The sequence below is a fragment of the Vibrio sp. 10N.286.51.B11 genome (genome assembly GCF_041469245.1).
GTDB lineage: Bacteria > Pseudomonadota > Gammaproteobacteria > Enterobacterales > Vibrionaceae > Vibrio > Vibrio crassostreae_C.
This window is the reverse complement of record NZ_JBFRKI010000002.1, coordinates 1-57,671: the sequence shown is the minus strand read 5'-3', so window position 1 is coordinate 57,671 and position 57,671 is coordinate 1. Positions and strand designations below refer to the sequence as shown.

The window sequence follows — 57,671 nt, the reverse complement described above, 5'->3', positions numbered from 1 at the left end:
ACACCGATCAAGCTCTGCAGACCCAATTGCTTGTCGATGTTCTGCGCCTTGGCTTCTTTAGAGACAAACAACATTGATGTGTTCTGACACGCCTTGCCGTAGCTACCAAACATAGAGCGGTAGTGGACTGGCTGAGGTGTTGGGATTGAAGCATTTGGGTCACCCATCGGCGCCATGGCGATCATGCCGCCTTTCAAAATCACGCTTGGTTTCACGCCAAAGAAGGCTGGCTTCCATAGAACTAGGTCAGCTAATTTCCCGGCTTCGATCGAACCGATTTCATGAGACATACCATGAGTGATCGCTGGGTTGATGGTGTACTTAGCGACATAACGTCTTAAACGGAAGTTATCGCTGTAGTCTGAATCTTCTTTTAGGCTACCACGCTGTACTTTCATCTTGTGCGCGGTTTGCCAAGTACGTGTTACTACCTCGCCTACTCGTCCCATAGCTTGAGAATCCGAGGCGATCATCGAGAACGCACCTAAATCATGAAGAATGTCTTCTGCGGCAATGGTTTCACGGCGGATACGAGATTCAGCAAACGCGACATCTTCTGCAATTGATGGTGAAAGGTGATGACACACCATCAACATGTCTAAATGCTCATCGACCGTATTGACCGTGTAAGGTCGTGTTGGGTTAGTCGAAGAAGGCAGAACGTTGGGTTCACCTGCCGCACGGATAATGTCGGGAGCATGACCACCGCCCGCACCTTCAGTATGGTAGGTATGAATCACGCGGTCGCCAATTGCGCCAAGTGTCGATTCAACAAAACCAGACTCATTCAAGGTATCGGTATGAATCGCAACTTGTACGTCCATCTCGTCAGCAACACTTAAACAAGTATCGATGGAAGCGGGTGTGGTTCCCCAATCTTCGTGCAACTTCAAACCCACTGCGCCTGCAGCTACTTGTTCGCGTAGAGCCTCTGGCTGACTGGCATTGCCTTTGCCTAACAAGCCAAAGTTCATCGGGAATTGATCGAGTGACTCTAGCATGCGGTGCATGTTCCACGGACCCGGTGTACATGTCGTCGCGTTAGTCCCTGTGTTTGGCCCCGTGCCACCGCCTATCATGGTCGTCACACCCGACGCCAAAGCTTCTTCAATCTGTTGCGGACAGATAAAGTGGATGTGAGAGTCGATGCCACCCGCAGTGAGAATCGAACCTTCGCCTGCTAAAATTTCCGTGCCCGGGCCAATCACAATATCAACGCCCGGTTGAACATCTGGGTTGCCCGCTTTGCCCAATGCCTGAACTCGACCATCTTTGACTGCGACATCGGCTTTTACGATGCCCCAGTAATCCAACACAATCGCGTTAGTGATCACCAAATCTGGAGTTTCGGCACTTGGACGTTGGCTTTGCCCTTGTCCATCACGGATAACTTTGCCGCCGCCGAATTTCACTTCGTCGCCGTATACGGTGTAATCTTTTTCAACTTCTAGCCATAAATCAGTGTCAGCAAGACGCACTCGGTCACCGACTGTTGGCCCAAACATTTCGGCATAAGCCTGTCTGGATATCGTCGCCATGTTCAATCCTTTGTTATTTTCATTATTCCGTGGGAGCGCTTAGAGCTTGCCCATCACCTTTCCTTGGAAGCCATAGATCTCTAACTTACCGGCGTAACGCACTAACTCGACGCTACGCGACTGACCCGGCTCAAAGCGGGTTGCAGTACCCGCAGGAATATTGAGTCGAAAGCCTTTAGTGACTTCTCGGTTAAAGATCAGCGAAGGGTTTGCTTCATAGAAGTGGTAATGAGAGCCAATTTGGACAGGACGATCGCCAATGTTTTGCACCTTAACGGACGTTGTGTCTCGGCCTTCATTGAGAGTGATGTCACCCGGTGCGGTTTCTACTTTTCCGGGAACGAATCCTGAGTATTGTTTTGTGGAACCAGCCATATTACTTCTCCCTACACGATAGGTTCATGAACGGTCACCAGCTTGGTGCCATCAGGAAAAGTGGCTTCGACTTGTACATCAGGGATCATGGAAGGGATCCCCTCCATAACGTCATCGACAGTAAGAAGTGTGCGTCCAAAATCCATTAATTCTGAAACGGTTTTACCCTCGCGGGCACCTTCGAGAATGGCACTGCTGATCAGTGCGATAGATTCTGGGTAGTTGAGCTTTAAGCCTTTTTGTTTGCGCTGCTGTGCCAGCATTCCTGCGCAGAAGATAAGTAGCTTATCTTTTTCTCTTGGTGTTAATTCCATTTAGCCGCCCGCTGTTAGTGTTGTTTTCTTATTGCTCAAAAACGCATGAGCAGTAAGTGGGATTCAATCACAGCAAGCTTGAAAAAATGTACCTAGGGTCGGAAGTCACCCTAGGTACAAAAAGGGCTAATCGCTAAGTCGCCCAAATCCTTGGTAAATCAGGAGTCGTACCACATAAATGAGAGCGAGTTGCTTGCCAAATCTGACCAAAGGCTTGGAGGATATCTTCACTCCAATTACCCAAGGCTCGCACCACAATCAATCCTTCTATCTGAGTAGCACCCAATATTAATGTGGGTTCACTCGACGTTTTTGATGTAACTGATTGCTGTGAAGCTTGCTGTGTAATAGATATGAGCAAGCTCTGTACCAACTCTAGATCTTGCTTCTCATTTGAGGTGATATAAAAGGTTCCCATCATTGAATAATCAAGTAACCCCATATTTATCATTAACTTATCGCCACCATGGAAATTAAAGCCTTCAGTCAGAAGCCTTTGATTATCAAGATAGATTTCTGTTTTCCCAACGAGATGACCATGCTCGAATCCCTCATTCTGTGCAGGGCGTCCAAAACAGTGCATCTCCCAACCCCAAAACTGTGCACCCTTTTCTAGGCGAATTTCAGTATCTAAACGAACGTGTGCATTGGGGAAAAAGATGTTCTCTTGCGGCATCCATTCCAAGCGTGCATCTTTCTTCACTCGTAGGGTCTGCTTCTGCTTGGCGTACTTGTTGTTTGAGCGATAAAACTTGGTCGCACCGGGTGTGGTAATCAACGCGTGAGCACCGTGCTCAAGATTCACGTTAATATTGAGAGTGTCACCACCTACCACTCCGCCGGGGGGATGGAGTAAGTAGGTGTAACACGTTTCCCCATCAGGATACAGGGGGCGTTGCACCGCAAGCGGACCAGACTGCTGACGATTCTTTAATACGGTTTTATCACCTCGATCGACAAAGGTGAGGTTTAAACTCGCTTGCCAACCATCACGAATATCTTGTTCGATGGTCTCATTCAAAGATAAAGCTTCTACTAAAGAAGCCTTGCTTACTTCATTCGGAGAAAAGAGAGAATTCATACGGTTAGGTACTCCTTTATCAAGGACTCATCGAGCCCTGTCATTTCACCTTCTGCCACTTGGCGTCCACGGTCGATAATGCAAAAACGGTCACCGACCTTTCTTGCAAACGGCAGCTTCTGTTCAACCAACAGAACCGTGAGCCCCATTTTCTCGTTGAGCATGCGAATGATGTCGCCAATCTCTTGCACAATATTGGGTTGAATACCCTCCGTCGGCTCATCCAAGATCAATAGCTTTGGATTAACCACCAGCGCACGCCCAATCGCTAGCTGTTGCTGCTGGCCACCCGATAAATCACCACCGCGACGATGTAGCATCTCTTTTAACACTGGGAAAATATCGAAGATGAATTCAGGGATCTTGCGGTCACCCTTTTTACGAATCGGTAAACCGACCTCTAGATTTTCTTGAACAGTGAGCATTGGGAAGATCTGGCGACCTTGCGGTACATAGCCGATCCCTTGGAGTGGACGGTCCTCGGCATCGGTTTTCAAAAGTGACTCACCCGATAAGGAGATGTCACCGCTTTCAACCTTCACCAACCCCATAATGCATTGCAGTAAGGTGGTTTTACCGACACCATTTCGCCCCATTAGCACCGTGCATTTACCTTCTGGGATCTGCATATCCAAATCCCACAGCGTGTGGCTCTCACCGTAATATTGATTAACTGATTTAACCTCTAGCATCCTATTCTCCGAGATAAACTTGTTTAACTTCAGGGTGAGCCTGCACTTGATCCATGGTGCCTTCAGCCAACACATGACCTTGATGAAGCACGGTGACATGGCTGGCGATAGAACGAACGAAATCCATATCGTGTTCAACGACCACAACCGAGTGCTTACCTGCCAGTGAGTTAAGTAACTCAGAGGTGCGATCCATTTCTTGGTGAGTCATACCTGCCACGGGTTCATCCACCAGCAACAGCTTAGGGTTTTGCATCAATAGCATGCCGATCTCTAACCACTGCTTTTGTCCGTGAGACAGGTTACCTGCCAAATTCGCCGCTTCGTCTTTTAAATGAATCAGCTCAAGTACCGAGGTCAATTTGTCTTTCTGTTCACCAGACATCACAGCGGTGAACGTCGCCCACACTGAGCGGTCACCGGCCATGGCTAATTCAAGGTTCTGCCACACAGTTAAACACTCAATCACGGTCGGTTTTTGGAATTTACGCCCAACGCCTGCATTGGCGATTTCGGCTTCGTTCATCTTCAATAAGTTGATGTTCGAACCCAACCACACCTCGCCGGTGTCTGGCTTAGTTTTACCTGTGATAATGTCCATCATGGTGGTTTTACCTGCGCCATTAGGACCTATGATACAGCGTAGCTCTCCCTCTTTGATGTAGAGGTTGAGGTCGTTTATCGCTTGGAAACCATCGAAGCTTTTGTTGACGCCTTCGACATACAACAGCACGTTATGTCGAGTATCGATGGCAGGATGAATATCGGGTTTGAGGTAATCAAAGACTTCGTCTCGACGAGTGAACGCCTGAACCGATTCCTTTACGCTATTAAATGTGGTCATGCGATCACCTCCTTGGCCTTGTGCTGATCATCCTTACCTTTATCTTGGTTTTTCCCATTTGATGCCTTGCGCAGCTGCTGCCACTTTTCACTGACAAAGCCAATCACACCTTGTGGGAAGTACATGGTTGAGAGTACGAATAGTCCACCCAGAGCAAACAGCCACACCTCCGGGAACTCAACCGTAAACCAACTCTTGGCGTAGTTGATGATCAATGCACCGACAATGGCACCAAACAGAGTGGCACGACCGCCTAAGGCTACCCAAACCACAATCTCAATCGAGTTAAGAGGAGCAAATTCTCCCGGATTGATAATACCCACTTGAGGGACATATAAAGCCCCGGCAATACCGGCGATAACCGCAGAAAGAACGAAGACCCACAGCTTGATGCCATCGACGTCATAGCCCATAAAGCGAGTGCGTGACTCTGTATCACGAATCGCCAGTGCCACACTACCTAATCGACTGGTCACCACCATGCGACAAGCTATGTAGCTGAGAATAAGCGCAATACCAGTCGCGACAAACAGACCTATCTTGACCGCATCACTCTGTAAGCTCAGGCCGATGATGTCTTTGAAATCCGTCAGCCCGTTGTTACCACCAAAGCCCATCTCGTTGCGGAAAAATGCCAGCATCAATGCGTAAGTTAACGCCTGAGTCATGATAGAAAGGTAAACCCCTGACACGCGAGAGCGAAAAGCCAGATAACCAAACAAGTAAGCCAACGCGCCCGGCACCAACACCACCATCAAGCAGGCGAACCAGAACTGATCAAAGCCCTGCCAAAACCACGGCAGCGCAGACCAATCAAGGAACACCATGAAATCTGGTAAGACTGGATCACCATAAACCCCACGGTCACCAATCTGACGCATCAAGTACATGCCCATCGCATAACCACCAAGCGCAAAGAAAGCACCGTGACCAAGACTCAAGATTCCGAGATAGCCCCACACTAGATCGAGCGCCAACGCCAACATTGCGTAGCTCAAGTATTTGCCCATCAGTGAGATAGTGAAAGTCTCGACATGGAGCGGGTGCCCACTTGGTAACATGGTGTTAGCCAGTGGGATAAGAATGACGGCCGCAAGAATGGCAAGGATGGTCAGTTGGCCACCTTTGTCACCACGCATCGCCGAAAGTACAAATGATTTTGACTGCATGATGTTGTCCTTAACCTTCAGCCGCACGACCACGTTGCGGGAAGAGTCCGCGTGGGCGTTTTTGAATAAATAGAATGATGAAAACCAGTACCAGAATCTTAGCGAGAACCGCACCAGCCCATGGTTCTAAAATTTTATTGAACAGACCAAGGCTTAAGCCTGCGACTAGCGTGCCCCATAGGTTGCCAACACCGCCGAATACCACCACCATGAATGAGTCGATGATGTACGCCTGCCCCATATTTGGACCGACGTTAGTCAGTTGAGAAAGTGCCACACCCGCGACACCCGCAACGCCAGAGCCTAAACCGAAGGTCATCGCATCAACTCGCTCAGAACGAATACCCATCGCACGAGCCATGCCACGGTTTTGAGAAACCGCACGAACCTGCAAGCCTAGTGGTGTCTTTTTCAGAACCATTAATAAGCCCATAAACACCAAACCACAGAACAAGATGATATAAAGTCGGTTGTAAGTCAGGGACAACATTGGGTTCAATTGAAGTGCGCCAGACATCCATTCAGGTGTGCTCACTGAGCGGTTCAAAGGAGAGAAAATCGAGCGAACAGCCTGCTGCAAGATTAAGCTAATACCAAAGGTCGCGAGTAAGGTTTCCAATGGGCGACCATAAAGATGACGAATCACACTGCGCTCAATCGCAATGCCCACTAAGCCAGAAACAATGAATGCCGCTGGAATGGAAAGTATCAGCGCTAGGCCAATATGATTCGGCATCAACAACTGCAATACATAGGTGGTGTAAGCGCCAATCATGATCAGCTCGCCATGAGCCATGTTGATAACGCCCATCACACCAAAGGTAATCGCTAAGCCAATGCCTGCCAGTACCAATACCGAGCCTAAGCTCAAACCGAAGAATACGGTTTCTACACCCGAATAGAGTGCTTGGCTTTGTTGATAGCTATCCATCGCACGTTCTGCTGCAGCGGTAATGCTTGGATCTTGCTCAGTGTTTAACAGTTGATTCAGTGTTTTCAGAACCACCGAGTGTTTGAAGTAACCAACTCGTTCAATTGAAGCCACACGATCTTCAATGGTGGCACTGTTATTAAGAGAAGTGGCAATCGCTAACGACAAATCCATTAGCTCAGCTACTTTGCCATCTGATTCATTGGCTCTGAGTTCAGTTAGTCGTTCGATAATGTCAGCGTCTTTGGTTCCTAACAAATCCAAAACCGCCTTATAACGCACATCAGGGTTGCCGCTGTTCAGTCCAATCGAGGCTATTTCCCCGCGTAATATCCCGCGAAGTTTGTTATTCACACGAACCTTTTTAAACTGTCTCGCATTCTCGATATTAAGCGTTGAATCATCCCATACTGACTGAGCTGACGTCGCTGTTTTGATACTTTGAATGAGGTAGAGCTGTTTGTACTGCTCGCTCTGTTTCTCATTGAAGTAGTAAAGGTTTCCGTTTAACCAGCCATCTAAAATAGCTTTCGACACGTCTCCCGTTTGCGTCTCAATCACCCAATCGATAGCTAATTCTTTATCCGATGTTTTCTTACCAACTAGCGCCTTGGTAAAGCTAGCTTCATCCGTTATTCCAGCAAAAGCCAACTGAGCACTGACTGCCATGAGCAACAGCACTTTAAATACGTTTAATACGTTTTTCATCCCTGCTTCCTTAACCAACCAAGTTAGATATTGTTATTTTTACTTGGAGGATGTGTGGATAGTGGTTGTTACCTGAAACGATGAGCCTTCCGTTCGCTTCGCCCGTTAAACAGACGCGTTCTTCCCAAACCGGAAGGCTCAATATTCCTGAATTGACGATCTAGTTACCGCCAGAACACTTCTTCGTTTCGACGTTAAACGCACCACATGAGAATGGCTTCGACCAGCTAGAGAACAGTTTTGCCGATTCAGGTAAGTAACTCGACCAAGCATCACCCGCCACTAGTCCAGTGGTTTCCCAAACGATATCGAATTGACCATCGTCTTGGATTTCACCGATCAGGACTGGTTTAGTAATGTGGTGGTTTGGCAGCATGGTAGAGTAGCCGCCAGAAAGGTTAGGTACAGACACGCCAATCAAGGCATCTTGCACAGATTCAGGATCGGTTGTGCCCGCATTAGTGACCGCTTGAGCCCACATATTGAAGCCAACATAGTGCGCTTCCATTGGGTCATTGGTGACACGCTTTTCACTCTTGATGAACGACTGCCACGTTTCAACGAACTCTTCATTAGCTTCAGTATCAACACTCATGAAGTAGTTCCATGCCGCTAGATGACCAACCAATGGTTCTGTGTCCATGCCTGACAGTTCTTCTTCACCAACAGAGAATGCAATAACTGGGATGTCTTCAGATGAAATGCCTTGAGCGCCTAGCTCTTTATAGAAAGGTACGTTCGCATCGCCGTTTACAGTAGAAACCACAGCGGTTTTCTTGCCAGCTTCACCGAACTTTTTGATGTCTGAAACGATAGATTGCCAATCAGAGTGACCAAATGGCGTGTAGTTGATCATTATGTCTTCTTCTGCGACACCTTTATCTTTTAGGTAGGCTTCTAAGATCTTATTGGTTGTACGTGGATAAACGTAATCGGTACCTGCAAGTACCCAGCGCTCGACTTCAAGCTCTTCCATCAAGTAATCCACTGCTGGGATCGCTTGTTGGTTTGGCGCGGCACCGGTGTAGAAAACGTTTTTAGAAGACTCTTCACCTTCATACTGTACTGGGTAGAAAAGGATGCTGTTGAGTTCTTCAAAGACAGGTAGCATGGATTTACGTGATACCGACGTCCAACCACCGAACACCACATCCACTTTCTCTTTTTCGATAAGCTCACGCGCTTTCTCAGCAAATAGCGGCCAGTTTGACGCAGGGTCAACCACGACAGGCTCTAGCTTCTTACCAAGCAAACCGCCCTTTTTGTTCTGCTCTTCGATGAGCATTAGCACGGTATCTTTTAGCGTTGTCTCACTGATCGCCATGGTGCCAGAGAGTGAGTGTAGAACACCGACCTTGATGGTCTCATCAGCAGCAAACACTGTTGCAGAAGAAAATGAAAGTGTTGTACACAGTGCAGCTAGCGATAAATTGAACACCTTGTTCATGATATTACTCCATAATTGTATTTTTGTTATTCAATTACAGAGTTACAAGAAGAGTGCCAAACTTATAAACCAATGAAATTATTTATAAGTAATTGTATTAATAGAATTTAAAAGAAACTCACACCAATAAAGTGCATAGCAATCATGTAACTATGTTTCATACTGGTGCAGTGACGGTGGGAATGAACCAAGATGACACATTCCTGTTCTTCAGATACAAAAAAGACCCAACACTTTAGTATTGAGTCTCTGGTATAACATCACCGATGGTCGTTCAAACCATGTAGTTTAAGGCTATTCCGCAGGTTGAAATTCGAATTTTACTCTCGACTTTGATTTCAACTCGTTGCAATCACCGTTGCAAAAATAGCTCGCCGCACCACAGGCTTGAAGCTTCTCAAGTTGGCTGCTGCACTCAGGGCAAAACCCAACTTTAGTAAAGTGAGCCTGACAACTTTCACAATGATACTTGCCATCCCAAGCTAGCTCAGACTGGCACTTAGGGCAGATATTTTCACTCATTAGCATTTCCTAATTCACTACTATTTTTACAATCTACTACCGCTGAGACTTCGCTTGCTTGATTTGGTACATGTTCTTATCAGCTTGTGCGATCAACTGGTCTAATCCTTGAGGATCTTTCTCACAAGACAACCCAACACTCACTGAGAACTGCACATCATTGATATAAAGCGCTTGTTGCAGTGCTTTCTCTAAGCTGTGGTAGAAGCTAACAACGCTTTCTTGATCATCAAAGCAAGAGAACACCACAAACTCATCGCCACCATAACGGCCTATCTTGGCACATGCTGTGGTTGCCTCATCAAGAACTTCGGCAACCGCCAACAGCACATCGTCACCGAAACTGTGGCCATAGGTATCGTTGATCGATTTGAACTTATCGACATCAACAAACAAACACGCCATCACCTTTTCAGAAAAGCATCGCTTGGCCAACACTTTCTCCGCTTCATTAAACAATGCGCGACGATTCAAGCAATGGGTTAAAGAATCTCGATTAGCGAAAAAGTTTAGCTGGTTCTCCAGCTCAAACTTCTCTAGTGCTACCGAATACAGGGAAGCCAGTAGCTCTAAGATCTCGAGCTCAAATTCATGTGGTTCAGAGATGTACTGGCTATAAATAGCGAAGGTACCCAACACATTACCGCGCGACGAGATAATGGGGACCGACCAACAGGCATGTAAATTCGCTTGATTAGTGAGGGCTAAAAAAGGTGCCCAGTTTGGGTGTGCATTTATGTTGGAGACCATCACTGCTTTCTTAAGCGCAGCTGCCTCGCCACAAGAGCCTATCCCCGCACCAATTCCTATCCCTTCAATCTGTTGATTGTAAAAATCAGGCAGGTTTGGGGCATACTCAAGGTGTAACGTTTTAGACTCTGAGTTGAGCAGTAAAATTGAAGCCATGCGCTGCTCGGTAAGCTGAATAATCTTGTGATTTAAATCTTTGCGATCCATCCCAAGCGCAAGCTTCCGCAGCAAACTATTGACGGCTCGATGACCTTCTAATAAAAATTGTTGTTCCATTCACTAAGGCTTTCAATTGTGTAATCGGGTACAGCTTGTTCTTATGCAAGCTTGTTATTGGTTAATAATAGCACACTAAATTAGTACGACACACAATCGAAGATCATAGGTTGATCTTTCGCTTTATCTATTTTGATCAGCGATCTACCCCAAAAAGAATATTTATATCACCACACACCGAAAGCATAAGTTACATGTGCTGCATTTCAATTTTAAATAGTCATTTATATTAAAAGTCACATGCAAAAACAAAACAAACAGCACAAGCCATTTCGATCTGTAGTCTAGATCATCGAATTACATGCGTCAGCATTTCAATATGCTGGTCATCTAACTGGGTTAACTTAACGGATAATGCCTTAAGTTCTGAGGTGTTCTCAATGTGAGTACCACCACACGGAATAGACACTAAAGTGTCGGCATCCAACTGCCATTCCCAATAGCGAGAGTCTGTTAATGCTTCGCCTTCCAGTCGCATCGCAACTGGCGTCGGCTCTGCAAGCCAGCCCGCAAGCATTTGGTTGATATCAGCTTCGATGTCATCAAGATTTGCTAGCATGTCTGCAACGTTCAAACCGCGCTTCTTCAGGGTTTTGCCTAAGCGATACTTATCGGTACACAGCTCTGGAGTCACAAAGCTCGTCACTTGTGCATAACTATTGAAGTCGTAACTGCCAAGCGGATCTTTTCTGTCCGCATCTTTACGCCAGTAGCTCTCAGCCAATACTTTATTCAAGGCTAGGAAAGCGATGTGGCCAGCACTGTGACCACGGCTCAAACTGGCTTGGTACTCTTTATCAACCGACAACACGACTTCGTCGTTAACCTTAATCATAGAAGCAGATGTAGGTAGCTGGTGGACAACAACAAACGCCCACCCTTCCGTATCACGCTTAACAGGGATATCTGCTGCGATATGAAGCTTGCCAGTAGATTGTTCTATAGCACCAACAAGGCAGTCTTCAACTGGATATAGCACGTCACCAACACTCACAAAGCCTTGGTCTGCAGGGTGATCTGGCCAAATGTGACTCACTGGGTGGAAGGGTGTCACGTCGGTGATCAGGTAAGTTTTGCTGTCATCGCTTTCAACGTACTGCGCTTTAGCATTGAGCTGCCAAGCCTGATGACAAAATTGAGTGATGGTTGGTGTGATTGCTGACACAGGTGTAATCAAATCGCTAGTAGTCATATCGTTCTTCTTCTGGAATCTAGTCTGATTCGTTGAGCCATGATGATAAAAACGTATTGTTATGGCTTAACGTGAATTTTGCTTAAAAAAATACCCGAGACAGGCTCGGGTATCAAATCTATTGGAAAGGTTTACTTACGACCTTTAACCATGCTCATCATACGTTTACGTTTACGTTCTTGAGAAATTGTCAGCTTGTTAGTCTTAGCTTCAAATGGGTTCTCGCTGTTCTGGAATTGAATGCGAATAGGTGTACCCATGATTTCTAGTGAACGACGGTAGTAGTTCATCAAGAATCGTTTGTATGAATCTGGCAAGTTACGAACTTGGTTGCCGTGGATAACGATAATCGGTGGGTTGTAGCCACCAGCGTGCGCGTATTTCAGTTTCACACGACGGCCACGAACCATAGGCGGTTGGTGATCATCAGTCGCCATCTTCATGATACGAGTTAGCACAGAAGTACCAACACGAGTAGTCGCTGACTTGTAAGCTTCTTGTACAGACTCAAACAAGTGACCAACACCTGTACCGTGAAGTGCAGAGATAAAGTGAATACGTGCGAAATCAACGAAGCCTAAGCGACGGTCTAGCTCTTTCTTAACGCGTTCTTTAACGTCGTTATCTAGGCCATCCCACTTGTTTACGGCAATAACAATTGAACGACCAGCGTTCAACGCAAAGCCTAGCAAGCTTAGATCTTGATCAGAGATGTTTTCGCGAGCATCGATAAGCAGCAATACAACGTTAGCATCTTCAATCGCTTTCAGTGTTTTAACCACTGAGAACTTCTCTACCGTTTCGTTGATGTTTTTACGACGACGAACACCCGCAGTATCGATTAGAACGTATTCACGCTCGTCACGCTGCATTGGGATGTAGATAGAGTCACGAGTCGTACCTGGCATATCGTAAACAACCACACGCTCTTCACCAAGAATACGGTTCGTTAGCGTTGATTTACCTACGTTAGGACGGCCAATGATCGCTAGTTTGATCGGTTGATCTTGAAGACGCTTGAATTCTGCTTCAGCTTCTTCTTCTGTAAATTCAACCTGCTCTTCTTCTTCGTCTTCAAACTCAGTTAAGTCGCTTACTTCGCCATTCTCAGCTTTTAGCGCTTCTGCGAATGGGTTAAGAGCAAGGTCAATAAGTGCAGTAACACCACGACCATGCGCCGCAGCGATTTGGTACATGTCTTCTACACCTAGTTGCCAGAAGTCAGCACTTGCAGCATCAGGGTCGATACCATCAACCTTGTTTACTACTAGCATTGAAGGCTTTTCTAGTTGACGTAGGTGCTTAGCAATCGCCACGTCTGAAGGTGTTAGACCCGCACGGCCATCTACCATAAATAGAACGACATCAGCTTCATCAATCGCCGCTAGCGACTGTTCAGCCATTTTAGTTTCAACACCTTCTTCAGTACCGTCGATACCGCCAGTGTCAATAACAATAAAGTCATGCTCGCTAAAATGAGCATGACCGTATTTACGGTCACGCGTTAAGCCAGGGAAATCCGCAACCAATGCATCACGAGTTCGAGTCAATCGGTTAAATAACGTAGATTTACCTACGTTCGGACGCCCTACTAGAGCAACAACAGGTACCATAACAACCTCTACAATTTCTTCTCTAAATGTAGTTATAGGTAAGCACTTGTTCGCAAGTTTAAACTCTTACCTATAACCACACGGTTTATTAATTTTTAACAACAAAACGGCTCCTGGCTGTTACCAACCAGGAGCCGACTGTGAATTATATCACGCTTTTATTGGCTAATCGTTAGTTTCTTTACATCGCCATTGCGAGTCGTCACTAAGTAGCCTTCAGGCAGTTCAATTGGTGCAACCGCAAAGCCGCTATCATCGACAAGCTGTTGAGCAACAAACTCACCCGATGAACGATCCAACCAGTGCAGATAACCTTCAGTATCACCCACGACTACATAACCATTAATAATAGCAGGTGCTGTCAGTAAGCGGTTTTCTAACAATGGAGTGCTCCACAGTTCAGTACCACTACGCGCATCAACCGCAACCACATGGTCTTTGTCGGTAACAACGAACAAACGGCTACCATCACTTGCTAAATCAATCGCTGATGAGTAGTTACGTTTCCAAATTGGCTTACCAGAACGAAGGTCGATAGCAATCAGCTGACCATTGATACCTACGGTATACAGGGTGCCACCAAGAACAATTGGAGATGCATCAACATCAACCAAACGATCAATTTCCGTTGCACCTTTTGGTGTGCCTACTGGCTGTTGCCAAATAAGCTGACCACGATCAACGATAGCCGCAGCTAGACGACCATTTGCTGTACCCCAGAATACACCACCAGAAACTGCAACAGGCGAGCTATCGCCACGCAGTGTTAGGCTTGGTACTTCCGTACTGATGGTCCATTTTTGTTCACCGCTTGCTTGATCTAACGCGATCAACATACCGCGACTGGTATGAACAATGACCATGTTGCTATCAGTTGCTGGGGATGCAAGCACCTCGCCATTGACTGATACACGCCACAGCTCTTCACCGGTCGATTCTTCCAGTGCGATCACTTCGCCATTTTCAGAACCAACAAAAACTTTACCGTAAGCCGCCGTTAAGCCACCCGATAAACGAGCCAATACGTCTTTCTCAAGATCGACTTTCCACAGCGCTTTACCTGTATCAGGATCAAGCGCTTTAACCATACCTTCACGGCTTGCAACAAACACTTTGTCGTAAGCCAATTCTGGCGTTAGTTTTGAAAAGTAGTGACCAACACCATCACCAACCGACGTAGACCATTCCTGACTAGGAGTGAACTCGCTGTTTACCGTTGGGACTGGAGCCATGATTACGGTGTCTTCTTCACCCGCACAGCCAGCTAGTAGGCCAAGAGCAATCGCACACAACGCCGCTTTTGGAAACATCTTCTTCATTCAAAGCGCCTTATTTAGCTAGGTCGTCAAGTTTGATTTGAAGCGTTTGGCTAGCGTCAACAGCTTGCTGTGCTTCTGTGTAAGCACTGTATGCTGCGTCTGTGTCGCCTTTACGAAGTGAGATATCACCACGCAGTTCAGCAACACGGCCTTTCCAAGATTCGTCTGTCATAGCAGCAAGATCAGTCAGTGCTGCGTCAAATTCACCTTGCTCAGCTTTAATACGTGCAACACGGTAAGTAAGTAGTGGCGCAAGTGCCGCGTCCTTAGTTGCCGATTTTGCCCACTCGAGCTGTTCAAGTGCCGCCGCTAGATCGCCTGCTTGTACTTGTACTTTTGCTAGTTGCATAGCAGCAAGTACTGAGTACTCAGCATCTTTGTTTGCGTCGATGAAAGCTTGAATATCAGATTGAGCATCAACACCCTTAACATCAAGAGCTGAAATTACAGAGGTGTAGCTTTCTGAAGCTGCTTCACGCGCTTCAACTACTGAATCTTGGTAATAGCGCCAGCCAAATAGACCACCTAAACCAATAACCGCACCAAAGATTACGGCTTTACCGTTCTCTTTCCACCAATCTTTAATGGCTTCAACTTGTTGCTCTTCGCTATCGTAAAGTTCCACTTCCTGTCCTCTTTAATTCTTTAAACGCCAGCATAGTGCTGACGTTAGTATTCATTATGAGCGTTTGCTCAATGGCTAATTAGATTAGCGCAGCAACTTTCTCTGCAACTTCCGTTTGAGACACGGTTTCTTGCTCGCCGCCAACCAGATCTTTTAGCACAACTGTATTGTCAGCAACTTCGTTCTCACCAAGTACCAGCGCCACAACAGCACCTACTTTGTCAGCACGTTTGAATTGCTTCTTGAAGTTACCACCACCGAAGTGGTTCATTACACGCACGCCTTCAACGGTGTCGCGTAATTGATTCGCTAACTGCATGCCCGCGATCATAGTACCTTCGCCAGCAGCAACTACGTATACATCAACGCTACGACGAACTTCTGTTAGCTCTAGCGTTTCCATCATCAGAACCAGACGCTCTAGACCCATTGCGAAGCCAACTGCATTGGTTGCTTTGCCGCCTAGTTGCTCAACAAGACCATCGTAACGACCGCCGCCACATACTGTACCTTGAGCACCAAGGCTGTCTGTGATCCACTCAAATACAGTGCGGTTGTAGTAATCTAGGCCACGTACTAGACGCTCATTAACTTGGTATTCGATACCAACAGCGTCAAGAAGTTCACACAAACCAGCAAAATGTTGCTTCGATTCTTCACCTAGATATTCAGATAGTCGAGGTGCGTCACCTAAGATAGCTTGAACATCAGGGTTCTTAGTATCAAGTACACGTAGAGGGTTAGTGTGCATGCGACGTTTGCAGTCTTCGTCAAGCACATCAATGTGTTGCTCAAGGAAAGCCACTAACGCAGTGCGGTAGCTAACGCGATCTTCTTGAGAACCGATTGAGTTCAGCTCTAGGCGAACGTGCTTATCGATACCTAGCTCACGCCATAGACGTGCTGTCATCATGATAAGTTCTGCGTCAACGTCTGGACCGTCTAGACCAAACACTTCAACACCACATTGGTGGAATTGACGGTAACGACCTTTTTGAGGACGCTCGTGACGGAACATAGGGCCCATGTACCATAGGCGCTGTTCATCACGGTTGATAAGGCTATTTTGAATACATGAACGAACACAACCTGCTGTGCCTTCTGGACGCAGCGTTAGGCTATCGCCATTGCGGTCGTCAAAGGTGTACATCTCTTTAGAAACAACGTCTGTCTCTTCACCAACTGCACGGCTAAATAGGTTTGTTTCTTCAACGATAGGCATACGTACTTCGTTGTAACCGTATGCGCTCACCACGCTTTTAACTGCGCTTTCTACTTTCTGCCACAGTGGTGATTGAGTTGGAAGGCAGTCGTTCATGCCTCGAATTGCTTGGATATTTTTAGCCACAGTATTTATTCCGTAATTTCTCACGACCAGGTGTTAGTGCGAATAGACAATCACACCCCATCGCGTTGTATTAATCTTCTAAGTTTTCTACATCAATGCGATTTGCTTTATCAAGCACTGACGCTTTTGCACGAATCTTAGCTTCAAGTTTGTCGACAAGGTCATCGTTGTCGAAGCGCTCTTTCTGACGCTTACCGTCTTCGTAGAAGGCACTCTTACGAGCACTACCGGCTAAACCTAAGTGAGACACTTCTGCTTCACCAGGGCCGTTAACCACACAACCGATGATTGACACATCCATTGGAGTAATCACGTCTTCTAAGCGTTCTTCAAGGGCATTAACGGTGTTAATAACATCGAACTCTTGACGAGAACAGCTCGGGCACGCAATGAAGTTGATGCCACGCGAACGAATGCGCAAAGATTTAAGAATATCAAAGCCAACTTTGATCTCTTCAACCGGATCAGCCGCTAGCGAGATACGCAGCGTATCGCCGATACCTTCAGAAAGAAGCATACCTAAACCTACCGCTGACTTCACAGAGCCAGCACGCGCACCACCCGCTTCGGTAATGCCAAGGTGAAGAGGTTGATCAATCTGCTTAGCCAGCAAACGGTAAGAACCGACTGCTAGGAATACATCAGACGCCTTAACGCTGACTTTGAATTGATCAAAGTTCAGACGGTCTAGGATATCTACGTGACGCATTGCTGATTCAACAAGCGCTTCTGCTGTAGGTTCTGTGTATTTCTCTTGGATCTCTTTCTCAAGAGAACCGCCGTTAACACCAATACGAATCGGAATATTCATATCACGTGCACAATCAACAACTGAGCGGATACGGCTTTCGTTACCGATGTTGCCTGGGTTAATACGCAGACAGTCAACGCCGTATTCGGCCACTTTTAGGGCGATACGGTAGTCGAAGTGAATATCAGCAACCAAAGGAACAGAGACCTGCTGCTTGATTAGCTTAAAGGCTTCAGCGGCATCCATAGTCGGTACAGATACGCGAACGATATCAGCGCCAACTTTTTCCAGAGCTCTAATTTGAGCAACGGTCGCGGCTACATCTGTTGTTCTTGTGTTGGTCATGGATTGCACAGCAATTGGTGCGCCATCACCGATCGGCACATCACCCACATAAATACGGGTTGATTTGCGACGAATAATAGGAGATTCGTGTTGCATATTAACTCTAAGGTAAGGTTATTCTAGCTACTTTGCCTGAAGTATACCCAGAAAGGTCGACAGGTTCACTTGCAAATGTCATTGATACGCCTTCTGGCGCACCTAGAATCACTTTATATGGCGCAGTTCCTGAAAGATTTAACGACTGACCTGCTTTTTTGATGCCAGTCGACAAGGTTTTACCCGTTGCATCTTTTACTTGGATCCAGCAATCAGCAGAGAACTGCATGACTAGCTCGTTAGCCACAGCTTCAGGAGCAGTGCTTGCTTCAACCGCTTCTGCATTCGCAGCAACTTCAGCAGTTGGCTCTGTCTCTGTTGCTTGTTGTGCAGGAGTTTCGTCAGCTGGAGTAACAGCATCTGAAGTATCTTCCGCATCGCTTATCGCAGCAAGGCCTTCAGTATCTTCAACAACAGAAGCACCCGCTTCGTTTTGTTCAGCTTCAATCACTTCCAAAGAGGTGAATTCAGGGGCAAGTGATTCTTCTACCGCTAGCTCTTCTGAGCTTTCAGTATTCGCTAAAGATTGAGATAGGGTGTCTTGCTGTTGGTTCTGCCACCACCAAAGTGAGGAGATACCCGCAATGACCGCAAAAATGCTCCAAGTCAGGATCATAATACGGCTGTTGTGCTTCTCGGTTTTGGTCTTACGAGAAAAACTCAGCATTTCTTGCTCTTGATGCTGAGCATCACCGGCATGATGCAGCGCACTCAATACGACTTTTTCGTCAAGATTGACGTATTTCGCGTATGAACGAATATAGCCACGCATAAACGTCGCCACTTGATCTGACTCGAATTGGTTTTCTTCAATTTGTTGGATCAGAGTAACGCGAAGTTTCAAGCGATCAGAAATCTGCTTTTGCGTTAAACCAAGAGATTCTCGTTTGTTCTTAAGCAGCGTTCCCGCTTCCAAAGCTGGAGCTACGTTTTCTTGCGCTTGTGTATCTTGTTCTGTGTTCATAGAGAGTGAACTTCTAAAGTATTATCGCAGGTTGAGGAGAGCGTTTTCTTATTGTCGTTTAAGCTCAATCTAACAACCCACGTTATGTGGAATTTTTCCTGCTATCTAAATCATCAACCCTTAAAGGCGAACATCATTCATTTATTATGGATGACCTTCTCAGGAAGCTAGTTTATCAAGTAGCCAACCTAAATAGACATATTGATGATCAGTAGCAAGCGAGCACTTAAATTAATTTAAGATTAGTTAATCATAAGCTAATGCCATTACAAGGCAAAAACACTTTAAACAAAATTTACCGTCAGCTCATGGTTTTGTCCAAAATTTGACGAAAAATGTAAGAAAGCGTGGGCAAGAAGTCCAAAAAATCAAAAACTGCACCCCAGAAAAGCAACAAGCCAGAAGTAAGACTTCTGGCTTGTTTAGGTTCTAATCGCGTTTTATACCGCTTTTACTTCAATCACACCACCGGCAATCAAGTTCGCTTCAGAGGCTGCTTTAAGCATTTTAGTACGCTTGGTTCTATCAATCACATCACCGACTAACTGACCACACGCGGCATCAATATCATCACCACGAGTCTTACGAACGGTTACTGTGTAGTTGTATTCCATCAGCGTTTTTTGGAAGCGATCAATACGAGAGTTGCTTGGCTTCTTATAAGGCGACCCCGGGTAAGGGTTGAATGGAATCAAGTTGATCTTACAAGGCGTCTCTTTCATTAGCTCAGCAAGTTCACGTGCGTGGTCCATATCATCATTCACATGATCCAATAACACGTACTCAACCGTTACTTTACCGCGGTTAGCATTTGAAGATGCAATGTAACGACGAACAGATGCTAGGAAGTCTTGGATATCCCAACGGTCGTTGATCGGCATGATTTGGCTACGTAGTGCATCGTTTGGCGCATGTAGAGAAATAGCCAATGCGACATCGATGTTGTCTGTCATTTGGTCAAGGCCAGAAACAACACCAGAAGTTGATACGGTTACACGACGCTTAGACAGTGCGAAACCTAGATCATCAAGCATGATTTCTAATGATGGCATTAGGTTCTTCATGTTCAATAGAGGCTCGCCCATACCCATCATTACAACGTTAGTAATTGGACGACGACCGGTTTCTTTTTCTAGGCCGATTTCGCGAGATGCACGCCAGATTTGGCCAACAATCTCTGAAACTTTTAGGTTACGGTTGAAGCCTTGTTGAGCTGTAGAACAGAACTTACATTCAAGTGCACAACCAACCTGTGAAGATACACATAGCGTCGCACGGTCACCATCTGGGATGTATACCGTTTCAACGTCTTGGTCGCCAACGCTCATCGCCCATTTAATTGTGCCATCTGAAGAGTGTTGAGCTTCAGAAACAACAGGTGCAACAATCTCACAGCGACGTTGAAGTTTCTCACGTAACTTTTTGTTGATGTTATTCATTTGTTCGAAGTCATCGACACCGAAGTGATAAATCCACTTCATCACTTGCTCTGCTCGAAACGCTTTCTCATTCAGTTCTTCTGTGAAAAATTTACGAAGACCTTTACGATCAAAATCGAGTAGATTGACTTTAGCTGTGGTCATGATGCCTCTCAATGACGGAACAATAATTAAGGGCGCGAATTGTACAGGCTTTACGCAACTTCAACAAGCATTGTAAAACCCTGTGTTTATTAAGACATTCAAACTTAAGCGATTAAAATTTGAACAATTGTATTTATCGGCCTGAGATTACCCAATTTAAACAAAGATTCCCGATTACACTCCTTCGTCGCTTTCGGGAATGACGTAAATAATCACCAATTGCTCGATAATATTTACCACGAGATGGTTGCTCCAAAGTTCCCCGTCATTCCAGAACTGAGGAACGAAGTATCTGGAATCTCCAATAACAAAAACAGATTCCCGATTACGCTCCTTCGTCGCTTTCGAGAATGACGACTAAATTGATTATCGAGAGCGTAAAATCCACTTACAAAAAAGGCCTCACCGAGGTGAAGCCTTTAGAATAATTTGCAGTGCCGATTATTGAGCTGGGCGTGGGCAAATTTCAGATTCTGGGAAGAAGAATTCGATTTCGCGAGCTGCAGACTCAGGGCTGTCGCTGCCGTGAACTGAGTTGTAACGCATGCTGATTGCGTAGTCAGCACGGATAGTACCGCATGCCGCTTCTTCTGGGTTTGTTTTACCCATAAGTTCACGGTAACGAGCGATAGCGTTTTCGCCTTCAAGCACTTGAACCATGATAGGACCAGAAGTCATAAACTCTTTAAGAGCTGGGAAGAACTCTTTGCCTTCATGTTCAGCGTAGAAGCCACTCGCTTGCTCTTCAGTAAGACGAACCATTTTAGCAGCAATAATTTCTAGGCCTGCTTTTTCGATACGGTGGTAGATTTCACCAACAAGGTTACGCTTAACTGCATCCGGCTTAACAATTGAGAACGTTCTTTCTAGAGCCATAGGGATTCCTTCACTTCATTTTTTTGTTATTAAATACTGAAATTACTGAGATCTTTCGATCTGAGCTTTATGAATGAGCGGCACAAAATACCGCTCACCCTTATTATTATTTTGCTTGGTCGATAAGAAGACGAGCCAGTGTGCGAACGCCCATACCCGTTGCGCCTGCCGCCCACTTGTCACTTGCTGACTTACGGTAAGTACCCGCGCAATCCATATGAATCCAACCTTTTTTGTAATCATCTACAAAGTAAGAAAGGAATGCCGCTGCTGTACTTGCACCCGGTGTGTAATCGCCTGTGCTGATGTTTGAAAGATCAGCAAAGTTTGAAGGCAACATACCACGGTGGAAATCAGCAAGAGGCAGTGGCCATAAGCCTTCTTTCTCTTGGTTTGCCGCTGTTAGCGCTTGGTGAGACAACTCATCATCGAAGCTTAATAGTGCGTGGTAGTCGTTACCTAATGCGTTTTTAGCCGCGCCTGTTAGCGTTGCACAGTCGATGATCAGCTCAGGGCTTTGTGCACTTGCGTACATCAGGCCATCAGCTAGCACTAAGCGACCTTCCGCATCAGTGTTCATGATCTCAACTGTTTTACCGTTTTTGTAGGTAATGATATCGCCAAGCTTCAATGCGCGACCAGAGATCATGTTCTCTGCGCAACATAGAATAAGCTTGATGCGCTTGTTAAGACCGCGTTCAATCGCAAGACCTAAACCACCAGTAATCGTTGCTGCGCCACCCATGTCAGCTTTCATCGCTGTCATGAATTGGCCTGGCTTGATACTGTAACCGCCCGAATCGAACGTAATACCTTTACCGACTAAACAGGCAAATACAGGTGCGTTTTCATCGCCTGTTGGGTTGAAGTCCAGTTGCAGCATTGCTGATGTACGCTCAGAGCCACGACCTACCGCGTAGATGCCTTCCCAACCTTCGGTTAGTAGATCCTTGTCTTTAACAATCTTCGCTTTAACAGTGCCCGCTGGTGCCACTGACTTGATGTATTCTGCAGCCATTGTCGCAAGTTGACGAGGTGCCACTTCTTCAGCGGTTTTATTGATAATGTCACGCGTCCAGTCAGTTGCGCGAATACGAGCTTCAAGCTCAGTTTGATCGGCTTCTGAAAGTGCATCCCATTCCAATGCATTCTTTTTCTTTGGTCCACGGTAGCCTTGGTAGAAAGCCCAAACGCTTTCTAGATCCCAACCTTCACCACGAAGTGAAACGAATGCGATACCTTGTCCGTCAAGCGTACGACCCGCACGTTGAACTGCGCCTAGATCGTGGCCTTCACCAATGTGAATTGTCGCTCCCGCTTCTGAGAACGATAAAATAGCTCTTGCTCCCCACTGAGGCTGGGCAGCTTCTTGACTTAAAAATACTGACATCTGTGTAGACATGATTTCTCCTTGTCATGAACCACTTCGAGAGTGTGATTCTGATTATTTTTTATTAGCTCACTGATGTTAGCATTATGTAGGAGGAAAATGTCATTTTGATAAAAAAACGGACCATAAGGTCCGCTTTTTTTAGTAAGAATTGTTAACTTGGCTGCGTTTTATATTGGACTGATACCAACCCGCGACCAAATCATTAGACAAGAGGATTAATCCATCTCATCCATCCAGCACAAAATAATAGCCTCTAAGATTTTTTCATTCGAGTGGTTAGGCTCGTCGTCGAACTCTTCAAGGTCTAGCACCCATTGATGCAGATCGGTAAAACGTACCGTTTTAGGATCAGTATCAGGGTACAAATCACATAGCTCAATTGCGATATCTCGCGAATCAATCCACTTCAAGCTCATAACACTTCCTTATATTTATCAGCGACGCTCTGTCACCTTTATGATCTATATTCTAGGCCAGTTTTCTTAGTATGTTTGTCTAAGCAATAACTCTCTCAGTCATCGCTGTATTAGCCATGACTGAGAACAGGTTCTTAATGGTCTTCAGAAGCCAGGTTCAACGTGTACTTTGGAATCTCTACAACAAGATCCGTATCAGCCACTTTAGCTTGGCAACCCAAGCGAGATTCCATCTCTAAGCCCCATGCTTTATCTAGCATGTCGTCTTCTAGATCATCACTCTCTTCTAAAGAATCAAAACCTTCACGAATCACAACGTGACATGTTGTACATGCACACGATTTTTCACATGCGTGTTCAATACCAATACCGGCCTTCAATGCAACATCAAGAACCGTCTCACCAGTTTTTGCTTCTAAAACAGCGCCTTCTGGACATAGATCTTCGTGAGGTAAAACAATAATCTTTGGCATGTTTATCTATTCTCTAACTATTAAATATTATCGACTGACTGACCTGACAGTGCAGCACGAATTGATTTATCCATACGACGAGAAGCAAAGTCTTGGCTCGCTTTGTCGGTATTCTTAATTTCTAGTTCAATAGCATCAGCGTTGTCGCCATTACGCACTTCAATCAGTGCTTCAATCGCTTGAACAAGTTGTTGTTTGCCTTGCTCATCAAGTAGCTCGTCACCGTCGGCTTGCATTGCAGCGATAAGGCCTTCGATAACGCGATCCGCTTCTACGCGTTGCTCAGCAAGAGCACGCGCTTGCATGTCTTCTTTTGCAAACGTCATCGAATCTTTCAGCATGCTAGCCACTTCGTTGTCGCTTAGACCGTAAGAAGGCTTAACTTGGATTTCAGCTTGAACGCCAGTGCTCTTCTCCATTGCGGTAACCGATAGCAGGCCATCAGCATCCACTTGGTAAGTAACACGAATATGAGCAGCACCTGCAGTCATCGGCGGGATGCCTTTCAGAGCAAATCGAGCCAGTGAACGACAGTCATCAACCATCTCACGCTCGCCTTGCACGGTGTGTACTGTCATTGCAGTTTGACCGTCTTTGAACGTGGTAAACTCTTGTGCACGAGCAACTGGGATCGTGGTATTACGAGGGATGATCTTTTCGACTAAGCCACCCATGGTTTCGATACCCAGTGACAGAGGGATAACATCCAATAGCAGCATCTCAGAGTCAGGCTTGTTGCCAACTAAGATATCCGCTTGAATCGATGCGCCAATCGCAACCACTTCATCAGGGTTAATACTGGTTAATGGAGTACGACCAAAGAAGCCACCGACCATTTCACGAACAAGTAAGGTACGAGTTGAACCACCTACCATCACGACTTCTAGTACTTCATCCGCGTCAACTTCCGCATCTTTCAGTGCTCGGCGGCACGAAAGCAGCGTTTTCTTAACTAGTGGCTTGATGATCTCTTCGAACTCTTCACGAGTTAAAGAGCCAGACCAACCTAGTGCTTCAACATTAACGCTTTCAGCTTCAGATAAGCCAATCTTCGCTTCTGTTGCTGCGTCTAGAAGAATACGGTTCTGTTCTGCTGTCAGCTCTAACAAGCCCATTTGCTCTTGGAAATGATCCGCAATTAAATGGTCAAAGTCATCGCCGCCTAATGCAGAGTCACCACCGGTTGCTAAAACTTCGAAGACACCTTTAGACAGGCGTAGGATAGAGATATCAAACGTACCACCGCCTAAGTCATAAACAGCGATTACCCCTTCTTTACCTGAATCCAAGCCATAAGCAATCGCAGCTGCAGTGGGTTCATTAAGAAGACGTAACACATGAAGACCAGCAAGTTGCGCTGCGTCTTTGGTACCTGCACGTTGTGCATCATCAAAGTACGCAGGGACGGTAATCACGGCACCAGCCAATTCACCACCTAACGTCGACTCAGCACGTTGACCGAGTGCACGAAGAATATCTGCAGATACTTGAATTGGGTTCTTATTTCCTTGCGCTGTGTTAATCACAGGCAGGCCATTATCACTTTCTTCAAACTGATATGGCAGAGATGGGTATCGCTGTTGAATATCTGACAGTGAACGACCGATTAATCGCTTAACTGAGATAATGGTATTTTTAGGATCAGTTTGTGCATTTACACGCGCTTCATCACCAGTGGTGTACGACTCTGACTGATAGTGAACAACGGAAGGGAGAATACTGCGACCTTGTTGATCAACAAGCGTGCTTGCCTCACCACTGCGCACTGACGCAACCAATGAGTTTGTTGTACCTAAATCAATACCCACTGCAAGCTTGTGCTGGTGAGGAGCGGCGCTTTGCCCTGGTTCTGCAATCTGAAGTAGTGCCATGGATGTGTCCTTGTTATACGAACTAGCCGATCAAACGATCTTCAACTAACTCGATTTCATTCTTTAATTTTGCAATAAACTTAAGCTTTCTTACTCGGTCTGCAGCTTCTAGCCAAGCCTCACTGTCGAGTTCTTGTTGGATAGCGCTTAATTGTTGTTTATACATTTTGCTAACCTTTCCTTCAAATGCAAACAAAGCATCTTCAGGGTCAGAACTGTCGGCGATCTCTTCAAGCTCTTCACGCAATTCCATTTGCTCCATCAAGAACATAGGATCTTGCAGGGTCTGCTGTTCACCACGAATATCCTCACCATGTTGCACTAACAGGTACTCAGCTCGGCTGATTGGATGTTTCAATACCTGATACGCATCATTGATTTGCGCAGCTTTTTGCACGGCTAGCAAGCGATCACGCTCAGAAGCAGTGGCAAATTTATCAGGGTGGAATTGGCGTTGCAGATCTCTAAACTGAGAAGAAAGAAGGCTACCATCCAGTTGAAACTGAAGTGGTAGCCCAAATAATTCGAAATGATTCATGTAACGGTGGTCCTAAGTTTAGGCTCTTCAATCAGAGCCTAATTTTATTCTTCGCTCACTATAAACGCTTAACGATTGAAGCGTTTATACGTTGAAGCTCTCACCACAACCACATTCGCCTTTCGCGTTCGGGTTGTTGAATTCAAAACCTTCGTTTAGGCCTTCTTTTACGTAATCAAGCTCAGTACCGTCTAGGTAAACTAGGCTCTTTGGATCAATGATGACCTTAACACCTGAATGCTCGAACACTTCGTCTTCTTCGTTAAGCTCGTCAACGAATTCCAGTACATACGCCATACCCGAACAGCCAGTAGTTTTTACCGCTAAGCGCAACCCGATACCTTTACCTCGGTTATCTAGGAAAGCTTGAACTCGGCTTGCTGCCGTATCTGTCATGGTGATGGCCATACTACAACCTTGTGTTTTATATAAATTGAGAACTCAGGGGGAGCACAAAGGATGCTCCCAAATATTGCTTATTTTTTGTGATTACTTAATGAGACGATTAACGCTTCTTTTTGTAATCCGCAACAGCTGCTTTGATTGCATCTTCAGCAAGAATTGAACAGTGAACTTTCACTGGTGGCAACTCTAGCTCTTCTGCGATTTCAGAGTTTTTGATAGCTGCCGCTTCATCAATACTTTTGCCTTTAACCCACTCAGTTACTAGTGAGCTAGAAGCGATTGCGCTGCCGCAACCGTAAGTTTTGAATTTTGCATCTTCGATAATGCCTTCTGGCGTTACCTTGATTTGCAGTTTCATTACGTCACCACAAGCTGGTGCGCCAACCATACCGCTACCAACACTTGGGTCTTCTTTATCAAACGAACCTACGTTACGTGGGTTTTCGTAGTGATCAATTACTTTTTCGCTATATGCCATGATAGTTACCTCGAATCCTCTATTTCCGTGAGATTAGTGATGAGCCCACTCAACAGTGTTCAAATCAATCCCTTCTTTATACATATCCCATAGAGGAGACATGTCGCGTAATTTGTTTACCGCTACACGAATTTGTGCAATCGCGTAGTCGATTTCTTCTTCCGTTGTGAAACGGCCGAATGAGAAACGTACTGAGCTGTGTGCCAGTTCATCGTTCAGGCCAAGAGCACGTAGAACGTATGAAGGCTCTAGGCTTGCTGATGTACATGCAGAACCTGATGATACTGCTAGGTCTTTTAGAGACATAAGCAGAGACTCACCTTCAACGAAAGCGAAGCTCACGTTTAGGTTGTGTGGTACACGTTGGTCTAAGTCACCGTTTACCGTTACCGCTTCTAGATCTTGAACACCTTTCAATAGGCGCTCACGAAGTGCTAGTGCGTGATCGTAATCTTTCTGCATGTCTTGCTTAGCAACAGCACAAGCTTCGCCCATACCCACGATTTGGTGAGTAGCAAGCGTACCTGAACGGAAACCACGCTCATGACCGCCGCCGTGCATTTGCGCTTCAAGACGAATACGTGGCTTACGACGAACGTAAAGTGCACCGATACCTTTAGGGCCATACATTTTGTGAGCTGAAAGTGAGATTAGGTCAACTTTCATCTCTTGTACGTCTAGTGGGATTTTACCCGCAGACTGAGCCGCATCAACGTGGAAGATGATCTTACGAGAACGACATAATTCGCCGATTGCAGAGATATCTTGGATTACACCAATCTCGTTGTTAACGTGCATGATAGAAACTAGAACAGTGTCTTCACGCATTGCAGCTTGTAGCTTGTCTAGATCGATGATGCCGTTTGCTTCTGGCTCAAGGTAAGTTACCTCAAAACCTTCACGCTCTAGTTGGCGACATGGATCAAGAACCGCTTTATGTTCTGTTTTGCACGTAATTACGTGCTTACCTTTCTTCTCGTAAAAGTGCGCTGCACCTTTAATAGCAAGGTTGTCTGACTCTGTAGCACCTGAAGTGAAAACAATCTCACGTGGGTCTGCATTTAATAGGTCAGCAATTTGCTCACGAGCATTATCTACTGCTTCTTCTGCCTGCCAGCCGTAACGGTGTGAACGAGATGCAGGGTTACCGAAGTTACCGTCCATCGTCATGCACTGAACCATTTTCTCAGCAACTCGTGCATCGACTGGGCATGTAGCTGAATAGTCAAAGTAAATAGGCAGTTTCATTTTCTACTCCAATGTAAAAACTGACCGCTAAGAGCGGGCATTAACACCGTGAGGTGCTGCACTAATCGTTGTAGTGCTCGTATTTTTATGTGCAAAACCATTATTAACCGCAAGATCGATATCTTGACGATCAGAAATTTCTAAAACTTCGTTATCTTTCATTAGCTCACCGAGCGTAATGTCGTTTAAGAAGCTGCTGATTCGGGAGCTTAAATCACGCCATAGAGTGTGAGTTAAACAACGACTACCACCCTGGCAATCTGCTCGACCGTGACACTTAGTCGCATCAACTGATTCGTCTACTGCTGCAATCACAGTTCCGACAGCGATGTCGCTCGCTTCAGCACCTAAACGGTAACCACCACCAGGGCCGCGAACACTAGCAACTAAGCCAGCTTTACGTAACTTAGAAAAAAGTTGCTCTAAGTAAGATAACGAGATGCCTTGTCGCTCTGAAATGTCAGCCAGAGGAACTGGGCTTTTTTGCGAATGCAGTGCTACATCGAGCATAGCTGTTACCGCATATCTTCCTTTAGATGTAAGTTTCATATCACACCGTATCCACATTGTTTATGTGGTTGGAATCTTCCCATACCCGACTAAATTGGTCAAGTATTTAGTTGACTATTTTAGTCAGGTATTCACCCTTAGTTTTCACATGGGCTTTATTTATCGTTTTTGCTCTTCTCAATTGAAGTCAAAATGCCACGTAGAGTATTGATCTCTTGCAGCTCTGGACGAGCTCGGCTAAACAGACGACGCAGCTTATTCATCACCTGCCCCGGCTTATCCTTAGAGATAAATTGGGTATCAATGATCACTTTTTCAAGGTGCTCGTAGAACATTTCTAGTTCTTCGTGACGAGGGTACTCATCTTGTTGCTGTGGTTGATATTGGCTAGCGACCATATCAAGGTGGGCGACACGCACTTCGTAGCTCAGAGTCTGTACCGCCATTGCTAGGTTTAGCGAGCTGTATTCAGGGTTAGCTGGGATACATACATGGAAGTGGCACTTCTGAAGCTCATCGTTAGTCAAGCCCGTACGCTCACGGCCGAATACTAATGCTACTGGGTGCTTCTGACCTTCAATTGCAAATTTTTGTCCACACTCACGAGGCTCAAGCATTGGCCATTCAAGTGTGCGTGAACGAGCACTCGAACCAACCACTAAACCACAGTCTTTTACTGCTTCGTCCAGTGTGGAAACGATAGTCGCGTTTTCTGCGATGTCACCAGCACCCGCAGCCAGTGCTAAGGTCTGCTCGTCAACTTCACATTGAGGGTCTACAAGAACTAATTGACTCAAACCCATCACTTTCATTGCGCGAGCTGCTGATCCGATATTTCCCGAATGAGACGTACCAACCAGAACGACTTTTACATTGTCTAACATGCTATATGACACCACTTTAAAAATAATCGCGAGATATTAACACATAGCAAAGTAAAATGGTCAGACCCTTCGCGCAATGTGAAACCAAGAGTTCAAAAAATAACCACTTCCCTTTTGGTAAAACTTTGGTATACTCGCCGCCGCTTTAAATTGTTCTTTAACATCTTGTGGGAAAAACCATATGCATCCAATGCTAAACATTGCGATACGCGCTGCGCGTAAAGCTGGCAACCATATTGCTAAATCTCTAGAAACAACTGATAAGATCGAGTCGTCTCTAAAAGGTAACAACGATTACGTTACTAACATTGCTCAAGAAGCTGAGTACATGATCATTGAGACAATCAAAGCATCTTACCCAGAGCACAGCATTATTTCTGAAGAGAAAGGCCTGACTGAAGGTAAAGACTCTGACGTACAATGGATCGTTGACCCACTAGATGGCACCAACAACTTTGTAAAAGGTTTCCCTCACTTCTCTGTATCTATCGCTGTTCGCATGAACGGTCGTACAGAAGTTGCTTGTGTTTATGACCCAATGCTAAACGAGCTATTCACAGCTCAACGTGGCGCTGGCGCTCAACTTAACAACGCTCGTATGCGTGTTACTCAACTAAAAGACCTTCAAGGTACTGTTCTAGCGACTGGTTTCCCATTCAAGCAAAAACAACACTCTGAATCTTTCATGAAGATCATCTCTGGTCTATTCATTGACTGTGCTGATTTCCGTCGTACAGGTTCTCCTGCTCTTGACCTATGTTACCTAGCAGCTGGCCGTGTTGATGGTTACCTAGAACTAGGCCTTAAGCCATGGGATCTAGCAGCTGGCGACCTAATCGCTCGTGAAGCTGGTGCTATCATGACTGACTTCGCTGGCGGTACTGATTACATGACTTCTGGTAATGTTGTTGCTTCAAGCGCACGTGGTGTTAAGTCTATTCTTAAGCACGTTCGTGAGAACGCTAACGAAGGTATGCTGAAATAATTCAGACCTTACGTTAAAGCTCTCTGTTTTAAGGGCGCATAAAAACTCCAAAGCCTCGCTAGATAGCGAGGCTTTTTTGTATCTGCGATTTGAGATACGAAATACGAAATACGAAATACGAAATACGAAATACGAAATACGAAATACGAAAATGGTGCTCTTAGTGACAATATATGCAACTCAACTTGCCGATAAGTTACATTGATCTTATCGACAATATACAGACGTAAAAAAACCGCTAGTTGCCTAGCGGTTTTTTTGGTTTAGCGAAACTTGTTAAGCCAAGGCCTAAGGCATTTCGTCAAACTCTTCACCTTCTTTTTCCACTTGTGGTGGCATTAGGTGTTCACGTGTAATACCCAACTTCATTGCTAGTGCAGATGCAACGTAGATAGAAGAGTAAGTACCAACCGTAATACCCAATAGAAGGGCAGTTGCGAAGCCGTGAATCATAGCGCCGCCCTGAACGAACAGTGCGATAACTACGAATAACGTGGTACCAGAAGTGATCAATGTACGACTCAATGTTTGTGTGATTGAGCTGTTCAGTACTTCAGGCGCTTCACCTTTACGCATCTTACGGAAGTTCTCACGAATACGGTCGAATACAACGATGGTATCGTTGAGGGAGTAACCGACTACCGTTAGCAAGGCTGCTACGATGGTAAGGTCGACCTCAATTTGCATTAGAGAGAACACACCAAGTGTGATGATAACATCGTGCGCCAGTGCTAATACCGCACCCGCAGCCAAACGCCATTCAAATCGCACTGATACGTAGATCAAGATACAGATAAGAGAAACTAGGATAGCAAGGCCACCCGCTTCTGTTAGCTCATCACCTACGTTAGGACCAACGAACTCGATACGACGCATTTCAACTTGCTCACCAGTACCATTCTCAATAGCAGAAAGGATTTGGTTACCAAGCGTTTCGCCCGCTACGCCATCACGTGGACGTAAACGAACCATCACATCACGAGCTGAACCGAAGTTCTGTACCGTTGCATCACCAAAGCCTTCGGCTTCTAGTGCACTACGGATATCAGGAAGGTGTGCCGGTTGTTCAAAACCAACTTCAATCAGAGTACCGCCAGTAAAATCTAGACCCCAGTTCAACGATTTCGTTGTTAGGGTGAAGATAGCAGTACCAATCATCAAGATAGAAAAAACAAAGGCAACCTTTGACCAACGCATAAAGTCGATCATTTTGTCTGCTTTTAGAATCTGAAACATATTAATTCCTAGCCTTAGATCGACAGTTTTTTAACGCGTTTGCCGCCATACATCAGGTTCACGATACAACGTGTTCCCACAATAGCTGTAAACATTGAAGTCAAGATACCGATAGACAGCGTTACCGCGAAGCCTTTGATAGCACCAGTACCCACAGCAAATAGAATAATTGCTGTTAGTAGCGTGGTGATGTTGGCATCGGCGATTGTGCTGAATGCGTTCGCGTAACCTTGGTGAATCGCTTGTTGTGGACTACGTCCATCTCGAAGCTCTTCACGTATACGCTCAAAGATCAGAACGTTGGCATCAACCGCCATACCGACCGTTAATACGATACCGGCAATACCTGGCAGGGTCATAGTAGCCCCCGGAATCATCGACATCACACCGATAATCAACACCAAGTTAGCCATTAGCGCAACGTTCGCAATCAGACCAAAGCTGCGGTAGTAAAGCAGCGTAAACAGCATTACAGCAGCCATACCCCAAACCATCGCCATGATACCCATATCGATGTTTTGTTGCCCCATAGATGGACCAATCGTACGTTCTTCTACAATCGAGATAGGCGCAATCAGAGCACCAGCACGCAGTAGAAGTGCCAAGTTATGAGCTTCAGCCGTTGAGTCGATACCAGTAATACGGAAGTTACGACCAAGTGCAGACTGAATCGTCGCTTGGTTAATCACTTCTTCGTGCTTACTTAAGATAACTCGACCTTCCGGTGTTTTACGACCGCTGTCTTTGTACTCTGCAAATACCGTCGCCATTAGCTTACCGATATTCTGACGAGAGAATGCAGACATCTTGCTACCACCTTCGCTGTCTAGCGAGATGTTAACTTGAGGACGACCATATTCATCAACACTTGAGCTTGCATCAGTAATACTTGAACCGCCTAGAATAACGCGCTTCTTAAGTACCACAGGACGACCATCACGATCTTGCTTGATTTCGCTACCCGCAGGGGCACGACCAGAAGCGGCAGCGGCTAAATCAGCACTGCTATCTACTTCACGGAACTCAAGCGTCGCGGTAGCACCAAGGATTTCTTTAGCGCGAGCCGTGTCTTGAACACCAGGCAATTCCACTACGATACGGCTAGAACCTTGACGTTGAACCAAAGGTTCAGCAACACCAAGTTCGTTAACACGGTTACGTAGAATGGTAATGTTTTGCTCAACCGCGTAGTTACGGATTTCTTGAAGACGAGCCTCTGTAAAGCTTGCAACCAAAGAGAAACGACCGTTAGATTCAGAATCTACGAACGTCATATCTTGGTGCTTAGATTGCAGTAGCGATTTCGCTTCAGCAAGCTGCTCTTCGTTACGCAGAATCACTTCAACCGCATCTTTACCAGATGGGCGAATCGCACGGTAACGGATTTTCTCTTCACGAAGTTCACTACGGAATGCTTCTTCTTGTTGACCAACCAGCTTTTGCATCGCCGCGTCCATATCCACTTCCATTAAGAAGTGAACACCACCACGTAGATCAAGACCAAGTTTCATTGGTGCAGCACCAATAGATTCAAGCCAATCAGGAGTTGAAGCCGCTAGGTTTAAAGCAACAATAACGTCATCGCCTAGTGCTTCTGTGATGATATCACGGGCACTAATTTGCGTATCTGTGTCGTTAAAGCGAACAAGAATGGAACCGTTTTCGAGAGCAACGGATTTAGTAGAAAGGTTTTCTGCTTCAAGAGCATTGGTGACAGCATCCAGCGTAGACATATCTACAGAGGCGCCGCGCGCCCCTGTAACTTGAACTGCCGGATCTTCACCGTATATATTTGGAAGTGCGTACAACGCAGCGATAGCGATGGCAAACACCACCATCAAATACTTCCATAACGGGTAACGGTTTAGCACAGCGAGGATCCTCTAGCTGTTTATAGAGATTTCAGAGTACCTTTTGGTAGCACTGCTGTAACGAAGTCTTTCTTGATAACTACTTCGTTGTTTGCGTTCAGTTCGATAGCAACGTAGTCGCTGTCTTCAGCAATCTTAGTGATCTTGCCGATTAGGCCGCCGCTTGTAAGAACTTCATCGCCTTTGCCCATAGAAGACATAAGGTTCTTGTGCTCTTTAACACGCTTAGCTTGTGGACGGTAGATCATGAAGTAGAAGATCACAGCGAACATACCTAGCATGATAAGCATTTCGAAACCGCCGCCTGCTGGTGCACCTTCTGCTGCTGCGTGAGCTTGAGAAATAAACATTTAAAACATCCTCTATTTATATTTTCGTAATTGTTTGTCTAATTGGGTTGCATCCCTTTATTTTCAAGCCCCATCACTCGGAAGAGAGATAGGGCTCGCAAAAAAGAAATACTAAGATTCTTTACCTAGTGGTGGCACTTCACGCCCCATTCTTGCGTAGAACTCTGCAACGAACTCTTCAAAGCGGTCTTCATCGATAGACTGACGAATGTCTGACATTACTCGTTGGTAGAAACGCAGGTTATGAATCGTGTTCAGTCGAGCACCTAGGATTTCGTTACAACGATCCAAATGGTGTAAGTACGACTTGCTGTAGTTCTTACAAGTGTAACAGTCACACTCTGAATCTAGTGGTGTTGTATCGGTTTTATGCTTCGCATTACGGATCTTGATCACACCTTCAGTCACAAACAGGTGGCCGTTACGTGCATTTCGCGTTGGCATTACACAGTCAAACATGTCGATACCACGACGAACACCTTCAACTAGGTCTTCTGGTTTGCCTACGCCCATTAGGTAACGTGGCTTATCTTCCGGCAGTTGAGGACATGTGTGTTCAAGAATACGGTGCATGTCTTCTTTTGGTTCGCCTACTGCTAGACCACCAACTGCGTAACCATCAAAACCAATTTCAGTTAGGCCTTTAACAGATACATCACGAAGGTCTTCGTACACACCACCTTGAACGATACCGAATAGTGAGTTCGGGTTTTCAAGTTTGTCGAAGTGGTTACGTGAACGCTCAGCCCAACGAAGAGACATCTCCATTGAGTCTTTTGCTTCTTTGTGTGTCGCTGGGTAAGGCGTACACTCGTCAAAGATCATTACGATGTCTGAACCTAAGTCTTTTTGGATTTCCATAGACTTCTCAGCGTCCATGAAGATCTTGTCACCGTTTACAGGGTTACGGAAGTGAACACCCTCTTCAGTGATCTTACGCATTGCACCTAGGCTGAATACTTGGAAACCGCCTGAATCAGTCAGAATAGGACCGTGCCAGTTCATGAAATCGTGCAGGTCACCGTGCAGTTTCATGATTTCTTGACCAGGACGTAGCCATAGGTGGAATGTGTTACCTAATAGGATTTCAGCGCCTGTGTCTTTCACTTCTTCAGGTGTCATACCTTTTACAGTACCGTAAGTACCTACAGGCATGAATGCTGGGGTTTCAACGGTACCGCGTTCAAACTGAAGTTGACCACGACGTGCGCCGCTATTAGTTTTTTTAAGTTCGTATTTTAATTTCACGAAGCCTCCAATATGCCAGAGAAACAATCTGACTGTTAATTCAGAACCTTAAGCCAAACAAAAGTTCAGTCCAGTGAGTTCTATGAGGAGCGGTCGCGTATTCCTTGCGAGAGATTAGACAGACACCCTGCCCGACTCCTAGCTTACTGCTAGCACCCGTAAATTCTTATGTATATCGTTTATAACTAGCTTAAATTAGCTTATTTTCTTATTGATGAACATGGCATCACCGTAGCTGAAGAAACGATATTCGCTCTTCACTGCGTGATCGTATGCGCCCATCACATTGTCGTAACCTGCAAATGCACTCACCAACATAATCAGCGTTGATTCTGGTAAGTGGAAATTGGTAATCAAGCAATCCACCAACTGGTATTCGTAACCAGGGAAGATAAAGATTTCAGTGTCACCAAAGAAAGGAACCAACTCTGTGCCTTTCTTCAACGCATCTTGCGCTGCACTTTCTAGTGAGCGTACTGATGTTGTACCAACGGCAATAATACGACCGCCACGAGCTTTTGCTGCAGCTACGGCGTCAACCACTTCTTGCGGGACTTCAACGTACTCAGCATGCATGTGGTGATCATTTATATTATCGACTTTTACTGGCTGGAACGTACCAGCACCAACGTGAAGCGTCACATAAGCAAATTCGACACCTTTTTCTTTCATGTCAGCCATTAGCTTGTCATCAAAGTGCAGGCCTGCTGTTGGCGCAGCAACCGCTCCCGGCTTCTCATTATAGACAGTCTGGTAACGCTCTTTATCTGCGTCTTCATCTGGACGATCGATATAAGGAGGTAGCGGCATATGACCAACACTGTTCAGAATCTCTAAAACGCTTTGATCGGATGTGAAATGGATTTCGAATAACGCATCGTGACGCGCCACCATTTCAGCTTCATATTCATCGTTCTCACCAAGGAACAACTTGGTACCCGGCTTCGGTGATTTAGAACAACGAACATGCGCAAGAATGCTTTTCTCATCAAGCATACGCTCAACCAGCACTTCAAGCTTACCGCCTGATGCCTTGCGACCAAATACACGAGCAGGAATCACTCGAGTATTATTGAAAACAACAAGATCGCCTGGTTCAACCAAGTCTAAAACGTCTTTAAACGAACCATCTGTCAGGTTGCCATTATTGCCGTCTAATTTAAGCAGACGGCTTGCTGTACGCTCTTCTTGAGGATAGCGAGCAATAAGTTCATCTGGTAGGTCAAAGTGAAAATCTGAAACTTGCATGTGTCTAGTCTTGTCTTAGTTGATGAGATTTGTGCCGTTGACGAATCATCAATCGTAGTTGCTGAACAATGGTTACGGTAAGTCAATCATTACCGGAAACACATCGCAAACACGACTAAAAATTTCGCAGTGGGCTAGTATAGGCACACGAGCCGCAATAGCAAGGTTTACAGCAATGGATTATTGTAAAGAGGCGTAAAATAATGCTACTAACTCACCTCCTTAAACTAAAGAATTAGTTGCATAAAACTCACCCAAAAATGCGTCAGATCTCAGTTATTTTTAGGATAAAAAACTATAGTAATAGCAACAAAATAAAAAAGAAGGAGGTTCGTATGATCAAGGTTGAAGATATGATGACTCGCAACCCTCATACCCTATTGCGCTCACACTCACTGGCCGATGCTAAGCACATGATGGAAGCGCTTGATATCCGCCATATTCCGGTCGTTGATTCCGATAGAAAGCTACTCGGTGTTGTCACACAACGAGACGTTCTAGCCGCTCAAGAATCCAGCCTACAAAACATCCCACAAGCTCAATCTTTTACTCTTGCTACTCCCCTCAACGACATCATGCACAAAAGTGTTATGTCAGTAGAGCCACGTGCAGGATTAAAAGAATCGGCTATCTATATGCAGAAACATAAAGTGGGCTGTTTACCTGTCGTAGAAAACCACGAACTAGTAGGCATTATCACCGACAGTGACTTCGTCACCATCGCGATTAACTTGCTTGAACTGCAAGAAGAAGTCGAGCCAGAAGAAGCTGAAGTAGAGTAACGCTCGGAATTGATATAAAGAAGAGCGGCCAATTCAGCCGCTCAGAGGGATTGTTGTCGCAGCGGATTATTATAGAAGCTCAGATACCACATCCGCTAATTGATGGAATGTCTCACGACGCGAAGAGCTTGGTCGCCAGACAAGGCCAATATCTCGGTAGGCCTGCTGACCAGGAGGATCGATCACAACGAGATTCTGGTTTTCCAATAAACCGTGGTCGATCGCCATTTGCGGAATAAAGGTGGTTCCTAAACCATTGGCCACCATTTGCACCAATGTGTGAAGGCTCGTCGCCGTGAACGGGTTGATCTTCTCTTTATCCGTTAACTTACAAGCCGACACAGCATGCTCGGTTAAGCAATGCTCGTTCTCCAACAAAAATACAGATTCGTCTGGCAGGTCATCGTATTTAATCGGAACGCGAATACCATCAGCTTGATTGCGACTGATCACCATCCGGAAAGGGTCTTGCCCAACAACTTGGCTTTCCATATTGTCGATATCGACAGGCAAAGCCAGAATCAGCACATCTAAGTCTCCATGACGCAGCGCAGCCAATAGGTTGGTCGTTGTGTCTTCACGTAACAGCAAATTTAATTGTGGAAAGCGCTGGTTGGCTTCCTGTACCAAATCGCACAAAAGGAACGGCGCTATAGTAGGAATACACCCGACTCGCAGCTGCCCTTGCATCGCATCCCCGTTACATAGATTTCCAAGCTCTACGAGATCTTGTCCTTTCGCTAGTAGCTCTCGACCGTGCTTGACCACCAGCTCACCTGCTTGCGTGAAAACTAGCGGGCTCTTTTTATCTTTCTTCTCATAAAGCGGGCAACCAATCAGCTCTTCTAGGTTTTGAATGCCTTTACTTAGCGTAGATTGACTGACGAAACAGCGATCTGCGGCATCACTGAAATGACGAGTTTCGTGAAGAGTAACAAGATAGTGAAGTTGCTTAAGACTTGGCCATTTATTCATGAAATTACTTTGTAATATGAGTAGGATAAGTTAGGTAAAGGTCATTCGACCTAAGGACAGGACAAAGAATAAGCTTATCGCTTTTTTCGATTAACTTAATCTATTTAATTCGCTTTTTTCTATAGTACCGATTGTACTATAGTTTGTCCCGTAGAAACGGAGCCCAAACAAAGATGTGTTGGGCCAACTAATTTTTTAGGAGATTCCAAAATGGTACTAGTAGGTCGTCAAGCCCCTGACTTTACTGCAGCAGCTGTTCTAGGTAACGGTGAGATCGTTGATAACTTCAACTTCGCAGAATTCACTAAAGGTAAGAAAGCTGTAGTTTTCTTCTACCCACTAGACTTCACTTTCGTTTGTCCTTCAGAGCTAATCGCTTTCGACAACCGTCTTGAAGATTTCCAAGCTAAAGGCGTTGAAGTAATCGGTGTTTCTATCGATTCTCAATTCTCTCACAACGCATGGCGTAACACTGCTATCGCTGATGGCGGTATTGGTCAAGTTAAATACCCTCTAATTGCTGACGTTAAGCACGAGATCTGCAAAGCATACGATGTTGAGCACCCAGAAGCAGGCGTTGCTTTCCGTGGTTCTTTCCTAATCGACGCTGACGGTCTTGTACGTCACCAAGTAGTTAACGATCTTCCACTAGGTCGTAACATCGACGAAATGCTACGCATGGTAGACGCACTAAACTTCCACGAGAAGAACGGTGAAGTTTGTCCTGCACAATGGGAAGAAGGTAAATCAGGTATGGACGCATCTCCAAAAGGTGTTGCAGCATTCCTATCTGAGCACGCTGACGACCTAAGCAAGTAATTACCTCTTAAGCCCGAACTCAACGCGGGTTAATGGTTGGAAGACTCTCTATTAAAGAGACATAAAGCATAAGCTAATAGCGCAAAGCGCACCGCCAATCAGTTAAGAAGTAAAGTCCTATTAAAAGCCCGAAGTTAACGCTTCGGGCTTTTTGTTTTCCCCCTCCTCGCTCCCCTAGACTGACTCTTGTAATAGATAATTGAGGTAGCGATAAACCTAAACTTTACCTCTATTTTCCCTTATCCCCATCTATTCAGAATCACACCTAGATTGCTATTATTTCATCAGTATCTTTTTGAACGGATAAACACGATGAACACCGAAATTGAAGTCTGTATCGATAACTTAGAATCTCTTCATACCGCACTATCTGGTGGCGCGAATCGAATTGAGCTTTGCTCTTCATTAGCACTTGGCGGATTAACTCCAAGCTTCGGAATGATGAAACAAGCGGCAATAGTTTCGTCGGTTCCGGTCTACGCTATGATACGCCCAAGACAAGGCGACTTCATTTTCGATAACGACGATATGCTCTGTATGCTTGAAGATATTGAAGCTTGCGCAAATGCAGGATTGGATGGGGTCGTACTTGGTGTGTTAGCGCCGAACGGAAGTATTGATATGCCAAAGATGCAACAACTGGCTGACAAAGCGCACTCGTTAAAGCTTGGGATTACCTTCCACAGAGCCATCGATCAAAGCTCTGATTTCCAAGCAGCATTAGAACAAATCATTACACTTGGATGCGAAAGAGTCCTGACATCAGGGCTTGCTGCTAATGCTGAGCAAGGTATCGATGTATTGGCTGCAATGGTCAAACAAGCCGATGGACGAATTGATATCATGGCGGGGGCTGGCGTTAACGCTGCGAATGCCAAAATGATTCAAAGCGCTACCCAAGTACCTGCTCTTCACCTTTCAGGTAAATCGACAAGGCCGAGTCTAATGGAAAACAACTCAAGTGCTCAAATGGGCAGTGATAATATTGATGATTATCAGATCCCAGTGACAGATGCGAGTAAGATATCTGATGTGAGAGCCGCCCTCACCGCTTAGGGCAATAGTCGCCAGCATAAATCCAGAGAACCTCGCTGACTAATCTAACTGACTGACGTATATTAGATTTAATAGCGCAGAAAATTTTCATGGATAGATATGGCTAAAGACTTATTCAGCTCTCTTGATTTAAACCTGTTACGAAGCAAAACATGTTTGGAAGAAACCAAATCCACGGCTTTCAGGCTGAAATTGGCGTGGCAAGTTATGACGGTACGAAAACGCGCTCAGGCGAAGTAGAAGAGAAAACAACACATGGTATAAGCCTAGGCGGGGCCTACGTTTACCAAGCGACACCAATGCTTGGATTACGTGCTGGTGTTGATATGAATATTTTTGATCACAACAAAACCTTTGTGCCTTACGACACAACGGTCAATTTCAATCTTGGTGCCATTATTAGCTTCTAAAGATAAGCTCTATTTTAGTGCGTCATCAAGGCTTTGATCACCGAGGTGACGTACATCTTTACCCTTCACAAAGTAAATAATGTATTCGCAGATATTTTGGCAGCGGTCTCCCACTCGCTCAATCGCACGAGCTGACCACATCACCTGCAAAATATTAGGGATGTTCTTAGGGTCTTCCATCATATAGGTCATTAACTGACGAATAACGGCTTCGTATTCCGCATCCAACTTATCATCAAGTTTGTGAACTTCAGCAGCCGCATCAACATCCATACGAGCAAAAGCATCTAACACTTGGTGAAGCATGGTGATTGCCTGACGGCAAAGAGGCTCTAACGAAACATGGAATTTTTGCTCTTTGGTTGAAGGGATCTCAATAGCACCTTGCGCAATTTTAGAAGCAACATCGCCAATACGTTCCAGATCGGTAATCGTTTTGATGATCGCCATAATCAAACGCAGATCCTTCGCTGTCGGCTGACGCTTTGCAATGATTCGAGTACAAGCCTCATCAATCGACACTTCCATCGCATTCACTTTGTGGTCATCACGAATCACTTTTTTGGCCAATTCAACATCGTCTTTATGAAGCGCCTGCATTGCAAACGAGAGTTGCTGCTCCACTAACCCGCCCATGGTCAATACATGAGTACGGATCGATTCTAACTCGACATTGAATTGCCCTGAAATGTGGCGACCGAAATGCATACTTGCTCCTTGAAAGAAATGAAGAAAGCCATTTTTGTAGAGTGACTTAGCTCTAGATGACACCTTTGGAGAGGTTAGCCATATCTACCAGTAATGTAGTCTTCCGTCTGGTTTTTCAATGGAGACGTAAAAATTGAGTCCGTATCTGAGTACTCGATCAATTTTCCCATATGAATAAAGGCAGTATGGTCACTCACACGCGCCGCTTGTTGCATGTTATGAGTAACAATAACCACGGTGTATTGGGTCTTCAGTTCATTGATCAACTCTTCAATCGTCAAAGTAGAAATCGGATCGAGTGCCGAGGTCGGCTCATCTAATAAAAGCACTTCAGGTTCGATAGCAACCGCACGAGCGATAACCAAACGCTGCTGTTGACCACCCGACAAACCAAAGGCGTTCTCATGCAAACGGTCTTTCACTTCATCCCATAACGCAGCTGCACGCAGAGAGCGCTCAACCGCATCATCAAGGTCTCGACTGTTGCTCACGCCTTGTAGCCTCAAACCATAAACCACATTCTCATAGATAGATTTAGGAAAAGGGTTCGGTCGCTGAAATACCATGCCGACACGGCGTCTTAAGGTCGCAACATCCACTTTAGGGTGATACACGTTCTTGCCATGAAGCTTCACTTTCCCGGAAACCTTACAGCCTTCAACAAGATCGTTCATGCGATTAATGCAGCGCAGAAGAGTCGACTTACCACACCCTGATGGGCCGATAAACGCGGTCACCTGCCCCTTAGGGATCTGCATTGAAATATCATCGAGTGCTTGGCTCTCTTTATAATAAAGATTCAGCCCTTCAATCGAGATAGCAATTTGCTCATCCTTCAGGTTGTGTACATCAAGTGGTGCTTGGTAACCCAAGGTTTCATTAATCGAGAACATCTAATCTTGTCCTAAGGTTCGGTATTTTTCACGCAAGTTATTACGGATATTGATAGCGGTTAAGTTCAAGCCAACAATCACCGTAACCAGTAAAAATGAAGTCGCATACACTAAAGGTCGTGCCGCTTCGATATTAGAGGTTTGAAAACCAACATCATAGATATGAAAGCCTAAATGCATGAACTTTCTATCTAAGTGTAAATACGGAAACTGACCATCGACTGGCAAGCTAGATGCCAATTTAACAACACCCACCAGCATAAGTGGTGCAACTTCCCCCGCGGCTCTCGCGATTGCCAAAATTAAACCAGTGATAATCGCTGGGCTTGCCATCGGTAAAACAATGCGCCAAAGCGTCTCAAATTGAGTCGCACCAAGCGCTAATGAACCGTGCCTCACTGCACTAGGAATACGCGTTAAGCCCTCTTCCGTGGTTACGATAACGACTGGAAGCGTCAAGACCGCTAAGGTTAGTGCTGACCAAAGTAGACCCGGCGTACCAAATGTCGGTGCTGGCAATCGCTCTGCATAGAACAACGTATCAATCGAGCCACCAATGGTATAGACGAAAAAGCCTAAACCAAAAACGCCATACACAATCGACGGTACACCCGCCAAGTTAATCACGGCGATACGAATTAAACGTGTTAGTGCGTTGTTTTTTGCGTATTCATGAAGATATATCGCAGCGACCACGCCAAGAGGCATCACGACGATCGACATGAGAATAACCAACAGTACTGTACCGAAAATGGCAGGGAATACACCGCCTTCAGAGTTTGAGTCTCGTGGGTTCTCTGATAAGAATTTCCAAACTTGTTTGCCCCAGTGCCCAACCTTTTCTAGGTAAGACATATTATTTGGGTACCAATAATCCAGAATGTGGCTGAGCGAGATCTCGACCAGCTCGCCTGTCATATCCTCAACCAGCAAGCTTTCGACATTAAGTTGCGTTCTAAGGTGCTCAAGCTTAACTTCGGCTTCACCTAACTGGCGGTTTAATTCCAGTTTAGTTTGAGTATAGGTTGTAAGGTATTCATCACTCACTGACTCATTGAGTTCAAGCTTACGCTTTTCTAAGCGCAGGTTTTCCAATTGCCAGCTGATATTACGAATTTCTTGGTTCACGACACGCGACGTTTCTTTACGTAACGTATCAGCGAACGCCAAGCCTTGTTCGAGCTTTTGGTCTATGTTCGAATCAAAGGTGCCAGAAGCGGTTTTAAAACCCACCGGCTTACCAAAGAAATAACCACCTCGACTTCGTTCAATCACAACCCAATCTAGCGGGGTAGTGGGTTCACGTAAGTTAACATCCAGAATAGAAACAAAGTCCGCAGGGTACAGTTCTCTGTTAGCAACTTTGATGCTTAAGCGCTGTATCAGCCCAGTCGACAAATTTTGAGGAGACAAAAGGTCATGGACTTGTGGAACTTGCTCTATCGGGATGTATTTTCGTTCATATAACTGACCAACCAATACATCTTGTTTTGATACGGTTTCGTCAAGATCGACCACTAGCGATAAGTCTTTGGAGTCAACTTGCCATTGATACAAAGGTGCGGGCCAAAAATAGGTTAAGCCCTTCCAACCAATCAGCAGCATTAGGCCAAGAACAGAAAGCATACTGATGCTCACCGCCCCGCCCGTAAGCCAGATCCACGGAGAGCCCGATTTAACCCAAGATAATAATGACTTCAGTTTATTCATCATGATCGACCTTGCTCTTGGCGTGCTGAAATCAAGGAGCTGCAAAGATCAAGAGACACGCTAGTCAAGCCACTAAAAGCCATTGATACACATTGAGGCAAACCTTTAAAACTACAGCGCACGATATTTATCTCTCAGTCTTTGTCTAACCCACTCAGCAACTGAGTTCACCGCGAATGTAAAGATAAACAGCAAGAGTGCAGCCAAGAACAGCAAGCGGAAATGAGAACCACCCACTTCTGATTCTGGCAGCTCAACAGCAATCGTTGCCGATAAAGTTCTCATCCCTTCCAAAACATTCCAGTCAAGAATTGGGGTGTTACCTGTCGCCATCAAGACGATCATGGTTTCACCAACTGCTCGCCCTAGGCCCATCATAACCGCAGAAAAGATACCTGGACTCGCCGTCAATAGCACCACATAAATAAGCGTCTGCCACGCCGTCGCACCCAACGCTAATGACCCATCAGACAAATGTTTAGGTACAGAGAAAATAGCATCTTCAGCAATAGTGAAAATCGTTGGGATGACCGCAAAGCCCATAGCAAAACCAACCACTAGCGCATTGCGTTGGTCAAAATCGATACCATAGCTAGCCAAGAAGGTACGAATATCACCACCAAATAACAAGGCTTCAATGTTGTTTCCACCAGCAAACACCGCAACCACTGTAATCACCAATACCGGAATCAATATCAGAGCATGCCAACCGTTAGAGAAGCGACCCGTTACCCTCTTCGGTAAACAGAACCAAACAAGTCCAGTCAACAGTGTGCTCAGTGGTAATAGCATCATTAATGAGAAGACAGCCGTTAAATGTGTTTCAACGATTGGAGCAAACCAAAGCCCAGCCAAAAATCCGATGATCACGGTTGGAAGAGCTTCCATCAGCTCTATCGAAGGCTTCACCACTCTTCGCATGCGTGGAGACATAAAATAAGCGGTGTAAATAGCTCCGAGCACAGCAACCGGCACGGCAAACATCATCGCAAACAGAGCTGCTTTGATAGTACCGAATGTGATAGGTACTAAACTGAATTTCTCTTCAAAGTCATCATTCGCCGACGTTGATTGCCAAACGTATTGCGGCTCAGGGTAACTTTCATACCAGACCTTTTGCCAAAGCGATGAGAATGATATTTGTGGGTATTCATTATCGACCTTAGCCACACTGATGGTGCCATCAATCAGCGTCGCCAGATGCAGTTCATTGGCAGACATAGCCGCTAATTGTGGTGATTTATCAAATGCACGCTCGAACAGCGACAGTTTTTCACTGGTCGTATAGTGGCTTTGTAATGTGCCGTTCTTATAGAAGCTATAAAAACCCTTTCTATAAGTATCAGGCAAAATAAATTGCACTTGTTCAGCAAGTTGGAAGTCTCGAATATGGGTCAGGCTACGCTTTTCATCTTTGAGTACATCGAACCACTGAGAAACCTGTCCGTCCTCATGCGTAACCAACAGTGAATAAGCTCCAGACAGTAAATCGATACTTTTCACCGAGTGCTTCGCATCATTCAAGCTAAGATCAATCACTTCACGAACATTGAAGCCGCTATCTGATAGCTTCAAAACCACTAAATCCGATTGGGCTCGGAGATATAAGGTTTGGCCATCAGGTGTGACTAACAACTGTTGCTGCAAGCCCAACTTATCCGATAACCATTGGCTCTTCTGAAAAACATACTGACCCGTAACATCACTTTGGTACCACTTCACTAAGACTCGTTGGTCACTTAGCTGAGCGGCAACCGTGATACCACGTCCATTCTTAGAGAACGCGAATTTTTCGATCGTCGCCCCATTTGAGGGTTCATCATTTAAAAATGGTTCTGGGAGATCGATTTGCTCAATTTTAGGATCGGCTTCACTGCCCTTTTGCAGCACAGGCGCACTATACTCAGGATAGAAAAAAGTAAGGTTGCTTGCACTATCGGCAAAGGCAAACCAGTTTTCTGATGGGGTATTTCGAGAGAAGGCAACAGGATTGGCTAAAACATTTCGCTCAAAGTAAGAGTGTGTATTTTGAGACTCTAAATCCCAAAACTGCACCAAGCCAGATTTTTCGATAGTAAATGCATGCTGACCGTATTCATCAACAGATAAGGCGATAGGCTTTTCTACAGCAACGGTCTTTACGGCTTGGTCTGTCTCTAAACCAGTATCAGAAAACACCGGTAAAATGACCATCGCCAAGTAAACAAAGATCAATACCAGAGCAGCTAGAACACTGACCGCGCCACATGTCACCGAAAAACGGACGAGACGATCTTTCAACCATCTTTTTTTGTCACGCTCTTTCAATGAAAATTGGGCTGAAGCCATCTGTTTATCTACCTTTTTTTAGCTACTGACATAATATGTACGTTAGATGACAATTATATTACAAGTTACGTTAAACAACTGAAACTAATAACAAGTTTGTTGACCATATTTCTTAAAGTAAGATCATAGATTTTGTGAATTTTGTCATTCTAAATTAAAGTAATCAGCTCTATAGCCAGCACTCAAGGATTATCATCTCGATGGAAAAAGACTATGTCACAAAAGAACTTAGCTGGTTATCCTTCAATGAAAGAGTGCTCCAAGAAGCAGCCGACAAGTCAGTGCCCTTAATCGAAAGAGTTCGTTTTTTAGGTATTTACTCAAAAAACCTCGATGAGTTTTACAAAGTCCGATTTGCTGACGTGAAACGAAAGATCTTACTTCAAGATCCACAGCTAACCTCCAACTCGCCGAAAAGCCTACTGACTAAAATGCAGAGCAAAGCAAGCAAGCTCGATGCTCAATTCCATGAACTGTATAACGACTTGCTATTGGAATTGGTACGCAATCGTATTTTTCTGGTCAACGAACAACAAATCAGCGAAGAACAAAGTGGCTGGATAAAAAAGTACTTTAAGAAAAAAGTGCTGCCACACTTAACTCCGATTCTCTTGAACGAAGATAGCCAGTTACTTAATATTCTCAAAGATGAACAAAGTTACTTAGCCATCGACATCGAGCGTGATGCATCATCTCAATATGTCTTACTCGAAATCCCATCAGAAGCACTCCCTCGATTTGTTAAGTTACCGGAAACTTCGGGTTCGCAGCGTACAACTTTGATCTTGTTAGATAATATAGTTCGATTTTGTTTGGATGACTTACTTAAAGGATTCTTTGAGTATGACTCATTGCGTTGTTTTGCGATAAAAATGACACGTGATGCCGATTATGATCTGCAAGAGGACAATGAAAATAACCTATTAGAATCGATGTCTTTAGGTTTAGAACAGCGCTTAACGGCACTGCCGATACGTCTGATCTATGAATCTGAAATGCCAACTGAAATGCTCAACTTCTTACAAGTCAGACTTAAACTGTCTGACTATGACAGTGTCATCGCAGGTGGTCGCTATCATAACTTCAAACATTTCTCTGAGTTCCCAAGCCTTAACCGACGTGATTTAGTTAATCGTCCTCTACCCGCGATTAAGTGCGCGCATTTCAGCCATTACCCAAACTATTTCGAAGCGATCAAAGCTCGCGACATCTTACTGCATTATCCTTATCACACCTTTAGTCACATCACTGAACTGGTTAGGCAGGCTTCCTTTGACCCGAAGGTAACCTCCATCAAAATAAACGTTTACCGTGTTGCGGAAGGCTCAAAACTCCTCAGCTCGATCATCGATGCGGCGCACAGTGGCAAAAAGGTCACTGTGGTTGTCGAGCTGCAAGCACGCTTTGATGAGCAAGCCAACATTCAATGGACCAAGAAACTTCAAGAAGCGGGTGTAAAAGTCATCCATGGCATCCCAAGTTTGAAGATCCATTCCAAGTTGCTGCTCATCAAACGAAAAGAAGGCAAGCATACCGAGCATTATGCCCATATTGGCACTGGCAACTTCCATGAAGTTACAGCGCGCGTGTATACCGATTTTTCTCTGCTCACTGCGAATGAAGATTTGACTCAAGAGGTGAGACAAGTCTTTAAGTATATTGAAAACCCTTATCAAAAGTCCCAGTTCAAGCAACTGATTGTGTCACCAAAGAATACTAGAAAACGTCTGTACCAATTGATAGATAATGAAATACAAAACGCGATAGAAGGTAAACCTGCAAGCATCACTCTAAAACTCAACAACTTGGTCGATCGAGAGATCATTGAAAAGCTCTATCAGGCTAGCCAAGCCAATGTAAAAGTGAGAATGGTCATTCGCGGCATGTGCTCTCTTGTCCCTGGCATACCCAACATCAGTGATCATATTGAGATAGTCAGTGTGGTCGATCGTTTCCTCGAACATCCGAGAGTGATGATATTTGGTAACGCTGGAAAGCCGAAGGTCTATATATCTTCCGCTGACTGGATGACACGAAATTTTGATCACCGCATCGAAGTTGCAGCTCCAATTTTAGATCCAAATATCAAGCAAACCATTATCGATATCACCGAATTTCATTTCGATGACAGCAACAAAGCTCGAGTGCTAGACCAAGCGATGAGCAACCCTTACATAGAAGCACCAGCAAACCAACTCGAATACCCGACGTCACAACTCTCCACTTACCACTATATTAAACGTATGGAGAAACTTGCTCGCAAGAAGTACAAACAAGAGAAGAAATCATGCCGCTAATTGATAACAAACATTCTCGATGTATTGCCGCTATCGACTTGGGTTCGAACAGCTTTCACATGGTGGTTGCCCGAGTATTCGATCAACACCTGCAATTAGTCAGCAGACACAAACAGAAAGTGAGATTAGGTGATGGATTGGATGAACGTAACGTCCTATCTGAAAGCGCTATCGAGCGAGGCCTAGAATGCCTCAAGGTGTTCGCAGAACGACTGGCGGATTTTGAGCTTGATGATGTCAGAGTTGTTGCGACTCATACCCTAAGAAAAGCCAAAAACGCTAAAGACTTCTTAGAGCAAGCCAAGCCACTGTTTCCTTTTCCAATAGAGATCATTTCCGGTCAAGAAGAAGCTCGAATAATCTATAACGGAGCAGAACACACTCAAACCGCTTCTGAATCTAAGTTGGTTATTGATATCGGTGGAGGGAGTACGGAACTCGTCGCCGGACAAGGCTTTACTCCTCTAATTATGCGCAGTTTACCGATGGGATGCGTCAACTTCACTCAACGTTTCTTTGCTGACGAAGGGCTAACTTCGCGACACTTCTCAGATGCTTATACCGCAGCTACTCGTCTATTGATGCCATTGATTGAAGAATACACAAAAGCCCCTTGGGAAATCGCTTTTGGCTCATCTGGTAGCACGAAATCAATAAAAGAAGTACTCATTGGCTTAGGGTTCACCGATGGTCTCATTACGCCCCAACGCCTGTCCTATTTAAAGAATCACTTATGTGAGTTTTCATCATCCAACACCGTAAATCTTTCAGGCTTAAGTGATGAGAGAAAGCCTGTGTTTGCTGCAGGCGTCACCATTCTTTCAGCAGCAATGGATACGCTAGACATCAAGGAGTTACATTTTTCTGATGGTGCCCTGAGAGAAGGCGTTCTTTATGACATGGAGGATAGGTTTAAAGATATTGATATTCGAACAAGAACTGCCGAAACGCTCGTCTCTCGATACCATGTAGACGTAACTCATGGCGAGAAAGTGAAAGTGCTCGCTCTTTCATTGCTGAAACAAGTACAGCCTCAAGTGACAACTGCGGTCACTAATGAGCTGTATGATCTGCTTGGTTGGGCTGCAGTACTTCATGAGGTAGGACAAAGCATTGCATTCCAAGGCTATCACCGCCATTCGGCTTATCTGCTTAAGCATACGACAATGCCAGGCTTTAATACTGAGCAACAACGCCTTATATCAGCATTGGTTCGCTATCAAAGAAAAGCGCTCAAACTACAAGATTTGCCGGAACTTTCTCTGTTTACTCAGCAACAAGTCACCCTGCTGATTCGTATATTGAGACTCGCTATCTTACTCAACCGTCAGCGAAATCAAGCACTGGCCCCAGACGTGACTCTAACGATTGAACAACAGGATAACTGGGAATTGAAAGGAACTAACAGCGATTGGTTGACCCAAAACCAACTGCTTGATTATGAGCTCAGAGAAGAGCAACAACGTTGGAAAAATGCAGAATGGTCGTTGCAGCTAAAATAACGAACAGTCAAAATAAAAACAGCTTGCGACGCGCAAGCTGTTCATACGTTTTTTTCTAAGTTTGTCGTAGCCTGAATTAGAGCCCGACTTTTGCCAATTCTTGCTCTGCGAACTCAGACGGTATCGCTAAATAACCATCTTTCTCTACAAGTTCTTGTCCTTGCTTTGAGAACACAAAAGTGAGGAACTCTCTTTCAACGGGAGAAAGCGGTTTATCTGGGTGTTTGTTCACGTATACGTAAAGAAAGCGTGATAGAGGGTAATCACCGCTCAAGATATTCGCTCGAGTCGGCTCTACATAATCAGAACCATGCTCAGCAATAGGAATTAACTTAACGCCAGCGACACGATAGCCAATACCTGAGTAACCTATGCCGCTGATTGATGATGCGACCGACTGTACAACCGATGCAGAACCTGGCTGCTCATTGACTCGGTTCTTAAAGTCACCACCACATAGTGCGTTTTGTTTGAAATAGCCATAGGTTCCCGAAACGGAATTGCGCCCAAACAACTGGAATCGATGTTTCGCCCATGGCTGATCGATTCCGAGATCTTGCCAGTTATTGAGGGGCCTTGTTGCTCCGCAGCGTAATGTCTCAGAAAAAATGCCATCAATCTGACGAAAGTTAAGCCCTTCAATAGGATTATCTCGGTGGACAAACAGCCCGATTGCGTCAATAGCGACTCGCAGTGCTGTTGGCTTATATCCATGCTCCCTTTCAAATGCTTCAATTTCTCGCAGGCGCATCGGACGACTCATTGGCCCTAGATGTGCAGTCCCTTCGGTTAAGGCTGGAGGAGCAGTAGAAGAACCCGATGCTTGGACTTGAGCGTTAACATTTGGGTAGTAGGACTTGAACTCTTCCACCCATAACGTCGTCATACCCGCTAAGGTATCCGAACCGACCGATAATAAGCTCCCAGAAATTCCCGGAACCTTAGAATAATCAGGAAGAGAATCGACACCCTGTTCGGCATGCACAGGGTTAACTAAAGCAAACGCTAATAATGAGCTGACTGGAAAATGCATCCTGCGTATCGAACAACTCATGATACGGTCAGTCGATTTGGTAAAGTAAAATGGAAACGACTGCCGACGCCCACTTCACTTTGAATTTCGAGATGTGAATCGTGGTGGCTAAGCGCATGCTTTACAATCGCTAATCCAAGACCACTACCACCGGTATCACGAGAGCGGGCTTTATCTACACGATAGAAGCGCTCTGTGAGTCGATGTAAGTGTTGAGGCTCAATACCATCACCAGTATCTGACACATCTAAGCACGCGCCTTGGCTGGTTTGATACCAACGCACTTTGACCGTTGCACCTGCGGGTGTGTATTTAACCGCGTTATAAACCAAATTCGATATCGCACTTCTCAATTGGTCTTCATCGGCAAGAACTCGTAGGCTCTTATCGATATCAAACTCAAGCTTATGTTCGCGCTCACCGCTAAGGCTCGCCGCTTCTTTCTCAAGAACCTCAAGCATCGCCGGAACGTTGACCACTTCATCCAACTCATGCATTGGCGCCGCTTCAATTTTCGAAAGCGTGAGTAGTTGATTAACCAAACTGTTCATTCGATTGAGCTGCTCAGTCATTACGCCATGCGCCTTGGTCCACATTGGGCCAACGATCATGTCTGGATCTTCGGTCATTTCAAGGTAACCTTGAAGGACGGTCATCGGCGTACGCAATTCATGAGAAACGTTAGCGAAGAAGTTACGGCGCATGCCTTCTAACTGCTTAAGCTGGGTCACATCACGTACCACCATCAGGTGTTCACCCTCGGTATACGGCACAATACGCAGCTCGAGCATACGCTCCACATTCAATGGAGAAGGCATCTCTAATGGCTCAGAGAAATCTTGCTTATTAAGGTACTTAATAAAATCTGGAGTACGAATCAAATTCGAGATCGGTTGACCTGAATCATCTGGCCAACGAAAGCCCAGCAAATACTGAGCTAGCTTGTTACACCAAACGATATTGCCTTCACCGCGAAATACCACAACGGCATCGGGAAGCGATTCTGCACCGTTACGGAAACGGCGGATAAGGTTAGTCAGTTCTTTGCGTTTGCGACGCTGTCTCTGCTGCATACGATAAATACCGTTAAACAGAGATTCCCAGTTCCCAGAGCCTGAAGGTGGAGTTAGACGCTTCTCATCCCACAGCCATGCGGACAAACGCATTTGGTTGTGTAGATGCCAGCCGAGCTGCAATACCGTAGCAGCCAGCAGCAACCAAGGTAGGTAACCGAATATCCATCCGACTAAAACCCATGGTGCGTAAAAAAAAGCCAGCTCCCAAGCCAGCTTTTTCCAGGTTAACTTTTCAACCATTCAGGACTCCGTAAACTGGGCAGCGAAGCCACATTAAGCCTTTGTAGAAAAACGGTAGCCAGCGCCACGAACCGTTTGGATTAGCTTATCGTGACCTGCAGACTCAAGCGCTTTACGCAGGCGTCGAATATGTACATCAACCGTTCGGTCTTCAACGTAAACATTGGTACCCCAAACGTTGTTAAGCAGCTGCTCTCGGCTGTACACACGCTCTTGGTGAGTCATAAAGAAATGCAGCATTTTGAACTCTGTTGGTCCCATATCAACTGGACCTTCGCTTGCGGTAACACGATGAGATACTGGGTCTAGCTTAAGACCTTGTACATCAATCACATCTTCTAGTGCAGTAGGCGTTACACGGCGGATAACCGCTTTCAGGCGAGCAACGAGCTCTTTGGGTGAAAATGGCTTGGTGATGTAATCATCAGCACCCACTTCTAAACCACGCACCTTATCTTCTTCTTCACCACGAGCTGTTAGCATCACCACTGGGATGTTGCGAGTTAACTCTTCACGCTTCATGTGCTTGATAAAGTTTATCCCGCTACCACCAGGTAGCATCCAATCTAGTAATACTAGATCTGGGAAAGGTTCACATAGCTTGTTTACCGCTGTATCGTAATCTTCAGCCTCTACTGCTTGGTAGCCTTTTTGTTCAAGTACAAAACACAGCATCTCACGAATAGGTGCTTCATCTTCAACGACCAGAATCCTTCTCGACATAATTGAATAGCCTTTGTATTTAATCAACGCATTGCATTATCTGAGTTAATTATGACACTTTTGTGACCTTTGAAAACAAATTTTCATATAACTGTCTCAAACGTTTCACTTTATAATTTTTGATACAGAGCTAAGGACAAATCGAATTAGATCTCATATCATGAGGCACTTCTAAAAAGGTATGAGAAAAATATATGTGGTTTAAAAATTGCCTAGTCTATCGCTTCAACCGTGATATTGATTTCAACGCAGATCAGCTAGAGAAACAACTTGAAGAATTCCGCTTTACTCCTTGTGGTAGCCAAGACAAACAGAAGTTTGGTTGGGTACACGCAATGGGTAGACATGGCGATATGATGACGCACGTATCAGAAAACCGCATTCTTATCTGTGCAAAGAAAGAAGAGAAAATGCTACCCGCTTCTGTGATCAAAGAATCATTGAACGCAAAAGTAGAAACGCTTGAGGCAGAGTCTGGTACCCCTCTGAAAAAGAAAGAGAAAGACAGCCTAAAAGAAGACATCATCATTGATCTACTTCCTCGAGCATTCAGCCGCAGCAACTTCACTTACGCGCTGATCATGCCAAAAGAAGGTTTCATTGTGGTTGATGCGAGCAGCTACAAAAAAGCAGAAGATGTATTAGCATTGCTACGTAAGACAATGGGTAGCCTGCCAGTAGTGCCAGCTATCCCAGAGCAAGCGATCGAAACGACTCTTACAGAATGGGTGAAATCAGGTGATACGCCACAAGGCATCACTATGCTTGATGAAGCAGAACTAAAATCTATTCAAGAAGACGGCGGTATTGTTCGAGTTAAGAAACAAGAACTAGAAGCTGATGAGATTAAAAACCACATCGAAGCCAATAAGATGGTGACGAAACTTCTTATCAACTGGCAAGACCGTATTGAATTCATTCTTGCAGAAGATGGCAGCATCAAACGCCTAAAATTCAGTGATGAGCTCAAAGACGAAAACGACGATATTCCTCGTGAAGATCAAGCTGCGCGTTTTGATGCGGACTTCTCTCTACTTTGTGGTGAGTTCAGTGTTTTCCTTCCAAACCTATTTGAATCATTAGGCGGGTTAACTCAACCTAACGCTTAATCAGTCAAACTATAGGCTCAGGTGCTAACGGTATCTGAGCTTATTTCTCACTAAGTTCTCACTTATATCTGCCTCTAGACCCTCTTGTTAATGTCATTGCTATCTTTAGGGCTATCAACCAAACTCATTTTAGCGTAAAATTTGCGCCCCTTTGATATCACTTGGTGGTATCAACCTGACTTGAGATCAGATTAGAGAACGAAGCAATGACTACACAAAAACCATTTGTACCTGAACTATTATCACCGGCAGGAAGCCTCAAAAACATGCGTTACGCATTCGCCTACGGCGCAGATGCAGTATACGCAGGCCAGCCACGTTACAGCCTTCGTGTTCGTAACAACGAGTTCAATCACGAAAACCTACAAATCGGTATCGATGAAGCTCATGCTCAAGGCAAAAAGTTATATGTTGTATGTAACATTCAGCCGCACAACTCTAAATTAAAAACATTCATTCGCGACCTCAAACCAGTTGTAGACATGGGCCCTGACGCGCTTATCATGTCAGATCCTGGTCTTATCATGATGGTTCGTGAAGCATTCCCTGAAATGCCAATCCATCTTTCTGTTCAAGCAAACGCAGTAAACTGGGCGACCGTTAAGTTCTGGTCAACTCAAGGCGTTGAGCGTGTGATCTTATCTCGTGAGCTATCGCTTGAAGAGATCGAAGAGATTCGCGAACACTGCCCAGAAACAGAGCTAGAGATCTTTGTTCACGGAGCTCTTTGCATGGCTTACTCAGGCCGTTGTCTGCTTTCTGGTTACATGAACAAGCGCGATCCAAACCAAGGTACTTGCACCAACGCTTGCCGCTGGGAATACAAAACAGAAGCAGCGAAAGAAGACGAAAACGGTCAGATCGTTGAAGCAAACCCTACTGGTGTTGCTATTCAAGAAGTAGAAACGCAAGACATTGAAGTTCAAGATGAGCGTCCAGACAACACACTAGGCCTTGGTAAACCAACAGACGAAGTGGTTCTGCTTTCTGAATCACACAAGCCAGAAGAGAAAATGGCAGCGTTTGAAGATGAGCATGGTACTTACATCATGAACTCAAAAGACCTTCGTGCAATCCAACACGTTGAGCGCCTAACGAAGATGGGTGTTCACTCTCTGAAGATTGAAGGTCGTACTAAGTCTTTCTACTACTGTGCACGTACTGCTCAGGTTTACCGTAAAGCTATTGACGATGCAGTGGCAGGCAAACCATTCGATGAAAGCCTAATGGGTACACTAGAGAGCCTAGCTCACCGTGGTTACACTGAAGGCTTCTTACGTCGCCATACACACGATACATACCAAAACTACGAGTACGGTTACTCTATCTCTGACACTCAACAGTTTGTTGGTGAGTTCACAGGTAAGCGCCGTGGTGACCTAGCGGAAGTAGAAGTGAAGAACAAGTTCCTAGTAGGCGACAGCTTAGAAATGATGACACCGAAAGGTAACGTTGTTTTCAAACTAGAAGTTATGGAAAACCGCAAATCTGAAGCGGTCGACGATGCGAAAGGTAACGGTCACTTTGTATTTATTCCTGTACCAGCAGATCTAGATCTAGAGTACGGCTTGCTGATGCGTAACTTGAGCGAAGGCCAAGATACACGTAACGCATCAGGCAAATAATTTTTACTTAAGCGACTTACTTGAGAAGAAAATAATGGCTCTGTTAATTACTGACAAGTGCATAAACTGCGATATGTGTGATCCTGAATGCCCAAATGGTGCAATCACTATGGGCGACAGCATCTTCGAGATCGATCCTGATTTATGTACAGAGTGTAAAGGTCACTATGAAAAGCCAACATGTCAGTCAGTGTGTCCGATTACAAAATGCATCATCACTGACCCAAACCATATTGAAACTGATGACGAGCTACTTGAGAAGTTTGTTATCATTCAAGGCTTGACCTAAAAGAAGAAAGGTTCAACTTAACCATAAGTTGAACCTTTTTTTTCATCCTGATTTTCCGATTGGATAAATATTGCAGAAGAGCTCTTTTTCAAATTGATATTCGAGTCGTTCTCGCCAGTTTATTGATTGAGCTATAGGAACAAGATAAAAGTTTTCCCTGCTGGTATCGGTCACAAATGCCATTCCATACTGCATCAATTCATAGTGAACATCATTTACGAAACTAGGGTCTAAACGTTGTCTGCCTGTTAGCTGATTGATGTCATCTCTTGAAATTGAAATACCCGAGCTTTCAGCGTTGAACCTATGTCTTAACCATTCTGAAAATTCCTTCGCACAAATCATAGTCATAGTCTTATCCTTGAATTATCTATCGACGGGTATCAGACTCTGATTTCGCATACTGCATATAAGCCGCATCTTTCACCCCAAAACACTCAATCCCTGACCAAACCTTGTCAAATTCGCCATCGCCCTTGCTGATACCGTTATTGCTTTTATTAATATCAAACGATGTTCTTAATCTCGTGTTTATAAACTCTAGACAAAAGTGTGATATTTCTCCAGTTTTAGAGTCGAAAAAACCAGTGGCAGTACCACTGTAAAAAGCCTCGATGAACAGGATTACTTATTCGATATCAAGGCCAAACACTGACTTGGCATCACTTTAACTTTTTTCTTTTTCTTTTTCTTAGTTTTCGCTACTTTTTTAGGAGGTGGAACTGGAACAGTCTTTGGAGCCCAACTTGCAAGTTCATCTCCACAACCGTCACCTTTAGGAGGGCTCGCTTGAGCTATGCAGTTTGAACTGCCTTCAGGACACTTTAAACGAACGTGGAAGTGGGAGTGGTGTCCCCACCAAGGTCTTATTTTGCCTAACCAAGCTCTATCATTAGCGTCAGAGTTTTCTTGTTCACAAAGGGTTTGCTTGATCACTGGATGAACAAAAATACGCACCACTTTTTCATCTTTCGCCGCATAACGAATAACTTGAAAATGATCATCGGTCCAATTCGATTCACGCAATTTGTAGTTGGTAAGATCCACAACGCTCACAGGTTTAGGCACAGCTAATTCGTTCTCTGACAACCTCTTACTGGTTAACCTTAGCCATATATCAATATCTAACCCTGTTTGATGACTTGAATGACCTGAAGAAAAGCGCCCTCCTCTGGGAAGAGAAATATCACCGATCAATAAATTAGTATTGAGCTTCTCGCTGGTCGTGACTCCTAACCTCTCAATAAACTTTATAGCTTCTGTATGGCCATAGTAGCGCTCTCTTTGAGGGCGAATGATCTGATACCCCAAACCATTAATAGGCAAAGCCTGCGCGCCGTCTAGACAGCCATTGGCATAGCTTCCAATTGATGAGGGTGAATTTCTAGTAGGGTGACTCTCTTTTTCCCACGAAGTTGCTGATAGAGAAAATGAACAAAAGAATACAACCAGTGCAAAAAAGAACCTCATAATAATCCCAAATTACTGACGCTTACTCATTATATTAGTCGCCATTTAGGATTAGGTGCATATCGTACTTAAGTTTTTGGTGGTAGCTAGTGAATTATACCAATTAAAGTAAA

The 57,671-nt window shown here is 45.1% G+C and carries 54 protein-coding genes and 1 pseudogene (1 of these 55 running past the window's edge); 10 read left to right on the top strand and 45 right to left on the bottom strand.

The window, feature by feature from the left end:
- The 30 genes from ureC to trmJ all read right to left on the bottom strand — a co-directional run.
- A protein-coding gene (ureC, locus tag AB4154_RS00565; RefSeq protein ID WP_372121936.1) for an urease subunit alpha crosses the window boundary here: on the bottom strand, positions 1-1,538 show its 5' portion. 166 nt of this gene lie to the left of the window's left edge; 1,538 of the gene's 1,704 nt are visible here — the first part of the coding sequence; the start codon lies at positions 1,536-1,538; its stop codon lies beyond the left edge, outside the window.
- Between the two features lie 39 nt (positions 1,539-1,577).
- Complete coding sequence (locus tag AB4154_RS00560; protein WP_017062503.1) at positions 1,578-1,913, bottom strand: urease subunit beta; 336 nt, start codon at positions 1,911-1,913, stop codon at positions 1,578-1,580.
- 11 nt (positions 1,914-1,924) lie between these two features.
- Entirely contained in the window at positions 1,925-2,227 is a 303-nt protein-coding gene (ureA, locus tag AB4154_RS00555; RefSeq protein ID WP_004735119.1) for an urease subunit gamma, read from the bottom strand.
- 133 nt (positions 2,228-2,360) lie between these two features.
- Positions 2,361-3,308: an urease accessory protein UreD gene (locus AB4154_RS00550; RefSeq protein ID WP_372121935.1), complete on the bottom strand. Its 948-nt coding sequence runs from the start codon at positions 3,306-3,308 to the stop codon at positions 2,361-2,363.
- Complete coding sequence (gene urtE / locus AB4154_RS00545; protein WP_372121933.1) at positions 3,305-4,000, bottom strand: urea ABC transporter ATP-binding subunit UrtE; 696 nt, start codon at positions 3,998-4,000, stop codon at positions 3,305-3,307. The genes AB4154_RS00550 and urtE overlap by 4 nt, the downstream gene beginning before the upstream one ends.
- 1 nt (position 4,001) lies before the next feature.
- On the bottom strand, positions 4,002-4,844 hold the full coding sequence (gene urtD / locus AB4154_RS00540; protein ID WP_017062506.1) for an urea ABC transporter ATP-binding protein UrtD: 843 nt from the start codon (positions 4,842-4,844) through the stop codon (positions 4,002-4,004).
- The gene (gene urtC, locus AB4154_RS00535; RefSeq protein WP_372121931.1) at positions 4,841-6,013 is read right to left on the bottom strand and encodes an urea ABC transporter permease subunit UrtC; all 1,173 of its coding nucleotides are present in this window, start codon (positions 6,011-6,013) and stop codon (positions 4,841-4,843) included. The genes urtD and urtC overlap by 4 nt, the downstream gene beginning before the upstream one ends.
- Before the next feature lie 10 nt (positions 6,014-6,023).
- A complete protein-coding gene (urtB, locus tag AB4154_RS00530) occupies positions 6,024-7,652 on the bottom strand; it encodes an urea ABC transporter permease subunit UrtB (RefSeq protein ID WP_372121929.1) in 1,629 nt (542 codons plus the stop codon).
- Positions 7,653-7,812: 160 nt separating this feature from the next.
- Complete coding sequence (gene urtA, locus AB4154_RS00525; RefSeq protein WP_004735113.1) at positions 7,813-9,099, bottom strand: urea ABC transporter substrate-binding protein; 1,287 nt, start codon at positions 9,097-9,099, stop codon at positions 7,813-7,815.
- A gap of 294 nt (positions 9,100-9,393) precedes the next feature.
- On the bottom strand, positions 9,394-9,621 hold the full coding sequence (locus AB4154_RS00520) for a zinc ribbon domain-containing protein (RefSeq protein WP_017056199.1): 228 nt from the start codon (positions 9,619-9,621) through the stop codon (positions 9,394-9,396).
- A gap of 36 nt (positions 9,622-9,657) precedes the next feature.
- Positions 9,658-10,647 (bottom strand): sensor domain-containing diguanylate cyclase, encoded by a 990-nt coding sequence (locus AB4154_RS00515; RefSeq protein WP_372121927.1) that lies wholly within the window; start codon positions 10,645-10,647, stop codon positions 9,658-9,660.
- A 289-nt stretch (positions 10,648-10,936) separates the two neighbouring features.
- Positions 10,937-11,839, bottom strand: coding sequence for an alanyl-tRNA editing protein (locus AB4154_RS00510; protein WP_372121925.1), 903 nt, complete (start codon positions 11,837-11,839; stop codon positions 10,937-10,939).
- 131 nt (positions 11,840-11,970) lie between these two features.
- On the bottom strand, positions 11,971-13,452 hold the full coding sequence (gene der, locus AB4154_RS00505) for a ribosome biogenesis GTPase Der (protein WP_017062511.1): 1,482 nt from the start codon (positions 13,450-13,452) through the stop codon (positions 11,971-11,973).
- 158 nt (positions 13,453-13,610) lie between these two features.
- On the bottom strand, positions 13,611-14,771 hold the full coding sequence (gene bamB / locus AB4154_RS00500; RefSeq protein ID WP_017062512.1) for an outer membrane protein assembly factor BamB: 1,161 nt from the start codon (positions 14,769-14,771) through the stop codon (positions 13,611-13,613).
- Positions 14,772-14,781: 10 nt separating this feature from the next.
- Complete coding sequence (locus AB4154_RS00495; RefSeq protein WP_017062513.1) at positions 14,782-15,396, bottom strand: YfgM family protein; 615 nt, start codon at positions 15,394-15,396, stop codon at positions 14,782-14,784.
- A gap of 79 nt (positions 15,397-15,475) precedes the next feature.
- A complete protein-coding gene (hisS, locus tag AB4154_RS00490) occupies positions 15,476-16,744 on the bottom strand; it encodes a histidine--tRNA ligase (RefSeq protein WP_004735105.1) in 1,269 nt (422 codons plus the stop codon).
- Positions 16,745-16,814: 70 nt separating this feature from the next.
- A complete protein-coding gene (ispG, locus tag AB4154_RS00485) occupies positions 16,815-17,936 on the bottom strand; it encodes a flavodoxin-dependent (E)-4-hydroxy-3-methylbut-2-enyl-diphosphate synthase (protein WP_009848294.1) in 1,122 nt (373 codons plus the stop codon).
- A gap of 7 nt (positions 17,937-17,943) precedes the next feature.
- On the bottom strand, positions 17,944-18,900 hold the full coding sequence (gene rodZ, locus AB4154_RS00480; RefSeq protein WP_102320711.1) for a cytoskeleton protein RodZ: 957 nt from the start codon (positions 18,898-18,900) through the stop codon (positions 17,944-17,946).
- Positions 18,901-19,340: 440 nt separating this feature from the next.
- Positions 19,341-20,483: a bifunctional tRNA (adenosine(37)-C2)-methyltransferase TrmG/ribosomal RNA large subunit methyltransferase RlmN gene (locus AB4154_RS00475; RefSeq protein WP_017062516.1), complete on the bottom strand. Its 1,143-nt coding sequence runs from the start codon at positions 20,481-20,483 to the stop codon at positions 19,341-19,343.
- Between the two features lie 441 nt (positions 20,484-20,924).
- Positions 20,925-21,359, bottom strand: a complete 435-nt coding sequence (gene ndk, locus AB4154_RS00470) for a nucleoside-diphosphate kinase (protein ID WP_016797173.1) — start codon at positions 21,357-21,359, stop codon at positions 20,925-20,927.
- Between the two features lie 106 nt (positions 21,360-21,465).
- The gene (gene pepB, locus AB4154_RS00465; RefSeq protein ID WP_017062517.1) at positions 21,466-22,761 is read right to left on the bottom strand and encodes an aminopeptidase PepB; all 1,296 of its coding nucleotides are present in this window, start codon (positions 22,759-22,761) and stop codon (positions 21,466-21,468) included.
- A 206-nt stretch (positions 22,762-22,967) separates the two neighbouring features.
- Positions 22,968-23,168, bottom strand: coding sequence for a Fe-S cluster assembly protein IscX (iscX, locus tag AB4154_RS00460; RefSeq protein ID WP_004740335.1), 201 nt, complete (start codon positions 23,166-23,168; stop codon positions 22,968-22,970).
- 134 nt (positions 23,169-23,302) lie between these two features.
- On the bottom strand, positions 23,303-23,641 hold the full coding sequence (fdx, locus tag AB4154_RS00455; protein ID WP_010440525.1) for an ISC system 2Fe-2S type ferredoxin: 339 nt from the start codon (positions 23,639-23,641) through the stop codon (positions 23,303-23,305).
- A gap of 20 nt (positions 23,642-23,661) precedes the next feature.
- On the bottom strand, positions 23,662-25,512 hold the full coding sequence (gene hscA / locus AB4154_RS00450; RefSeq protein WP_017062518.1) for a Fe-S protein assembly chaperone HscA: 1,851 nt from the start codon (positions 25,510-25,512) through the stop codon (positions 23,662-23,664).
- A 22-nt stretch (positions 25,513-25,534) separates the two neighbouring features.
- Entirely contained in the window at positions 25,535-26,050 is a 516-nt protein-coding gene (hscB, locus tag AB4154_RS00445; protein WP_372121924.1) for a co-chaperone HscB, read from the bottom strand.
- A gap of 84 nt (positions 26,051-26,134) precedes the next feature.
- Positions 26,135-26,458: an iron-sulfur cluster assembly protein IscA gene (iscA, locus tag AB4154_RS00440; protein WP_010440519.1), complete on the bottom strand. Its 324-nt coding sequence runs from the start codon at positions 26,456-26,458 to the stop codon at positions 26,135-26,137.
- 97 nt (positions 26,459-26,555) lie between these two features.
- Entirely contained in the window at positions 26,556-26,933 is a 378-nt protein-coding gene (iscU, locus tag AB4154_RS00435) for a Fe-S cluster assembly scaffold IscU (protein ID WP_004740340.1), read from the bottom strand.
- A gap of 33 nt (positions 26,934-26,966) precedes the next feature.
- On the bottom strand, positions 26,967-28,181 hold the full coding sequence (locus AB4154_RS00430) for an IscS subfamily cysteine desulfurase (RefSeq protein ID WP_372121922.1): 1,215 nt from the start codon (positions 28,179-28,181) through the stop codon (positions 26,967-26,969).
- 27 nt (positions 28,182-28,208) lie between these two features.
- Positions 28,209-28,730 carry a Fe-S cluster assembly transcriptional regulator IscR gene (gene iscR, locus AB4154_RS00425; protein WP_010440512.1) on the bottom strand — a complete coding sequence of 174 codons (522 nt, stop codon included), beginning with the start codon at positions 28,728-28,730 and terminating at the stop codon, positions 28,209-28,211.
- Between the two features lie 116 nt (positions 28,731-28,846).
- Positions 28,847-29,575 (bottom strand): tRNA (cytosine(32)/uridine(32)-2'-O)-methyltransferase TrmJ, encoded by a 729-nt coding sequence (gene trmJ, locus AB4154_RS00420; RefSeq protein ID WP_017062835.1) that lies wholly within the window; start codon positions 29,573-29,575, stop codon positions 28,847-28,849.
- Between the two features lie 181 nt (positions 29,576-29,756).
- Here trmJ and suhB point away from each other — a divergent pair, with 181 nt between their 5' ends.
- A complete protein-coding gene (gene suhB / locus AB4154_RS00415) occupies positions 29,757-30,560 on the top strand; it encodes an inositol-1-monophosphatase (protein ID WP_017062836.1) in 804 nt (267 codons plus the stop codon).
- A 288-nt stretch (positions 30,561-30,848) separates the two neighbouring features.
- On the opposite strand, the gene secF is transcribed toward suhB, so the two are convergent.
- The 5 genes from secF to queA form a co-directional block, all read right to left on the bottom strand.
- Positions 30,849-31,796 (bottom strand): protein translocase subunit SecF, encoded by a 948-nt coding sequence (gene secF, locus AB4154_RS00410; RefSeq protein ID WP_048658840.1) that lies wholly within the window; start codon positions 31,794-31,796, stop codon positions 30,849-30,851.
- 14 nt (positions 31,797-31,810) lie between these two features.
- Positions 31,811-33,667, bottom strand: a complete 1,857-nt coding sequence (secD, locus tag AB4154_RS00405) for a protein translocase subunit SecD (protein ID WP_080967378.1) — start codon at positions 33,665-33,667, stop codon at positions 31,811-31,813.
- Between the two features lie 20 nt (positions 33,668-33,687).
- Positions 33,688-34,017: a preprotein translocase subunit YajC gene (yajC, locus tag AB4154_RS00400; protein ID WP_010440492.1), complete on the bottom strand. Its 330-nt coding sequence runs from the start codon at positions 34,015-34,017 to the stop codon at positions 33,688-33,690.
- A 111-nt stretch (positions 34,018-34,128) separates the two neighbouring features.
- A complete protein-coding gene (tgt, locus tag AB4154_RS00395) occupies positions 34,129-35,265 on the bottom strand; it encodes a tRNA guanosine(34) transglycosylase Tgt (protein WP_107899069.1) in 1,137 nt (378 codons plus the stop codon).
- A 195-nt stretch (positions 35,266-35,460) separates the two neighbouring features.
- The gene (gene queA / locus AB4154_RS00390) at positions 35,461-36,513 is read right to left on the bottom strand and encodes a tRNA preQ1(34) S-adenosylmethionine ribosyltransferase-isomerase QueA (RefSeq protein ID WP_372121920.1); all 1,053 of its coding nucleotides are present in this window, start codon (positions 36,511-36,513) and stop codon (positions 35,461-35,463) included.
- 335 nt (positions 36,514-36,848) lie between these two features.
- Between queA and AB4154_RS00385 the strand changes: the two genes are divergently transcribed.
- Positions 36,849-37,295: a CBS domain-containing protein gene (locus AB4154_RS00385; RefSeq protein ID WP_017070674.1), complete on the top strand. Its 447-nt coding sequence runs from the start codon at positions 36,849-36,851 to the stop codon at positions 37,293-37,295.
- A gap of 69 nt (positions 37,296-37,364) precedes the next feature.
- Here AB4154_RS00385 and AB4154_RS00380 read toward each other — a convergent pair whose 3' ends face one another.
- Complete coding sequence (locus AB4154_RS00380; RefSeq protein WP_017062525.1) at positions 37,365-38,270, bottom strand: hydrogen peroxide-inducible genes activator; 906 nt, start codon at positions 38,268-38,270, stop codon at positions 37,365-37,367.
- Positions 38,271-38,480: 210 nt separating this feature from the next.
- On the opposite strand from AB4154_RS00380, the gene AB4154_RS00375 reads away from it, so the two are divergent.
- The 3 genes and pseudogenes from AB4154_RS00375 to AB4154_RS00365 form a co-directional block, all read left to right on the top strand.
- Entirely contained in the window at positions 38,481-39,089 is a 609-nt protein-coding gene (locus AB4154_RS00375) for a peroxiredoxin C (protein WP_017062526.1), read from the top strand.
- A 312-nt stretch (positions 39,090-39,401) separates the two neighbouring features.
- On the top strand, positions 39,402-40,145 hold the full coding sequence (locus tag AB4154_RS00370) for a copper homeostasis protein CutC (RefSeq protein ID WP_017062527.1): 744 nt from the start codon (positions 39,402-39,404) through the stop codon (positions 40,143-40,145).
- Positions 40,146-40,291: 146 nt separating this feature from the next.
- Positions 40,292-40,555, top strand: a pseudogene (locus AB4154_RS00365) (hypothetical protein); the annotation flags it as partial.
- Between the two features lie 9 nt (positions 40,556-40,564).
- Here AB4154_RS00365 and phoU read toward each other — a convergent pair.
- The 4 genes from phoU to AB4154_RS00345 form a co-directional block, all read right to left on the bottom strand.
- Entirely contained in the window at positions 40,565-41,263 is a 699-nt protein-coding gene (phoU, locus tag AB4154_RS00360) for a phosphate signaling complex protein PhoU (protein WP_009848270.1), read from the bottom strand.
- A gap of 74 nt (positions 41,264-41,337) precedes the next feature.
- Entirely contained in the window at positions 41,338-42,156 is an 819-nt protein-coding gene (gene pstB, locus AB4154_RS00355; protein ID WP_004735071.1) for a phosphate ABC transporter ATP-binding protein PstB, read from the bottom strand.
- A complete protein-coding gene (gene pstA, locus AB4154_RS00350; RefSeq protein ID WP_050619859.1) occupies positions 42,157-43,866 on the bottom strand; it encodes a phosphate ABC transporter permease PstA in 1,710 nt (569 codons plus the stop codon).
- Between the two features lie 111 nt (positions 43,867-43,977).
- Positions 43,978-46,194 (bottom strand): ABC transporter permease subunit, encoded by a 2,217-nt coding sequence (locus tag AB4154_RS00345; protein WP_372121918.1) that lies wholly within the window; start codon positions 46,192-46,194, stop codon positions 43,978-43,980.
- Between the two features lie 200 nt (positions 46,195-46,394).
- On the opposite strand from AB4154_RS00345, the gene ppk1 reads away from it, so the two are divergent.
- Together ppk1 and ppx are read left to right on the top strand one after the other, a co-directional pair.
- The gene (gene ppk1 / locus AB4154_RS00340) at positions 46,395-48,491 is read left to right on the top strand and encodes a polyphosphate kinase 1 (protein WP_372121916.1); all 2,097 of its coding nucleotides are present in this window, start codon (positions 46,395-46,397) and stop codon (positions 48,489-48,491) included.
- Positions 48,482-49,993, top strand: a complete 1,512-nt coding sequence (gene ppx, locus AB4154_RS00335; RefSeq protein ID WP_372121914.1) for an exopolyphosphatase — start codon at positions 48,482-48,484, stop codon at positions 49,991-49,993. Before ppk1 ends, ppx begins: the two co-directional genes overlap by 10 nt.
- 76 nt (positions 49,994-50,069) lie before the next feature.
- Here ppx and AB4154_RS00330 read toward each other — a convergent pair whose 3' ends face one another.
- From AB4154_RS00330 to phoB, 3 genes are read right to left on the bottom strand one after another with little or no spacing between them, the layout of a single operon-like run.
- Entirely contained in the window at positions 50,070-51,047 is a 978-nt protein-coding gene (locus AB4154_RS00330) for a PstS family phosphate ABC transporter substrate-binding protein (protein ID WP_032548820.1), read from the bottom strand.
- Entirely contained in the window at positions 51,044-52,342 is a 1,299-nt protein-coding gene (gene phoR / locus AB4154_RS00325) for a phosphate regulon sensor histidine kinase PhoR (protein WP_004740365.1), read from the bottom strand. Before phoR ends, AB4154_RS00330 begins: the two co-directional genes overlap by 4 nt.
- A 33-nt stretch (positions 52,343-52,375) precedes the next feature.
- Positions 52,376-53,065 (bottom strand): phosphate regulon transcriptional regulator PhoB, encoded by a 690-nt coding sequence (phoB, locus tag AB4154_RS00320; protein WP_004735064.1) that lies wholly within the window; start codon positions 53,063-53,065, stop codon positions 52,376-52,378.
- A gap of 194 nt (positions 53,066-53,259) precedes the next feature.
- On the opposite strand from phoB, the gene rdgC reads away from it, so the two are divergent.
- The 3 genes from rdgC (at position 53,260) to AB4154_RS00305 (ending at position 56,088) form a co-directional block, all read left to right on the top strand.
- Entirely contained in the window at positions 53,260-54,174 is a 915-nt protein-coding gene (gene rdgC / locus AB4154_RS00315; protein WP_017062534.1) for a recombination-associated protein RdgC, read from the top strand.
- 206 nt (positions 54,175-54,380) lie between these two features.
- The gene (gene yegQ, locus AB4154_RS00310; protein ID WP_017062848.1) at positions 54,381-55,799 is read left to right on the top strand and encodes a tRNA 5-hydroxyuridine modification protein YegQ; all 1,419 of its coding nucleotides are present in this window, start codon (positions 54,381-54,383) and stop codon (positions 55,797-55,799) included.
- A gap of 34 nt (positions 55,800-55,833) precedes the next feature.
- Entirely contained in the window at positions 55,834-56,088 is a 255-nt protein-coding gene (locus tag AB4154_RS00305; protein ID WP_004735061.1) for a YfhL family 4Fe-4S dicluster ferredoxin, read from the top strand.
- Positions 56,089-56,130: 42 nt separating this feature from the next.
- Here AB4154_RS00305 and AB4154_RS00300 read toward each other — a convergent pair whose 3' ends face one another.
- Both AB4154_RS00300 and mepA read right to left on the bottom strand, forming a co-directional pair.
- A complete protein-coding gene (locus AB4154_RS00300; protein ID WP_017062536.1) occupies positions 56,131-56,439 on the bottom strand; it encodes a hypothetical protein in 309 nt (102 codons plus the stop codon).
- A 273-nt stretch (positions 56,440-56,712) separates the two neighbouring features.
- On the bottom strand, positions 56,713-57,558 hold the full coding sequence (gene mepA, locus AB4154_RS00295; protein WP_136974062.1) for a penicillin-insensitive murein endopeptidase: 846 nt from the start codon (positions 57,556-57,558) through the stop codon (positions 56,713-56,715).
- Between the last annotated feature and the right edge of the window lie 113 nt (positions 57,559-57,671).

Excerpts from the sequence above, each read along its gene's own strand:
- urtA (WP_004735113.1), bottom strand. The coding sequence starts at position 9,099 with ATGAACAAGGTGTTCAATTTATCGCTAGCTGCACTGTGTACAACACTT.
- fdx (WP_010440525.1), bottom strand. The coding sequence starts at position 23,641 with ATGCCAAAGATTATTGTTTTACCTCACGAAGATCTATGTCCAGAAGGC.
- ndk (WP_016797173.1), bottom strand. The coding sequence starts at position 21,359 with ATGGCTCTAGAAAGAACGTTCTCAATTGTTAAGCCGGATGCAGTTAAG.
- yegQ (WP_017062848.1), top strand. The coding sequence starts at position 54,381 with ATGACTACACAAAAACCATTTGTACCTGAACTATTATCACCGGCAGGA.
- urtD (WP_017062506.1), bottom strand. The coding sequence starts at position 4,844 with ATGACCACATTTAATAGCGTAAAGGAATCGGTTCAGGCGTTCACTCGT.
- AB4154_RS00550 (WP_372121935.1), bottom strand. The coding sequence starts at position 3,308 with ATGAATTCTCTCTTTTCTCCGAATGAAGTAAGCAAGGCTTCTTTAGTA.
- phoR (WP_004740365.1), bottom strand. The coding sequence starts at position 52,342 with ATGGTTGAAAAGTTAACCTGGAAAAAGCTGGCTTGGGAGCTGGCTTTT.
- AB4154_RS00380 (WP_017062525.1), bottom strand. The coding sequence starts at position 38,270 with ATGAATAAATGGCCAAGTCTTAAGCAACTTCACTATCTTGTTACTCTT.
- phoB (WP_004735064.1), bottom strand. The coding sequence starts at position 53,065 with ATGTCGAGAAGGATTCTGGTCGTTGAAGATGAAGCACCTATTCGTGAG.
- urtC (WP_372121931.1), bottom strand. The coding sequence starts at position 6,013 with ATGCAGTCAAAATCATTTGTACTTTCGGCGATGCGTGGTGACAAAGGT.
- AB4154_RS00370 (WP_017062527.1), top strand. The coding sequence starts at position 39,402 with ATGAACACCGAAATTGAAGTCTGTATCGATAACTTAGAATCTCTTCAT.
- der (WP_017062511.1), bottom strand. The coding sequence starts at position 13,452 with ATGGTACCTGTTGTTGCTCTAGTAGGGCGTCCGAACGTAGGTAAATCT.
- secF (WP_048658840.1), bottom strand. The coding sequence starts at position 31,796 with ATGTTTCAGATTCTAAAAGCAGACAAAATGATCGACTTTATGCGTTGG.
- AB4154_RS00375 (WP_017062526.1), top strand. The coding sequence starts at position 38,481 with ATGGTACTAGTAGGTCGTCAAGCCCCTGACTTTACTGCAGCAGCTGTT.
- ppx (WP_372121914.1), top strand. The coding sequence starts at position 48,482 with ATGCCGCTAATTGATAACAAACATTCTCGATGTATTGCCGCTATCGAC.
- yajC (WP_010440492.1), bottom strand. The coding sequence starts at position 34,017 with ATGTTTATTTCTCAAGCTCACGCAGCAGCAGAAGGTGCACCAGCAGGC.
- rodZ (WP_102320711.1), bottom strand. The coding sequence starts at position 18,900 with ATGAACACAGAACAAGATACACAAGCGCAAGAAAACGTAGCTCCAGCT.
- mepA (WP_136974062.1), bottom strand. The coding sequence starts at position 57,558 with ATGAGGTTCTTTTTTGCACTGGTTGTATTCTTTTGTTCATTTTCTCTA.
- iscA (WP_010440519.1), bottom strand. The coding sequence starts at position 26,458 with ATGGCCATCACCATGACAGATACGGCAGCAAGCCGAGTTCAAGCTTTC.
- AB4154_RS00430 (WP_372121922.1), bottom strand. The coding sequence starts at position 28,181 with ATGAAACTGCCTATTTACTTTGACTATTCAGCTACATGCCCAGTCGAT.
- queA (WP_372121920.1), bottom strand. The coding sequence starts at position 36,513 with ATGCAAGTTTCAGATTTTCACTTTGACCTACCAGATGAACTTATTGCT.
- ppk1 (WP_372121916.1), top strand. The coding sequence starts at position 46,395 with ATGGAAAAAGACTATGTCACAAAAGAACTTAGCTGGTTATCCTTCAAT.
- AB4154_RS00330 (WP_032548820.1), bottom strand. The coding sequence starts at position 51,047 with ATGAGTTGTTCGATACGCAGGATGCATTTTCCAGTCAGCTCATTATTA.
- AB4154_RS00520 (WP_017056199.1), bottom strand. The coding sequence starts at position 9,621 with ATGAGTGAAAATATCTGCCCTAAGTGCCAGTCTGAGCTAGCTTGGGAT.
- AB4154_RS00385 (WP_017070674.1), top strand. The coding sequence starts at position 36,849 with ATGATCAAGGTTGAAGATATGATGACTCGCAACCCTCATACCCTATTG.
- AB4154_RS00475 (WP_017062516.1), bottom strand. The coding sequence starts at position 20,483 with ATGACCACAGCTAAAGTCAATCTACTCGATTTTGATCGTAAAGGTCTT.
- phoU (WP_009848270.1), bottom strand. The coding sequence starts at position 41,263 with ATGCATTTCGGTCGCCACATTTCAGGGCAATTCAATGTCGAGTTAGAA.
- iscU (WP_004740340.1), bottom strand. The coding sequence starts at position 26,933 with ATGGCATATAGCGAAAAAGTAATTGATCACTACGAAAACCCACGTAAC.
- AB4154_RS00345 (WP_372121918.1), bottom strand. The coding sequence starts at position 46,194 with ATGGCTTCAGCCCAATTTTCATTGAAAGAGCGTGACAAAAAAAGATGG.
- AB4154_RS00305 (WP_004735061.1), top strand. The coding sequence starts at position 55,834 with ATGGCTCTGTTAATTACTGACAAGTGCATAAACTGCGATATGTGTGAT.
- hscB (WP_372121924.1), bottom strand. The coding sequence starts at position 26,050 with ATGAATCATTTCGAATTATTTGGGCTACCACTTCAGTTTCAACTGGAT.
- pstB (WP_004735071.1), bottom strand. The coding sequence starts at position 42,156 with ATGTTCTCGATTAATGAAACCTTGGGTTACCAAGCACCACTTGATGTA.
- AB4154_RS00510 (WP_372121925.1), bottom strand. The coding sequence starts at position 11,839 with ATGACTACTAGCGATTTGATTACACCTGTGTCAGCAATCACACCAACC.
- ispG (WP_009848294.1), bottom strand. The coding sequence starts at position 17,936 with ATGCAACACGAATCTCCTATTATTCGTCGCAAATCAACCCGTATTTAT.
- pepB (WP_017062517.1), bottom strand. The coding sequence starts at position 22,761 with ATGTCTACACAGATGTCAGTATTTTTAAGTCAAGAAGCTGCCCAGCCT.
- urtE (WP_372121933.1), bottom strand. The coding sequence starts at position 4,000 with ATGCTAGAGGTTAAATCAGTTAATCAATATTACGGTGAGAGCCACACG.
- AB4154_RS00300 (WP_017062536.1), bottom strand. The coding sequence starts at position 56,439 with ATGACTATGATTTGTGCGAAGGAATTTTCAGAATGGTTAAGACATAGG.
- hscA (WP_017062518.1), bottom strand. The coding sequence starts at position 25,512 with ATGGCACTACTTCAGATTGCAGAACCAGGGCAAAGCGCCGCTCCTCAC.
- pstA (WP_050619859.1), bottom strand. The coding sequence starts at position 43,866 with ATGAATAAACTGAAGTCATTATTATCTTGGGTTAAATCGGGCTCTCCG.
- iscR (WP_010440512.1), bottom strand. The coding sequence starts at position 28,730 with ATGAAACTTACATCTAAAGGAAGATATGCGGTAACAGCTATGCTCGAT.
- trmJ (WP_017062835.1), bottom strand. The coding sequence starts at position 29,575 with ATGTTAGACAATGTAAAAGTCGTTCTGGTTGGTACGTCTCATTCGGGA.
- suhB (WP_017062836.1), top strand. The coding sequence starts at position 29,757 with ATGCATCCAATGCTAAACATTGCGATACGCGCTGCGCGTAAAGCTGGC.
- bamB (WP_017062512.1), bottom strand. The coding sequence starts at position 14,771 with ATGAAGAAGATGTTTCCAAAAGCGGCGTTGTGTGCGATTGCTCTTGGC.
- urtB (WP_372121929.1), bottom strand. The coding sequence starts at position 7,652 with ATGAAAAACGTATTAAACGTATTTAAAGTGCTGTTGCTCATGGCAGTC.
- ureA (WP_004735119.1), bottom strand. The coding sequence starts at position 2,227 with ATGGAATTAACACCAAGAGAAAAAGATAAGCTACTTATCTTCTGCGCA.
- iscX (WP_004740335.1), bottom strand. The coding sequence starts at position 23,168 with ATGAGCTTGAAGTGGATTGATTCGCGAGATATCGCAATTGAGCTATGT.
- AB4154_RS00560 (WP_017062503.1), bottom strand. The coding sequence starts at position 1,913 with ATGGCTGGTTCCACAAAACAATACTCAGGATTCGTTCCCGGAAAAGTA.
- AB4154_RS00515 (WP_372121927.1), bottom strand. The coding sequence starts at position 10,647 with ATGGAACAACAATTTTTATTAGAAGGTCATCGAGCCGTCAATAGTTTG.
- rdgC (WP_017062534.1), top strand. The coding sequence starts at position 53,260 with ATGTGGTTTAAAAATTGCCTAGTCTATCGCTTCAACCGTGATATTGAT.